Source organism: Anaerosacchariphilus hominis (assembly GCF_014290175.1).
In the GTDB taxonomy this organism is placed as follows: domain Bacteria; phylum Bacillota; class Clostridia; order Lachnospirales; family Lachnospiraceae; genus Laedolimicola; species Laedolimicola hominis.
Map to the genome: position 1 here is coordinate 171,312 of NZ_JACOOR010000005.1, position 57,513 is coordinate 228,824.

Below are 57,513 nucleotides of genomic sequence, written 5' to 3' on the forward strand. Positions count from 1 at the left end.
CTGTCTCTAATAATGCGGAAACGTCTTCAAAAAAACACCTTCCGAGTGGAGTTATCTTACTTGATAAATCCACCTGCAAGGTGCCTTTCCCATTTAATTTCCGGTATAGAGAACGTATTACAGCTTTTCTACTCTTCTTTCCGTCTCAGAATATCGCAGGCGTCCGCTTCACCACTTAACTTCACGCGCAGCTTCTGCTGGGGATGGGGCGCGCTCTCCATGGCTTCGCCTTCTTCATTCAGGATAGCTTCTACCCTGACAGCCAGATTTTCTCCGTCCGGCTTCATGATCTCAATCATTTCTCCCACAGAAAACTTATTCCTCTGCTCCAGATGGATATAATTTTCCGCGTCCACGTCGCCAACAATTCCCAGATAGGTATAGCCCTTCTGATACGTATTGTTATCATAAATCTGGGAACTCTCGTCCGGCTTTCCATAGAAAAATCCGGTGGTAAATTCCCGATACGTGCAAGCTGCAATCTGCTCCTTATACCAGGGCATATGTTCCTCGTAAAGCTCCCGGGACTTCAGGCAATCGTCGATGGCCTTCCGGTAGGTTCTGGCCACTGTCGCCACATAGAGCGCCGTCTTCATGCGGCCCTCAATCTTAAAGCTGTCAATGCCGGATTCCAGAAGCTCCGGAATATGCTCAATCATGCAGAGATCCTTGGAATTAAAGATATAGGTGCCCCGCTCATTTTCATACACCGGCAGATACTCGCCGGGACGGCTCTCCTCCATAACCGCGTACTTCCAGCGGCAGGGATGGGTACAGGCACCCTGGTTCGCGTCGCGGCCGGTAAAATAATTGCTCAGAAGGCAGCGTCCCGAATAAGAGATACACATGGCTCCGTGTACAAAAGTCTCAATTTCCAGATCCTCCGGGATATGCGCCCGCAGCTCCCGAAGTTCTTCCATGGAAAGCTCTCGGGCGGAAACCACCCGTTTTGCCCCCTGCTGATACCAGAACTGATAGGTCAGATAGTTGGTGTTATTGGCCTGGGTGCTGATATGACGCTCTATCTCCGGACAAATCTCCTTCGCCAGCATAAAGACGCCCGGGTCCGCGATAATCAGCGCGTCCGGTTTGATTTCCTTCAGTTCCTCAAAATAAGCCCGCACGCCTTCCAGATCCCGGTTATGGGCCAGAATATTCGCTGTTACATAAACCTTTACCCCATGGGCATGGGCGAAGGCAATTCCCTCTTTCATGTCTTCCATGGAGAAATTTTTAGCCTTGGCGCGAAGACCAAAGGCCTCGCCGCCGATGTATACCGCATCTGCGCCAAAGACCACCGCGGTCTTTAAGACCTCCAGACTGCTGGCCGGAATTAAAAGCTCCGGTTTTCTCTCTGTACTCATACTTGCTCCTTCTTTATAACCATTCCATATCAAAACAGTTATACTGAATCATTACCTTTCTTCACGCTTACAGTCACACCGTCACCCAGCGGCAGCACCGAGGTAGTCAGCTCCGGGTGATGGGTCAGCGTATACAGATACTCCCGCATACGGCTGTGAATGGTCCGGTCGCGGCGTTCCACTGCGAATCGGGACTCGATGATATCGCCGTCCTGCAGTACATTATCGGATAAAAGGATACCTCCAGGCGCCAGAAGCCGGAACACCTCCGGCAGGAAGTGAATATACTGGCCCTTGGCTGCATCCATGAAAATAAAATCATAGGTTCCTGTCAGCCCCTTCAAAATATCCGCAGCATCCCCCTCCAGCAGGGTAATCCGATCCTGACGTCCCGCCCTGCGGAAATTCTCCTTTGCAATGGGAATCCGTTTCTCGTATTTTTCAATGGTGGTGATCCGTGTATCCGCCGGACTGTACTCTGCCATCAGAAGCGCAGAAAAGCCTACGGCCGTTCCTACCTCCAGGATCCTTTCAGGCTTCTTTGCCGCCAGCAGCGTCTTCAGAAAGCTCTGCGTCTCCCGTCGTATGATCGGCACATAGGTTTCCAGTGCTTCTTTCTCTATTTGATTCAAAAGCTCTGTATTGCCCATATCAAGGGAATTGATATAGGCTGTGGTTCTCTCTCCTGCTATCACTTACGATTCTTCCTCTTGTCCCCAGTCGAAATCCACCTCTTCGCCCGACATGACTGCCATCAGCTGTCTGGGCTTCATGGCTGTCGAAAGGGTATAGGTTCCTGCTTTCATAGTCTTGGAATACTTGGAGCATATGGCCTGAATATAGAAAAGCTTCCAGTTCTCCACCAGTCCCTTGTGCTCCATCAGCTTCGCAATGGTCTTCGCTGAGGAACCGTCCTCCACCGTAACTGTGATGGTTCTTCCCGGCATGGGATCCAGGGCTTCCTCCTGGAACACTGAATGTCCGTAGGAGAAGGCCGTGCTTCCCAGCTTGAAGATGCCAAGCACAATCACTGCCATGATTACGATTTTCAATGTTATGGATAAGACCGTCAGGGCCGCTTTTCTTGTATTCATCCTCAGTCCTCTTTATCGCTATACTTCCATAATAATCGGCAGAATCATGGGATTCCGCTTCGTCTTCTTCCAGATAAAGTCGCTTAAAGCGTCCTTGATCACATTCTTCAGCTTGCCCCAGTCGGTTACGCCTTTCTCCAGGCAGTTATTCACCGCGTCGTTCACTACAGCTCTTGCCTCTTCCATCAGATCCTCGGACTCCCGCACATAGACGAAGCCACGGGACACGATATCCGGTCCGGCCAGCAGCTGATTACTGTACTTCTCCAGGGTCATAACCACGATCATAATGCCGTCCTCAGCCAGATGCTGACGATCCCGCAGAACAATATTTCCCACATCGCCCACGCCCAGGCCATCCACCAGGATTCCGCCTGTATGCACATGATCCACGACTTTCGCGTTATCCGCGTTCAGCTCCAGCACATCACCGGAGGACAGAATGAAGATGTTCTCCTTTGGAATACCAAGACTCCGGGCCACATCGGCCTGGGCCTTCAGATGACGGTATTCACCGTGAACCGGAATGGCGTACTTGGGACGAACCAGGGAGTAAATCAGCTTAATCTCCTCCTGACACGCATGTCCCGATACATGGGCATCCTGGAAAATCACGTCTGCTCCCTTCATGGACAGCTCGTTGATCACACGGGAAACCGCTTTCTCATTGCCCGGAATGGCCTTGGAACTGAACACCACGGTGTCGCCCGGCTTGATCTGTACCTTTTTATGAATATTCGCCGCAATCCGGGATAGAGCCGCCATGGACTCTCCCTGGCTTCCGGTGGTAATCAGGACCACCTGATCGTCTGGATAGTTCTTCATCTGCTCGATATCAATGAGCGTCTTGTCAGGAATATTCAGGTATCCCAGTTCTGACGCTGTGGAAATCACATTGACCATACTCCGGCCCTCGATGACTACCTTCCGGCCGTATTTGTAAGCGGAATTAATAATCTGCTGTACACGGTCCACGTTAGACGCGAAGGTGGCGATGATGATACGGGAATTCTTATGATCGGACATGATATCGTCGAATACCTTGCCCACGGTCTTCTCAGACATGGTAAAGCCCGGACGCTCTGCATTGGTGCTGTCGCACATGAGGGCCAGAACACCCTTCTTTCCAATCTCGCCAAAACGCTGCAGATCGATAGCGTCGCCAAATACCGGTGTGTAATCCACCTTAAAGTCTCCGGTGTGTACCACGATGCCTGCCGGGGAATAGATGGCCAGGGCAGAGGCATCCACGATACTGTGGTTGGTCTTGATGAACTCGATCCGGAATGCCCCCAGATTGATGGACTGACCATGCTGAATCACCTTGCGTTTCACATGGTTCAACATATTGTGCTCTTTCAGCTTATGCTCGATGAGACCGATGGTCAGCTTGGTGGCGTAGATCGGCACATTGATGTCCTTCAGCACATAGGGCAGGGCGCCGATGTGATCCTCATGTCCATGGGTGATCACAAAGCCCTTCACCTTCTGAATGTTCTCCTTCAGATAACTCACATCCGGGATAACCAGATCGATACCCAGCATATCATCCTCCGGAAATGACAGACCGCAGTCCACAACAACAATACTGTCTTCGAATTCAAAGGCAGTAATATTCATTCCGATCTGCTCCAGTCCGCCGAGGGGAATGATCCGCAGTTTTGAATTGTTAATATTTCTCAAGCTCTTTCCTCCTGTAAATAAATCTGTTATTTGTGTTCCTTTTCCAAACAGTCTTTACAGTATCCGTAGAGTTTCACCTCATGGTCGACCACCTGAAATCCCAGCGCCTGCTTTACCCCCGTCTCCAGCGCTTCCAGCATATCATCCTGAAAAGCAGATACCTTCCCACATCTGAGACAAATCAGATGATGATATCTGTGATGTTCTTCCTCGTCCAGACTTCCTATCTCATAACGAATAAAACCGTCATCCAGGTTGATGCGATCAATCAGTTCCAGCTCTAATAATAACTGAACTGTTCTATAAACAGTAGCCAATCCGATATCCGGATTTTCTACTTTTACTCTCTCGTAAATATCCTCTGCTGTCAAATGCTGCTCCGGATTCTCCGCCAGCACCTCCAGCACGACCAGACGCTGTCTGGTCATCTTCAATCCTTTTTCTTTCAGTAATTTCTGAAACTTTTCCCTGTCTACTGCCAAACCAGCCTCCTGCTCCCTGCCCTTTCCCTGATTCTAAAGGGTCAGATCCACATCGTCCAGAAGCTGCTCAAAGATGCCCATGACGCTCTCAAGCTCCCGATCATCCTCCACGATCTCGTAGAGGGCTTCGCTATCCCCATCGGAAGACAGATCCTTCAGAATCAGTGCTTCTCCGTCATCTTCCTGGGAATCAGTCACCAGAATATAGTCCACACCGTTCAGGCGTGTCTCCTCCAGCACATAAAAGTCTACCGTTTTCCCCGTCTCTTTATGGGTAAATGAAATCTTTTCCATCTGATTACTCCTGATTACTCATCATCTTCCGCGTTTCTGGTATCTGAAGCGGCAAGACTGTCCAGATAGCCCTGCAAAATCAAAGTGGCCGCCAAAGCGTCCACATACTGTCCCCGGTTCTCCCGGCGCACCCCGCCTTCCATCATGGCGCGGTTAGCTGCCACAGTCGTAAGACGCTCATCCCACATCACAACAGGGAGCCCCGTACGTTTCTCCAACATCTCTTTAAATGCCAGAGACTTCTCCGCACGCTCTCCCAGGGTATTGTTCATATTCTTCGGAAGTCCCAGCACCAGCTTTTCCGCGCCATACTCCCTGACCAGTTCTTCGATCCTGGCCAGCGTCTGCCGCAGCTTGCTCTCAGACTTTCTCCGCACAATTTCCACAGGCTGGGCAGTAATCCCCAGGGGATCGCTGACTGCCACGCCCACGGTCTTGGAACCAAAGTCAAGTCCCAGTATTCTCATCCTATTCTCCTGTCTTCCGGTTCCTTTTGTACCGTTCATTTTCTGAACCGAACTAGAGCTTCGCCTCGATATAGACCTTCAGAAGCTCCTCCACCAGTTCATCCCGCTCCACCTTCATAATCAGGCTGCGGGCATTGTTATGACTCGTAATATAGGTAGGATCTCCGGACATAATATAACCCACGATCTGATTCACCGGATTATACCCTTTTTCCGTCATAGCCTGATACACCTGCTGGAGTATATCCCCCACCCGGTTCTCTGACTCTGACAATACTTTGAAATTCTGTGTGCTATCCAATCTGCTCATTCTCTATCACGCTCCTGACACCACTACAAACTATTGTACTCTATCTTTCACAAAAATACAAGCCCTAGATCCTTTTTGCCAGGCAAAGGCGTTCCTCCAGAGTATCCCCAATCACCGCCGGAATAATCTGATTGGTCAGGTCTTCTTCTTCCTGAACCGCCGCCCGGATATATTCCTTTGTATGGCCTACCTGGTATTCCACACCCGCTACGGTGATCTTTTCCTCAATGAGGATCTCCACCTGCTGCCCCTTTAACTCCTCCATATACTGTCTGGAATGGGCGCTGTCCAGAGCCAGAAGCACGTGGCTGCGCTCGGTTTTCACCTGCTCCGGGATCTGATGCTCCATGACTGCCGCCCGGGTTCCCTTTCTTCTGGAATATTTGAAAATATGGGTTTCAAACAGATGAATCCGCTTCAGAAACTCCACGGTCTCGGCGAACTCCTCCTCCGACTCTCCCGGGAAGCCAACAATCACGTCCGTGGTAAGAGCCGGATGGTCAAACTTTTCCCGGAGAAGCTCGCAGCTCTTCGCGTATTCCTCTGCGGTATAGCGTCGGTTCATTCTTTTCAGCGTCGCGTCGCAGCCGCTCTGGAGAGAAAGATGAAAATGAGGACAAAACTTTTTCATCTTTGCCAGGGTATTAGCAAACTCCTCCGTGATAATCCGGGGTTCCAGGGAACCTAGCCGAATCCGATCGATACCCTCAATTTCATTGACCCGTTGAATCAGGGTCAGAAGGCTCTCCCCCTCCAGATCTACGCCGTAGGAGCTCAGGTGAATACCGGTAAGCACCACCTCCCGGTAGCCCGACGCCGCCAGTTCCCGGATTTCCTTACATACATCCTCGCTGTCCCGGCTCCGCACCCGCCCTCTGGCGTAGGGAATCACGCAGTAGCTGCAGAACTGATTGCAACCGTCCTGAACCTTCACATAAGCGCGGGTATGCTCCGCCGTCTTAGTGACCGTCATATTCTCATACTCTTTGGTATGGTTGATATCGATGACTGCGTCCTCGTCCACGCCTGCTTCGTAGGCCTGCAAAATAGCCAGCAGATCTTTTTTCCGGTTATTTCCGATGAGCAGATCCACAGCCGCGTCCTCCCGAAGTTCGGCCTCCGCCGTCTGCACATAACAGCCCACCGCCACCACCAGGGCCTCCGGATTCTGCTTTTTCGCCCGATGCAGCATTTGCCGGGACTTTCGATCCGCAATGTTCGTCACGGAACAGGTATTTACAATATAGATGTCGGCCTGTTCCTCGAAGGGCACGATCTCATAGCCCGCCTGCTCCAGCAGCTGCTGCATACCCTCGGTCTCATAGGCATTGACTTTACATCCCAGATTATGTAATGCAACCTTTTTCATTTCTGATTTCATTTTGGAACCTCTTTCCGAAAAATATATGGATTTGTCATTGACTTTTACCCACCCCCGTATTAAGATCTAGCTAAAGTAAGCTATTATCAGGAGGGTATTATCATGAAAACAGTCAAAATTTGTCTGAATTCTATCGAGAAAGTGAAATCTTTTGTAAATGATATTACAAAGTTCGATGTAGATTTTGATCTGGTATCCGGACGCTATGTCATCGACGCAAAGTCCATTATGGGAATCTTCAGCCTGGATCTTTCCAAGCCCATCGATTTAAGCATCCATGCGGATGAAGAGCTGGATTCCATCCTGAACGTACTGCAGCCGTATCTCATCGAAGAGTAGTTTCACTCTGCATAAACATCTTTAAAATGAAAAGCTGCCCAGTGATGCCGGGCAGCTTTTCATTTTATCTTCTCATAATTCTTCCGCCTTTATGCAACTACTTTCAGTATACAGATTTGCGGCATATTTTTCAATTCTTTTTTCTGAATTAGAATCTGCCTCATCAAAATTACAGATAAAATTCATGATCGTGATAGGCCCGCACCAGGGTCAGATTCTCCCGGAACCAGCTCAGGGCACCGGCGTCCGCCAGGGACGGATTCACAAAATACAGGGCTCCACCGGACACGTCTTCCCCTGCCAGTGCCCGCTCCACAGCGATCCGGGTAGTGTCAGACACGATAACTCTCTCTATCTTGCCGCTTCCCACCGGGGAAAACTGGGCTCTTCCATCACGGGTCTGATAGACCACTGCCTGAATGGTGTCGGGAAAGGCTTCAGCCCGGACCCGGTTCAGCACCACATTGGCCACCAGAAGTCTCCCTGTCTCGTCCTCGCCGGAGGCTTCCGCCTCCACGATACGGAGGAGGGCATCATAGTCCTCCGGGGAGAGTCCGGCCGTTTCTTCCGCCTGGATTTCTGCTTCTATTTTCGTTTCTATCTCTATCTCCACTTCGTTTTCGGCTCCGATAGCCTGCGCTGCCAGCTTCAGGGCTCTTCCGCCCGCCGCCGGACAGACCGCCCCCACAGAGCTCTGTTTCGTATCTTCAAAAAGAACTTCGCTTTCGTAAGAGATTTTTGCTTCCACATCCTTTGTATCGGCCGACACCATCAGAAGCATGCCTGCCAATCCCAGCACGATTGCACTATCTCTCAGCCTGTTCATAGCCTTTATTATAAAAATGTTTTATCGGCGCGTCAACCCGTCTGTCACAATTTTGTAACATTTTTTGTATTTTCTTTCCTTTTTTATCCTTTTTCTGAATAATTCCTGTGAAAGAAACCAAAAATAATTTTGTCAGGACAGACATTTTAGATCCTTTTCCATTCTACACTAAAACAAAACTCTCTCTGTAAGGAGTATTTTTATGAAAATCCGTGAACGTTTGAATCTGGCTGCCGGAATTCTGTTTACCCTGATTCTCGGCACCCTGCTTCATTTTACCTACCATTGGAGCGGTGAAAACCCCTTCGTCGCCCTCTTCTCCCCGGTCAATGAATCAGTCTGGGAGCATCTGAAGCTTTTGTTTTTTCCGGTGCTGCTTTACACATTTTTTGAAATCATCGTCCTTTACAAAGGCTCCGGGCATTTTCTCACCTCCCGTCTTCTGGCCGTCTGCATGGGGATGTTTTTTATCGTCTCTTCTTTTTTTACTTATACCGGACTGTTTGGACAGGACTTTTTCGTTCTCGACATCCTGATTTTTGTATTCAGCGTCCTGCTGACCTTCCTCCTGTCCCGGTATCTGGAGGTACGCTGGCCCGGACTGACTCTGCCACTGCTCGCAGGCTACGCTCTGCTGATTCTGCTGGTGATCTGCTTCTTTTCCTTCAGCTTCTCGCCGCCGGAGCTGCCGCTGTTCACGCCGCCCGCGTAATCCATCTGAAGCAATTGCCTCTCGCCCGGCCTGCCGTGTCAAAATCTATTCCGACCATTCCTCATTATGTGCAATCAAAAACTCCTGCCGGGCCTTTTCTGCCTGACAGGAGCTTTCCATTTCGTTTACTAATTTATTATTTCTGATTGATGTAGTTGATCAATCCCTCTGCCTTAATGATTTTCTGCATAAATTCCGGGAAGGCCTGGCCCTGGTACTGCTTACCGCTGGTCCGGTTATAAATGATACCGCTGTCGAAGTCCACTTCCACCTCGTCGCCATCCTGAATATCCTTCGCTGCTTCCGGACACTCAATGATGGGCAATCCGATATTGATGGCATTGCGATAGAAGATCCGCGCGAAAGTCTCCGCAATCACGCAGGAGATACCGGACACCTTGATAACCAACGGCGCGTGCTCACGGGAGGAGCCACAGCCGAAGTTCTTGCCTGCCACCATGATATTGCCGGGCTGTACCTTCTTCACAAAATCCCTGTCGATATCCTCCATACAATGCTCCGCCAGCTCTTTGGGATCCGCGATGGCCAGATATCTGGCTGGAATGATTACGTCTGTATCTACATTGTCTCCGTATTTGAATACTCTTCCTTTTGCCTGCATCTTCTCTTCCTCCTATAATCCAAGCTCTGCCGGCGCGCTGATGCGGCCGGTCACGGCACTGGCTGCGGCTACCGCCGGGCTTGCCAGGTAAACCTCGGACTCCACATGGCCCATACGTCCTACAAAGTTCCGGTTGGTGGTGGATACACAGCGCTCACCTGCCGCCAGGATTCCCATGTATCCGCCCAGGCAGGGTCCGCAGGTGGGTGTGCTGACTACCGCTCCCGCCTCGATGAAGATCTTTAAGAGTCCTTCATCCATGGCGTCCATATAAATCTTCTGGGTTCCCGGAATCACGATGCAGCGAAGGCCCTTCTTCACCTTGCGGCCTTTCAGGATCTCAGCCGCTGCCCGCAGATCGTCCATACGGCCATTGGTGCAGGAACCGATGACTACCTGATCGATCTCCACTGGCTCGGTGATCTCATCGATGGTCCTTGTATTCTCCGGCAGATGCGGGAAGGATACGGTGGACTTTAAGGTACTCAGATCGATGGTGTACTCCTCGTCATACTCTGCGTCCGGGTCTGCCTCGTAAATCTTATATTCTCTCTCAGAATGCTCCTTCATATAGGCAATGGCCTTCTCGTCCACCGGGAAGATGCCGTTTTTTCCGCCTGCCTCGATGGCCATGTTGGCAATGGTGAACCGGTCGTCCATGGACAGGTTCCGGATCCCATCGCCCACAAATTCCATGGACTTATAAAGGGCTCCATCCACGCCGATCATGCCGATGATATGAAGGATTACGTCCTTACCGCTGACCCATTTGGAGGGCTTGCCTACGATATTGAACTTCATGGCAGACGGTACCTTGAACCATGCTTTTCCGGTGGCCATGCCTGCTGCCATATCGGTGCTTCCCACGCCGGTGGAAAATGCGCCCAGAGCTCCGTAGGTACAGGTATGGGAATCCGCACCGATGATACAGTCTCCGGCTACAGTCAGCCCCTTTTCCGGAAGCAACGCATGCTCGATACCCATCTCTCCCACATCAAAGTAGTTGGTTACATCCTGACGACAGGCGAATTCACGGACGCATTTGCAGTTCTCCGCAGACTTAATATCCTTATTCGGGATAAAATGGTCCATAACCAGGGCGATCTTATCCTTGTTGAATACATCCTGCTTATTCAGCTTCTGCATCTCGCGGATGGCCACCGGTGTGGTAATATCATTTCCCAGAACCAGATCCAGATCGGCCTCGATGAGCTGTCCCGCCTTCACCTCGGGAAGGCCTGCGTGGGCCGCCAGGATCTTCTGTGTCATTGTCATTCCCATGATTTTATTCTCCTTTTATCTATAGTTTCTTGTCTTTATTTTCAACTTCTTGTATTCTAGCATATTTATTGATATAATTAAAATACATATTAATAATACTTGTTATAACTTTAAATTATATTTCTAAATTTTTACCAACACCACCGTGATTTCTGACAGAATTCCTTGCATTGTCAGGCTTTTCACTTTTTTACAGAAAGGATTTTAACGATGAACCAGAATTTGTCCCTCTACCGTATCTTCTACACCGTGGCCCTGACCGGCAATATTTCCCACGCTGCCGACGAGCTCTTTATCAGCCAGCCTGCGGTCAGCAAGTCCATCCGGAAGCTGGAGCATTCCATGAACACGGCGCTGTTTACCCGTTCTTCCCGGGGAGTTCAGCTGACTGAGGACGGAGAACTGCTTTTTTCCCATGTAAAATCAGCCTTCCAGACTCTGGAGAATGCAGAAAACCAGCTGCGTCTCCGTCGGGAACTGGGCATGGGGCAGCTTCGCATCGGAGTCAGTTCCACCCTATGCAAGTATGTGCTGCTGCCACGGCTTAAGGACTTTATCAAGGCCCATCCGCACCTGCGGGTCACCATTTCCTGTCAGGCAACCAATCAAACGCTCCAGATGCTGGAAAACGGGGAACTGGATCTGGGGCTCACCGGGCGGCCGGAGGATGCGGGAACGCTTCTTTTCTCACCGGTTATGGAAATTCAGGATACTTTTGTGACCACCCGGGATTATCTTGATAACCTGGCACGTCAGCTGGGGCAGTCTTTTCCGGAAAAGCTGACGGCGGAGGATTCAGTTTCTTTCATTAAAAATGGCGTTCTGATGCTGCTGGACCGGGAAAATCTGACCCGTCAGTATCTGGACGCTCATATGAAAGAGTATACGCTTTTTCCCGAAAATGTGCTGGAAACTACGTCGATGGATTTGCTCATCGATTTTGCCAGAGTAGGTCTCGGCATCGCCGGGGTGATCCGCCAGTTTGTGCAGACGGATCTGCAAAACGGTTCCCTCATCGAGCTGCCATTGCCCTTCCCCATCGCTCCCCGGGAGATCGGGTTTCTCTGTCGGGAAGATGCGGAATACCGGAAGCTCTAAGCAGTGTACGGACAGGAGAAACGGCCCTCCCCCTCCGGAAAATTTGCGTGTTTCGAAGGGGAGGGCCGTTTCTCCTGTCCCGGGATCTAGTTTACTGTTTAACTTCTCTGCATCAGATTATTCTACAGTTACACTCTTAGCCAGGTTTCTCGGCTTATCTACGTCCAGGCCTCTGGCTACGGATACATAGTAACCCATAAGCTGGAGGGGTACTACTGCCAGGGATGCGGCGAAGTGCTCATCAGTCTTCGGAATGTAGATGACAAAGTCGGCGGTGTCCTCAATGCTGTAGTGACCGTAGGTGGTCAGGCCCATCAGGTAGGCACCGCGGCTCTTGCATTCCACCAGGTTGCTGACAGTCTTCTCATAGAGGCTGCTCTGGGTCAGGATACCTACCACCAGGGTGCCGTCCTCGATAAGGCTGATGGTGCCGTGCTTCAGCTCTCCTGCAGCGTAGGCCTCGGAGTGGATGTAGCTAATCTCCTTTAACTTCAGGCTGCCCTCCATGGAAATCGCATAATCAATCCCCCGGCCAATAAAGAAAACATCGTGGGCTGCCGCCTGCTTGGCTGCGAACCACTGGATACGCTCTTTGTCCTGAAGAATACGTTCGATCTTCTCCGGAAGCGCCAGCAGTTCCTCGGTCAACTCCCGGTAATGGTTCTCATCAATGGTTCCCCGTACCTTCGCGAACTGGACGCCCAGCACGTCGCAGGCGATGAGCTGGGTGCTGTAGGCCTTGGTGGTGGCTACGGCGATCTCCGGGCCTGCCAGGGTGTAAAATACATGATCGGCTTCTCTTGCAATAGAAGATCCCACCACATTGACCACAGCCAAAGTCTGGATTCCCATGCTCTTGGCCTTCCTAAGAGCTGCCAGACTATCCGCGGTCTCTCCGGACTGGCTGATGACCACCACCAGGCCCTTTTCATCCAGAATCATTTTCCGGTAACGGAACTCTGAGGCCAGCTCCACCCGCACGGGAATCTGAGCCAGATCCTCGATGGCATACTGGGCGGACATGGCCGCGTGGTAGGCGGATCCGCAGGCTACCAGATAAAGCTGGCTGATATTCCGGATGGTCTCGTCGGAAAGTCCCATCTCCGACAGGTCGATGACGCCGTCGTGAATGACAGAATTCAGGGTATCCTTTACTGCTCTGGGCTGCTCATGGATCTCTTTGATCATAAAATGCTCAAAGCCTGCTTTCTCTGCTGCTTCCGCGTCCCAGGTAATCTCCACGGGCTCCTTCTGGATCTCGTCGCCGTCCAGGTTATAGAAGGTGATGGCTCCCTTCTGGAGACGGCCAATCTCCATATTGCCGATATAATATACATTTCTGGTGTATTTCAGAATCGCAGGTACATCGGAGGCCACATAGCACTCGCCGTCTGCCATTCCCAGAATCATGGGGCTGTCTTTCCGGGCCACATAGATCTCCTCAGGGTAGTCATGGAACATAACTGCCAGGGCATAGGAACCGCGGATCCGCACCATGGCATGATTGATGGCGTCCACGGGCGTTCCCAGATACTTCTTATAATAGTAGTCCACCAGTTTGATGGCCACCTCTGTGTCGGTCTCAGAATAGAACTGATAGCCCTTCCGCAGCAGCTTATCCTTCAGTTCCTGATAGTTTTCGATGATGCCGTTGTGAACGCCTACCACATTTCCGTCGTCGCTGCAGTGGGGATGGGCGTTGGTCTCGGATGGCTCTCCGTGGGTGGCCCAACGGGTATGGCCGATGCCGCAGTCTCCCGCCAGGGCCTGGCCGCCATTGGTCTTCTCCGCCAGAACCTTCAGTCTTCCTTTGGCTTTTACTACTTCTATCTTTCCATCGCCGTCCCGTACCGCCAGTCCGGCCGAATCATATCCTCTGTACTCCAGCTTCGCCAAGCCTGCCAGAAGTATGGGTGCTGCCTGCTGGTTTCCCACAAATCCTACGATTCCACACATATCTATTTTCCTCCTGTGTTTGCATTTCGTTTTCTATATACTATCAGAAAATGTTTCTGTTGAAAAGTACAAACACAAAATTCGATTAAAAAGTGTAAATTTGTATTTTTTATTAATATTATAACTAAAAAGTACAACTTTAGCATTTATCTTTAATAAAAAGTGCAAGTCCGAAGACAGCGAAGGACATGGTATCCCAGTTTTTCTTATGGTTTTCTCATGGTTTTATTATAATCATTCATTTTACTTATGCAAATAAAACTGCTACAATAAAACCAGTAAAAAAGGGAGGAACTACTTATGAACGAAAGCAAAGCCCAGGGCTTCCGCCTGGGAATGCGGGACGGCATCCCCATCGGCCTCGGCTACCTGGCTGTGGCATTTTCCCTCGGCATCACCGCGCGGAACGCGGGACTCAATGCCTTTCAGGGATTTCTGATCAGTATTTTAAATAACGCGTCAGCAGGTGAATACGCCGGCATCACTGTCATCGCCGCCAATGCCGCTTATGCGGAAATCGCCATTGTCACTCTGATTACCAACGCCCGTTATCTTCTGATGAGCTGCGCCATGAGTCAGCGGCTGGAACCCGGGCTTTCTCTGGGACACCGGCTTTTGATGGGCTTCGATATTACCGACGAACTCTTCGGCATCGCCATTGCCCGCCCCGGATATCTGAATCCTTATTACACCTACGGTGCCATGCTCATGGCCATGCCCGGCTGGTCCATCGGCACGTCCCTTGGCATCATCGCAGGCAACATTTTACCGGAACGTGTGGTCAGCGCCTTAAGCGTGGCCCTCTTCGGCATGTTCCTGGCTGTGATCATTCCGCCCGCCCGGAAAAATAAGGTGGTGGCTGTTCTGGTGGCTCTATCCTTTGCCGCCAGCTTCGCCTTCTCGGTTCTGCCTCTGGTCAGTACCCTGTCGGACGGCACCCGTACTATCATTCTGACCGTTGTGATTTCTGCCGGAGCCGCGCTTTTGTTCCCGGTTCCCCGGGAGAAGCCTGCCGCCAAATCCGATTTCACAGAATCCGACGCTGAGAAAGGAGCTTCCCACTCATGACCCACAATATTTATATCTACATTCTGATCATGGCCGCCGTATCCTACGCCATCCGCGTGCTGCCCCTGACCCTGATTCGAAAACCGCTGGAAAATCAGTTTCTCCAGTCCTTTCTCTACTATGTACCCTACGTGACCCTGGCCGTCATGACCTTCCCGGCCATCATCCACGCCACCCAGTCTCCGATAGCAGGAGCTCTGGCTCTCATCATCGGCATTGCCGCCGCCTGGATGGGCGCAGGCCTGCTGCCTGTGGCAGTCATCTGCTGCGCGGTGGTTTTTGTGGCGGAATTCTTTTTGTAAGTTATCTTTTTTCATCTGCCACTGCGCCGGGTGCGCATCTTTGCAACCTCTGCTTGCTTTTGTGGAATAGGAAAAAAAGTGTACAGGACGGTTCCAATCGTCCTGTACACTCTGTAACATTACCTTCTCTTTTTCCCTTAAATCTTATCCGTCTGCTTACTCGATGGTGATTCCGGCCTTTTCCAGAATCTTCGGCACATTCTTCTCTGCGCCGATAGCCATGATATGTACACCGTCGCAGATGCCTTCGTCCTTGATCTTCGCGATCATCTCGGCAGCCATCTCGATACCGAGCTGTGTGGGCAGTCCCTTGACTCCCTTCTCCTTGCCCTCTGCTGCCGCAGCGGAGAGACGGTCGATCATATCCTGGGGTACTGCAATACCCGGTACGTTCTCATTCATGTACTTGGCCATACCTGCCGCCTTCAGCGGGATGATACCAGCCATGATGTGAGTATGGATATTTGCCTTATCCACCTCGTCCATGAAGCGCTTCAGCCCTTCGATATCGAAGATACCCTGGGTCTGAATATACCGGGCACCTGCGTCTACTTTCTGGCGCAGCTTATTGATCTGCAGAGGAAGCGGATCATACACCGGAGTTACTGCAGCTCCCTTGTAGAAAGTGGGCACATTATCCAGATCGTTACCGCCGCAGTCCTTGCCGGTGGCTTCCATATAGGTCAGCATGTGCAGGATACCTACAGAATCCAGATCGTATACAGGCTTGGACTCCTTGCAGTCGCCTACGGTCGGATGGTCTCCGGTCAGTGCCAGCATGGTGTCAATACCGAATGCTGCTGCGGAAAGCATGTCTCCCATGATACCCATGCGGCTTCTGTCACGTCCTGTAACCTGTACGATGGGCTCCAGGCCTGCTTCCTTCAGCTTGATACAAAGCCCAAGAGAAGAAGCCTTCAGACAGGCTGACTGCATATCGGTTACATTCACACCGTGTACTTTGCCTTTCAGAAGCTCTGCCACGGTCAGCTGCTCTGTAAAATCATATCCCTTCGGGGGAGCCATCTCAACGGTTACACCAAATTTACCGCCTTCCAGCGCTTTCTCTAACATTCCCATTATTTATTCCCCCTGATATTAATTGTTCTCGGATAAGATACCTTCGCGTATCCCTTGTCCGGTCTTCTCTTTGCCAGGAGATCCAGTCTTCCCAGAGACTCCAGACGCTTGTAAATCATAATCCATGCACAGTCGTTATCCGGATTCACCTCGCACTTGCCGTTCTTCTGGCCGCCGCAGGGGCCGTTTACCAGGGACTTGGCACAGCGGGAAATGGGGCAGATGCCGCCGGTGGTTCCCAGCACGCAGTCACCGCACAGATGACAGGCTTCCTCAAAGAGACCGAAACGAACGGCCTCGCCCAGGAACATGGTATTGTTGGACGGATAAACCGGTGCGGACGGGCTGTTGGCTGCCGCCACCTGTACGCCGTCACCGCAGGACATACAGACTACAGCGTCCGGGCCTGCTGCGTTCAGCTTCTTCATGGCTGTCTTCACGCCCAGATTCATACAGCAGTAATCTGCCATGTTCGTCGCTACTACGGTTTTTCCTTTTGACTCCAGATACGCTTTCAGTTCTGCTACTTCTTTCTCACCGCCGGTCGCACATGCGGTAGCGCAGCTTCCACAACCCAGAATCGCAATTTTCTGCGCGTCTCCGAGCATCGCCATCAATTCGTCGATGGGCTTTTTCTGTGTGATAATCATGATATCCTCTCCTTAAATTTCGGGTGTCTGTCCCCGGGAGGCTTTCCTTTTTGAAAGTCACTTCTGCCCGAAGAACCTATTACTATTTTAATACTTTTTGTATAAAAATCAAGTTTTATTTTAAATTTTCTAACACAAATCATCATATTTTTAACATACTAATTTCATATTGTAACATTTTATAACATTTCACACTTTCATGTACATGTTGTTTCCTATAGAGCAAAGAAGCATTCCGGGGTCTATCCCCCCAGAATGCTTCCCAGTCAAGATTCGCTATAAAGTTTTAATTTTTCCGGGCGCGCACGAACTTTATCATGCTCATGGCGGCTTTCGCGCCCTCGCCCACGGCCTTGGAGATCTGCAGGAGCCCTCCTGTGCAGTCGCCTGCGGCGTACAGCCCCGGGACGTTGGTGGCCATATCTTCATCCACACGGATATTCCGGCCTTCGGTCATAGCTCCGATTTTCCGGGCCAGTTCGGCGCCTCCGGCGCTTCCCAGGGCCACAAAAAGGCCGTCCAGATCCAGTTTTCCCCCATCCTTGAAAGTGACGCCCTCCACCTGGCCTGTTCCGTCTACGGAGGCCAGCTTCTGCTCCAGAACCTGTACCTGCTCCGGCACACTGGTATTCAGGGGCTTTCCGTCGGTCAGAAGTACGGCTTCTCCCACCACGGGCAGCAGTTGAGACAGCTCATGAGCGGCGTAGTCCTCATTTCCCAGGACACCCACCTTCCGACCGCGGTAGAAGAACGCATCGCAAATAGCACAGTAGCTGACGCCTCTGCCCTCCAGTTCAGACAGGCCCGGAATCTTCGCGCTCTTTCTGGCGCTTCCTGTGGCCAGCAGCACTGCTTTGGCCTGATAAGTATCCTTCCGGCCCTCCAGGGTAAAGCCGCTGTTCCAGGAGACCTGAAAGATCTCATCCTCTGTGAGCTCCGCTCCCAGGCTTTTCACCTGCTTCTTGCTGTTTTCCACCAGCTCGCAGCCGGACACCGGCTCAGCCATACCGAAATAGTTTTCGATCCGATCTGCTTTCGTCAGCGCGCCGTCATCCTTACCGATGACCAGCGTTTTCAGGTTCGCCCGGCTGGTATAAAGAGCCGCCGAAAGTCCCGCCGGCCCGTTTCCCACAATAATCACATCGTATGCCTTCATCTTATACTCCCAGAAGCTGTTTTACCGCTTCCTTGGACTGAAGGCCCACTACGGTGGCTGCAGCCTGTCCGTTCTTGAACAGCATCAGGGTCGGGATGCTCATAACCCGGAACTTCTGGGCCAGTCCCATGTTCTCGTCCACATTCAGCTTGCCGAACTTCACGACCTGCACCTCTTCTGAAAGCTCATCAATGATCGGCCCCTGCATCTGACAGGGTCCGCACCATACTGCCCAGAAGTCCACCAGTACGGGAACCTCTGACTTCAGTACCTCTGTCTCAAAATTTGCTTCTGTAATCTCTATGACTGCCATATGCTCTACCTCCTGTTATCTGTGCCGGTCCGGAACTCTGGACCGGTTTGTGTTCTCTTACCGCTTTACTCTAACACATTCCCGGTTAAAAATCTACCATTTTCCAAATCCTCAGGGCTCCCCGTTCTAAATCACACGACTGTCTGTACCGTCCGTTTTATCTCCTTATATTATGATATTATGTCCTTAAACGTCAAAAAACAATCGCGCATTTTATTCTGCTTGACTTTCCTTTCATATTATGCTATCTTGCAATTAGACGTTTAGACATTCATCTAATCATCTAATCGTTCGGTTCAAACATAGAATAAGCGTAGTAGAAAGGGGATGGGTTCCATTTTAAACGATGCGTTCAAGGCTCTGTCGGATCCCACGAGACGACGGATTCTGGAGCTTCTGACAGAACGGGATATGACGGCCGGAGAGATCGCGGACTGCTTCGATATCTCCAAGCCTTCCATCAGCCATCATTTGAGCGTCCTGAAGGCCTCCGGGCTGGTGCTGGATGAACGGCGGGGACAGAATATCGTCTACAGTCTGAACATGACCGTATTTCAGGAACTTGTAAAATGGTTTTTTGATTTTTCTTCCAAAGGGGGAACAACAGAATGAAACTGACGAAAAAGGATTTGTTTTTTATCGGCCTGTCCGCAGTGTCTCTGGCGGCCCACGCCTGTCTGATGACAAAGATGCCGGACACCGTACCTACCAACTGGAGCTTTGACGGAACCGTCAACAGCTATTCCAGTAAATATACCACACTGCTCATAGCGGCCTTTCCACTTCTGATGATTTTTCTGATGAAGGTGATACCCCACATTGATCCGCGAAAAAAAAGCTATGCCCTCCACAAAAAGGCGTATGACATTTTCATTTATGTGCTGACCATCTTTCTGATCGCCTGCAACTGGGCCATGAACGCCGCCATTTTCGGACTGCCGGTCCGCATTGAACAGGTGATTCCCTGGGGTGTCGGGATTCTCTTTGTTGTAATTGGCAACTATATGCCTCAGCTGCGTCCCAACTATTTTATGGGCATCCGGACTCCCTGGGCCCTGGAGAATGAACATGTCTGGAAGAAGACCCATTCCATGGGCGGAATCGTATTCTGTCTCATGGGGCTTCTGTTGATCGCCGCAGGGTTCTTTTCATCCGAAATTATGATTGGCGTATTGACCTTCGGAATTCTGGGCGGATGTGTGTGGCTGTACGTGTACTCCTGGATGGTATACCGGAAGCTCATGCGGGACGGCCACTGATCAATATTCTGATAACAGAAGAAAACTCCCGGATCCATCTGGCTTACCGGGAGTTTTCTTCTGTTCCTTTTTCCGCTACTCTCTATTTATCGATTCCGGAAGGAACTTTCTATGAAGCGCTATCAGGGGAAATACCGTAAAGCCGATTCCCACCAAAAACAAAATAATTAAGACAACCGCCCCCGCGGCTCCCTCCAGCAGTCCGCTGCTGTCCAGGGCATCTGTCAGGCCTGACTGCACCTGGGAGTAGAGGTTGAAGGCCATATGAAAAGCAATTCCCGCCCACAGGGTCCTGTACTTCATGACTACATAGCCACAAATGAGACCGATCAGGAAAGCGTAAGCTCCCTGTACCGGATTCAGGTGGGCAATACCGAAATAGAGGGCCTGCAGCACATTGATAACCCAAAAGGCAGCTCCTGTCCGCTTCAGGTACTCGATGGACAGGCCGCGAAAAACCAGTTCCTCCGTAATAGGCCCGATGATTCCCACAGCCAGTACTGTCAAGATGCCCTGTGTTCCGATTCCGGCATCTTCCATCATATTGCTGTATTCTTCGATGAGCTCCGGAGAAAACAGATTCCAGACTGCCAGCAGCATCCCGATGGCGAACTGCATGCCGACGGCCAGTACCACCAGAAGTCCCACATCCTTTGCTCCCAGAAGGGATTGTTCCTTTGGAATTTCCAGACGCTTCTTCCTGTTCACGACTCCCGCGTAATACCAGATTCCCATGACGCCAAGCGCCATCATATCTGCGATAAATACTACGCTTAAGGTTTCACCGGAATAGAGCTGCGTCCCTTTTTCCAAGCCATACAGCACAATATAACGCAGCAACATTATGATGCTGGCTCCGAACTGGATCAAAAGCATCACAATCAGCGGCAGGGGACTTTTCAGATATCCACCAGCTTTTTTCATAGGCACCTCCGTAAAATGAGTCGCGTTTCGTTTCCTCTTTGATTTTATCATATCATAGGAGGAGGAAAATGGCTACTAAAAAGAAAGGGCGGATCGGTTCCTGCTTTCCCGGCGTTCGTTTTACTGTATGTTTGTCCATTTTAAAAAACTACAAAATCACCTCTAATAGGAGCCCCGCTCCCGCTGAGATCAGATAGAGGAGCGCCACGATCCCCACATTCTCTTTTGCCGGGTGATTTTCCCGAAAGAGGACTGCCAGGCCGACACCGGCTCCGGCGCACAGGCCTCCCATGGCGGAAGCCAGGCTCAAGCCGCCTGCCAGGTAAAGTTCCGTGATCAGAATGGAGGAGGCACAGTTGGGAATCAGTCCCAGAAGGGCCGTCAGGAAGGGCTGGAACCAGGTATCCTTACCCAAAAAGGTGGTCAGTGCATCCATTCCCACCAGACCCAGTACCAGGTTCAGAGCCGCCGTAAATACAAAGACATATATCGTCAGTTGAATCGTATGGCGGACCGCCGGCTTCACAATTCCGCTGTCGTCGCTACAGCCGCAGCCCCGGCACATATCCTCGATATGCTTGTGCTCCTTCTTACCCCGAAGCAGGAAGTCCAGAAGATAACCGGCGGCGATACCGATCAGCAGCTTACCGGCCAGCAGCTTCAAAATCACACTTCCACTGCCCGGATGGCTGAACAGAATCAGAATCGCCTCATCTGAAGTCGAAAGAAATACTGCCATCAGCGTACCCAGCGTAATGACCCCGCCGGAATAAAGATTCGCAGCGGCCACAGAAAAGCCGCACTGGGGTATGCAGCCAAAAACAGCGCCCACCAGCGGCCCCGCCTTTCCCATATGTCCCAGGGCCCGGTTCATAAAATTATTGGAATAATGCTCCAGCGTCTCCAGAATCAGAAAGGCAATCAACAGAAACGGCACTGTCTTGGCCGTATCCAGAAACGCATCCCAAAAAGCATCCAGAATCATCCTTACACCTCTTTCTACTACACACTTCTATAAGAAACCTCTGTTACCGACATTACAGCAGCTTTTCACATAAAAAGCGACATTGGTTTTTAGGATAACACGAACCGAAAAAATATGCAAGGAGCCCGTTCCAAAGTTTTGTTAATTTTTTGATAAACTTTCTTGCTTTTTCCCGATTCTATGTTATAATGTAGCTGTCTGAAAGCTTTTCGGACAAAAATAAATAATAGCGAAGTAGGATTTTATGCGTCAAGTGTTCGCAGGCTGGGGAGTCGCCGCGAAACGAAAAGGAGAGTTTTCACTCGGTCTTACGATATATTATCCGCACCCGTTGCTACAGATGAGTACATCTCATGTGTGGAGGAATCGGGCTTCATAAGCAGTCTCGATATTATTTATTTTGTAACTGTTTCTCACACACATACAGGAGGTGTATTTTTTATGCAATTATTTTCCAAGGATGCGTTCGCGTTTCGTGAACAGTTTAACAATCTTCGTAAAGTACAGAACATCTGTCTCTGCGGTCTCTTCGTGGCCGCCTATGTGGCTCTTTCCTTTATGAATCTGAAGCTTACTCCCTATCTGGAGTTCCGTTTCGCCTTTCTGGCACTGGCTGCCGCTGCCGCCTATGGCGGTCCCATTATGGGCATGTCCGTGGGTATCGCAGGCGATGTGGTCAGCTTTTTCGCAGCACCCCAGACCGGTCCTTTTTTCCCGGGTTTTACTATCAGCTACGCGATTCTGGGTTTCGCCTTCGGCCTGATTCTCTACCGCTCCAAGGTGACTCCTGCCCGCATCTTCACGGCTACCTTCTTTGAATTTGTCGAGGCCTGTACCCTGAATACCCTATGGCTCCATTTCATGTACGGCATGGAATGGAAATACCTCTTTACCATTCGTCTGGTAAAATGTATCGTTTCCCTGGGCATTAATACGGTACTGCTCTTCGTCTTCATGAAGGCCTTCTGTAAGATCATCGCCAGTGTTCTGACGCCCGCCAGCGTATCCAGATCTTAATATCAAAACAGATACTCCGCTTTCGGGCTCTGGCAAACAAACATTTCTTAACAATAACAAAAATGGATCGAGGACGCTCCCGCCCCGATCCACTTTTTATCTGATTCAAGTTTTTTATCCCAGACTTCTGCTTTTCTCCCGTCTCTGACCGATCCGGCTTCCACAAAGAAGAATCCCTCCCAGGGCCAAAGCTGCCAGAGCGCCCCAGGCTGCCAGAGGGCTTCCGTCTCCGGTCTTTGGAATCTGCAGCTTCACCGGACTTCCCGAATGATGATGACTTTTCCGCTGTTCCTGCTGCTGTCCCGGCGCATGGTACTGATTCCGAAAAGTAATATCCGTGGTCTTTCCCACGCTGCCTTCCCGCTCCGCCCAGATCTGCGCCTGAAGTCCCCCGTTTTCCCCATTGGTCACCCGGACAGTCACCCGGTATACCACTGTGTCGTAGGTGAACCGCTCAGCCCCGTCGGTAATCTGCCTAATCCGGTAGCTATAGTCCCCGGGCTTCGTATAACGTATCGGCCCGAAGGTCATACTTCCCGCTCCCGTCCGGGTCAGAGTCGTATGCTCCGGCACGGGCGCTTCCGGTGTCAGGGCTTCCAGAGTCACACGGTAGTCCTTTCCTCCGGGAATATTATCACCGGACACCTCTATTTTCACCGGAAGCTGCACCTCGCAGGCATATTCCGCCGCATGGACATTTCCGGAAAACCCCGGAAACAGCATACAGCAGCACAGCAGGAGAACTGTCCCCAGTCCTTTTTCCAGCTTCTGAAACATTTTATGACTCATCTTTTTCACACCTCCTTCTTCTGTCTCCTGTTCTGTATCAGTATTGCGATTTTAACCGCCCAAATACCAGTACCCGACCGTTGGTTTCCGTCTCATCTGCACAGGTAGACAGTGCCAGAATCCGATCCGCCGCTGTCACGCCCGTCTCCCGGTACTGCACCGCATGCTCCCGGATATAGGATAACAGTGCCTCCCGGTCCGTCTCCCGCCCGCAGTCATAGACACGTCTGTCGTAAGCATCCGTCTCCAGGCAGGCAAACAGCTCCAGCTCCCAGGTCTCATGTGCCATGCGAAGCTCTCCCTCCGGATGCTCCTGAAAATACACCGCTTCCGTAAATCGGGTTACATCCCCGAACATGGCCCCGTTTTCCATATGGTGCCCGTAAATCAGGCTGTAGCCGTCCGAGAAGTCCGGACTGTTCAGGCAGGAAAGGAAGATGGAACCGGACAGGGAAAATTCCCCGTATACATCCCGGTTAATATAATCCAGATCTGTCTCCCCCTGCAGCACCGGATAATCCATATGGGTTCCTTCTATGGTAAGCCAGGCCTTCACATCCGGGTTCAGGGCCTGGAGCTCTGCAAAACCAGCCGTCCCGCTCTCCGTTCCGGGCTTATATCGCAAAAGTTCCTCTGACACAAAGGCATTTTGTTCAATCCTGAAATTCTCCCAGAGGGAATAGCCGCCGTACAGCAGCATCGACAGAATCAGGACTTCTGCTGCCAGGTACAGAAGCCTGTTACCTATGGACGCCGCCAGCCCAGCCGCTTTCCACATCCTTTCCATGTCATCTTACCGCGTATGGCTGCCTCTGCGGCGGAAGAAGAAACCAAGCACACCTGCCAGTCCCATCAGAAGCGCATAGGGTGCGGCCGTCAGAACGATACCGGTGGGTGCGGCCGTTGTCCGGTCGTTGATGACTTTAACTGCCGTATGATCTTCGTCTACCGTACCGGTTTTTTCTCCGCCCTGATACGTGGTTGTGTAGCCATCTTTTCCATAATCCGCCTCTTCCACTGTATAGATATCTCCTTTTGTCAATCCGAAGATCTGGATGGAACCGGTATCCTTGATCTCATAGCCCACAGAAGCCGCGCCGCTTTCCAGATGCTCCTCCCGGGCCTCTGAATTTCCATCCGTTTTTATCAAAACCTTATACCACTCGCCAGACGCCCCCTGTACCTTCACGTTAAAAGTAAACAGTTTATTCTTGTCTCCCTGATTTCCCGTTACCTCTTTGGTAAACGTGATATCATGGGTCATGTTATTCTTCTGGCCGTAATCATTTTCAAAGATCAGATCGGCTTTTTCTGTCTTCGCTACTTTTTCACCATCCTCCTCTACCATTGTAGTCTTTGTGGAAACCACATTTCCCACATACGGATTTCCGTCCTTCACATAAACATATACATACACGTCGTAGATGGTATCATCATAATCAATACCTTCATAGGGCGTTTCGGGTGTCCCCTCTTTCACCTGATAATGGTAGATACCGGGGGCTTTATCCTTGAACACCGCTTCGTTCACCTGGAGTGTGGCTGTACCGGTGTATACCCCTGGCATCGTTTCTCCCTCCGGAATCTCGCCGGGCGTAAAGGAAACTGTCGTAATGGCACTCAGCCCTCCTTCGATACCGGCCAGTACCGGGTTTCCATCGTACTCTCCCTGCTGGCCTTTCGTTACGTTAAATGTAAAGCTCGTGGCCGGTGCATAGGTGTTTCCATCCGTCAGTACCTTCTTCGTCAAAGTAATATTTTTTACTGAAGTATTTCCGTCTCCTGCCACTCCCTTCTTCTGTGTGATACCCGCCGCCATGGCTGTGGTTCCCACCATGGAAATCAACGCCGCTCCGGTCAGAAGACCTGCTGCATATCTGCCCACTCTGTTTCTGAATCCATTCTGTAATTTCATCAATGATTCCCTCTCTTTCCTGATCTCGTCTACAGCTCTGTTCTCCGGTTCACTGCAAGTACGGTTCCTTTGATTTCTGAACGCTTTACTGGTCCGAAATACCGGCTGTCTTTGGCTCTTTCCCGATAATCACTCAGGACAAATACTTCATCTTCTTCCAGGGTAAGCGGGTATTCCACCGTTCCTTCCCAGGCAGGCGTCGGATAATAAATATCCGTTTCCATCATCCGGCTTCCGTTCAGATACAGGGCATCATCCCGGATCTCCACCCTATCGCCGCCCCGGGCTACCACCCGGCTCACGTAAGTTTTCTTTTCCTTTCGGAATACAATCAGACTCCGATCCTCCGGCTGCTTATCCAGCCGATAATACAACACCAGATCTCCGGCCGCCGCCTTTGGCATCATAGAGTCATCCTTCATGGAGGTAACTCCAAAAAGAACGCCGAACAGCAGCCAGAAGGTCACTGCCATCACCGAAAGCCGCAGGAGAAACAGTCGAATCTCCAGCTTAGTTCTTTCCTTTTCCATGAGTTCTCCGTCTGCGGTACCCGTTGATTCCGATCATACTTCCGCCGCCTGCGCCAAGCACTGCGGCCGCAGCCAGCCAGCTGTTCAGATCGGGCAGGTTCACGCCTGTGGGGACCTGCACTTCCCGGTCATTCCGGAATGCTACGGAAACCGCCGTCTTTCCGATGATTCCCTTTGCCAGCTGTCCTTCCGCTTCTTTCTTCTCTTCTACTGTCACATAAGCGGTGTAGCCTTCATTCTCAGCTTCCTTCACCTGATAGCTCCAGCCTGTGGGGACCTGAATTTCTATGGTTTCTCCGTGCTTCAGAGTAAAGGTGTAGCTGTCCTTTCCTGCCGTGAGCTGCTGCTTCTCCTGCCCTTTGATGGCCGGAAGTGCCGTGGTAAAGTTTTTATTCCTCCGGGTCAGCGTCAGGGTAAAGGTAAAGTCCCGGTTTTCCTCTGCCATATTGCCTGTCACGGTCTTGGATACCAGAATGCTGCTGATCTGCAGTTGAACCACCGGCTTCTCATAGCCTTCGGTCCACTCCTTCCCTCGATAGGTATAAGTCACGGAAGCGCTGTCGTTGGAGTAAAAACCTTCTTCTTTCCTATGGCTTCCCGTATCCGGGCCGCCCTCGTCTGCCTTTCCGTCTTTGTCTTTATAAGACGCGCCCCGTTCAAAATACTTTTCATAGGCCCGATCGGAGGGCGTGATATGCACGGTCACCCGATAGGTCCAGCCATTCTGAAGCTCATACTTCTCCGGAAACCGCAGAAGCAGCTGATGACTTTCTGCCGCATAGCTCACTGTGGTTCCCTCCGGCACTTTCTGTTCTTTTCCGTTCTGATCCAGCGCCAGAAGTTTATAATCCTCAGGCTCCAGAGTCACAGCCTCCCCGCCGCTCTTATCCAGCAGCGTCACATTCTCACTGAGCGTATCCCGGATACTCACATCCGTACACACCAGTCTGGTTATGCTGCCTGCCATCTCTGTAAAGGCCTGTTTCAAAGCCGTCAGGTTTCCACAGAGATAGGGCTTTTTCTCATCGCTGAAGACACAATTCTTATTGTTCTCCCACACCTTCTCACTGAGATTTTTCAGTGTATCCGCATTGATGCCATCCTTATTTCCCAGACCGATGGTATAGAAATAGTCTACGCCACGGAATCCTGTGGCTTCCGCAAGGGCCGCTTTCGAGCAGCTCCCTTCTCCTTGCACATGATTTCCATTCCAATCGCTCGAATCCCCATCCGCGTTTCCTGCGCCTACGGTCATTCCATTTTGATTATAATAAAAGGTCGGATACCCGTCGGACAGGAAAATCACCACTTTTTCCGCATCAGATCTGGCATAAGCCAGCTGTTGTTTTCCGATTCGGAGGCCTGCCTGATAGTTGGTTCCACCACTGGGCGTATAATCCAGGATCCCCTCACCGCTGTATCCGTTTGCATTTTTACTAATCTGGAATTTATCCGCCGTATTCCATTCCAGCTTTACAGTTGCATCCTGAAAAGCTCCAGTCTCCTTCGAACCGCTATAGGTCACAATACTATAACGAACATCCAGTCCCCTATTGGCTTTCAGGGTATCGATCAGCTGCTGAATCGCCACCTTGGCATTATACCAGCGGCTGTCCTTATATTGAACCGGATGTTCCCAGGTATTCTCGGTTCCATCCATATCCTCCGTCATGGAACCGGACTGGTCCAGAATCAACAGCACATCCAGCTTTTTCGGCTTGGTCTCTGATCCTGCCTGTCCCGTAACCTCCAGGGTCAAATCGTAGCTTCCGTCCTCCAGCCGGTTCAGATACTTCCGATGGGCCAGAGAAGGGGTAGCTCCGCCTCCGGAACCGGAACCGCTTCCCGGATCCAGCGGGTCTGCCGGGGTGTTATAGTCCAGGTATAGTCGATTAACGCTACTCTTATTGGTCTCCGTCCAGCCGGAACTTCCGCCTTTTCTGCCATAGTACAACACATTTTCTGCTGTCTGGAAGTTTGATATCGTGGGCGCTTGCAGTTTTTCCCCCGCCGCATAAATCACATACCAGTTACGATCATTCTGACCCTTCAGTTTCACCATCTTCAGGCCGGTGACCTCTTCCAGGCTGTCTCCGACCTTGATACGGGTTTCCCCGGAAGCCGCATAGGTCTTTCCGTCTGTCCCGGTCACGGTGGGGAGATTGGTCGGAATCGGAACCTCGTCCAGATCAACGGAACCCCAACCGGATGACTTATCAGCTGTATACCAGATCAGATTCCCCAGCTGTTTCGTCACATCGCCCAGTTCCTCATAACCGCCATCCGCCTGCCGGGTTCCCGCATAGAGGGAAATCGGAATCTCCTTCGGCACAGAACTTCCAGCCCCCAGCTGCCAGGTAACCGTATAGCTGGAGAAACTTTCGGTGGCAAATTCCGCCCGCAGGGTTTGGGCACCGCTCTCTTGCTCCAGGGATACGCTTCCCTCACCACTCTCTGCCAGCTCCGCCACGGTCTCCGCGCGGGTTTCTCCATTCTCCTCCAGAATATGGCTGATAACCAGCTCCTCCACGGCTGCTTCCTCCGGGATCATATCCGGCATAATCACCGATACCTGCACGGTTCCCTCTGGCTCCACTTCCTGCCCGTCTTTCTCAAAATGCAGATCCAGGGCCGCGATTCCGTCAAACTTCACACCGGACTTCTCCACTGTCTCCCGGGCCCGGGCAAAGGCATTGCTATCCTCCGAAAGCTTCTCGGCCTTCAGCTGTGCCCCCTCGGGCAGAACGCCTGCCGCCGCCTCCGCATGAATCTCCCAGCCCTCCTCACAGGTAGCCGTATACTCCACATGCTCCTTCTGTTCTTCTGCCTTTGGCGTCTCCTCCCCCTTTTCTTCAGAGGGCTCTCCGGAAACCTCTTTTAACTCTGATGTGTTTTCAGCTTTCTTTGTCTCTTCCATAGGTTCTTTCACAGCTGCTTCCTGCGTTCCCGATTTTTCTTCCATTTTCGGAAGTTCTTCGCTTTCTTCTGTTTCTACCTGCTTCTCTTCCGGCAGCTCCTCTGCTGTTTTCTGAATCTCCGCAGCCTTTGCCTCCTCAGCATACACAAAGCCTCCGCCATCGCCAAACGCGGAGAATATCAGCGCCAGAGCCAGAAACAGCGCCCAGAATGCTCTTTTCTTCCTCTTCATTTCTGATTCTCCTTTTCCTGCATGTGAATATTTTCTGGAACTATTTTCATTTTTCCCAATCTCCCGGTCTTTATACCTCCCCCCTTTCCGGTCTCCTATCAGTGTATGCGGGAGCCTGTCCCCGTATGCCCGGGATTTTCTATAAAACCTCTACAAACTTGCAGCCTCTTGAATATCCATATTTTTACATCTTGAAAAATAAAAAAAGAGAGCCCGCAAAAGACTCTCTTTTTTACGCTTTGTTTATTTCTCCATACTTTTTCTGGCCGCTTCCGTGTGCTCCAGATAAATCTGCCGCACCTTCTCATACTCGCCCAGACCCTTCATCACGCAGGATACCTGATAGCCCTCCGCCTCGAACTGGCTTCTCCAGGAGTCCTCGTCCTCGCCGGACATATCGTGGATAGCGTGATCGCCAGCCACCACCATAAAGGGGGCTAAAATCAGCTTTTTCGGTGCCAGTGCTTTTAACTGCTTCTTCAGGGATTCCATGGATGGATAAGCCTCCACGGTTCCCAGAAAGGTCCGATTATAGCCCAGATCCTTGAAGGTATAATCCAGGGCTGCGTAAACGGTATTGGCATAATGGGTGGTCCCGTGTCCCATGAAAACCAGCGCCTCATCCTCTGCAAGGGCCGGGAATTCCGACATGACTGCATGTAGCACTTCCACATTGTCCTCGGTGGTGGTAAGCAGCGGATCACCAAAGGCAATTTTTTCAAAGGCGTCCTTTCGTGCCAAAACATCTTCTTTCATCAGGTCATTTTCAATTCCATTGATGATATGGGTGGGCTGCACAATCAGCTCCTGCACGCCGTCCACGATCATCTGATCCACAGCCTCCGCCACTGTGGAAACCACTATCTGATCCCGGCGTTTCAACTTGGCAATAATCATCTTGCTGGTCCAGGCCCGGTACAGGGTATACTCCGGGTATGCCGCCGCAATATCTGCCTCAATGCGATCAATGGTCTTTTCCCGGGTCTTATGAAAGCTGGTACCGAAGCTGACCACCAGAATCGCTTTTTTCTTCTTTTCCATTGCTTTTTATATCCTTTTTTTCAGAATTCTGATACTTACTTTCCGGCCAGAATCTTCAACGTGGTGATGGAGATATCACCCACCACCGCCAAATCCTCTGCCTGGTAAGCATAAGGAAAATTGTCCTCGAAAAGGATCTGGGACGCAGGCGGGAACTCGTCGTCGCCGGTCCAGAGAATAAAGCGTACGTGCAGGCCATTGATGTACTCGAACTCGTAGGAAGCGTCGCCCAGAGTCAGCTTCTTTGCTCCCAGCTGTTCCATGGCTTCGCAAAACTTGTCCAGCTTAAAACCGAAAGCAAACTTCAGTCTCGTCAGACACCGGCCCTCGAACTGCCGGAAGTACACCTCGCCCCAGGGTACTTCCCGGTAGGTCAGATACTTGCCGCTGCTCTTTACCACCTGGCCGGAAATCAGAAAACGAAGCACACTGATCTTCGCCGCCACGGTATCCAGAAGCAGGAACGCGCCCTCTTCCTCCTCATGCTCCTTATGCACTGCGAACTCCGGATAATCTACCAGATAACGGTAGCCCATCAGGCGCACATGAAACTGCTGCTTCTCCTCATTGTATTCGATGCCGCAGCGCTCGGCTGTCTCCTTCGGGTCGATCTTCTGATATTCATTCAGATAATGCTCGAAGGGGATTCTCTCTTTATTGTCCTTTTCGTAAGGAAATTCCATGGTTTTCAGTCTCTCTTTCTCGTATTCATTCTGTCTTTATAACTGTCCCATCACGGTCGGGAACAGGGAACTGTCCGTATGGGGCAGGAAGCAGCAAGCCACAAACTCATCCATATAGCCCGGCTCGGTGGAAAGCTCCAGATAAGTCATATTCTGGGCCAGCTCATAGACCTTCTTCTCCGCCTTGGTGGACAGCAGCATGGCATAAGCGCCGCACAGGGAAGAGTTACCGATGTAGTGATAATACTCGATGGGAATATCCGGGAACATACCGATATTTACTGCGTTCTGCATATTAATACCGCTTCCGATACCTCCTGCCACATAGACCTCCTCAATCATGCTGATGTCGAAGTCCAGACTCTTCAGCATGGTACGGATGGCGGAGAAAATCGCGCCCTTGGCACGGATGAAGTTGTCAATATCTACCTCGGTAATCTCCACGTCCTTGCTGCCCGCAGCCTCCTCCTCGAAGGCTAATACATAGCTGCCCATACCGTAATGATCATGCTTAATCCGCTTACCCTCCCGGATAAACTTGCCCTTGGGGCTGATGATACCGCAGCGGAAAAGCTCCGCAATCACATCGATGATACCGGAACCGCAGAGGCCGATGGGCTTCTGTCCCGGATCTCCGATGATGTCAAAGGTGGGCTCCATGGTCTCTTTATCAATGGTACACGCCTCGATAGCACCGTCTGTCGCACGCATACCGCAACTGATATCGCCGCCCTCGAAAGCCGGTCCTGCGGAGCATGCGCAGCTCATCATGAAATCAGAATTACCGAATACCAGCTCTCCATTGGTTCCCAGATCAATGAACAGGGAGAAATGGGGCTGGTTCCAGATCATGCTGACCAGTGCGCCGGCGGTGATATCGCCGCCCACGTAGCTGCCGATATTCGGCGCGATAATCACATGGGCATCCGGATGTACATTCAGGCGGATGTCAGACGCGTAAATGGAATTCGTTTTATAGAAAGCCGGAATATAGGGCTCCATACGCAGGGGGTCTGCATTGATACCCACCAGCAGATGATTCATGGTGGAGTTGCCGCCCACAGACAGACGGTAAATCTGACGGGAGCTGATACCTGCCGCCCGGCTCATCTGCTGAATCATAGGATTCAGGGTCTCGTCGATGATGGCGTCCTGCAGCTTCTTATGTCCGCCCGGCTTCTGGGACTCGATAATACGGTTGATCACGTCGGCGCCGTAACGGATCTGTCCGTTACCGGAAGACGCTTTTGCCAGGATCTTACCGGTGAGCATATCTACCGCAACTGCGGACACCGTGGTAGTACCGATATCGATAGCCAGTCCTGCTGCCACCACATTGGCTGTCTTCTCAAATACATCGTATACGAACACGTGCTTCTGATTCTGGGCAATAACACACTGCACTTCAAAATCGCTGGCACGCAGTACATTCGGAAGCTCCATCAGAACAGAGAACGGAAGCTCGATCTTTTTAATACCGGTTGCCGCCTGCAGCGCTCTTGTGAGACGCTCATTGTCCGGCATGGTATCATCCAGGGTCGGTACGTCCATCTTCAGATCGATGATACGAATGTTATTACCCAGGGTCAGATCGGCCTCTGCCAGATGCTCCATACAGTCGTCAAATATCTTAATCTCCTGGGGGGAACTCAAATCCGCCACCTTCATACGGCTGCGGTACGCGGAAGCGATATCCGGCACCATCACCTGCACATCGCCTGCCACGGTACTGCAACAGGCCAGACGCCAGCCTTCCTCCCACTCTTCCTCATTGATATGGCGGGTCTTCTTGGAATCCAGCTCGCCGCCCAACAGCTTCACACGGCACTTTCCGCAGGAACCGTTACCGGAACAGGGTGCGTCGATGACCACATTGGACTTCCGCGCCGTTTCCAGCAGGTTCTCTCCTGCCATAGTTGAAACCGTCACTTTTTCGCCGTTTTCAAACTGGAATACTACATTTGCCATTTATCTTCCTCCTGACTTTTCCCTCTCTTGAACAAAAATCCCTTTGGTAAGAGTATAACATACTCCTCCTGCTTAGTCCAATGCAACTTGGCGGATTTTGTTTGTTCTTTCTTTTTGTCTGTTTTTCACTAATCCGATGGAATTTTGTTGACTTGTCAGAAATTTTTAAGAATTCTTCAGAATTTATAACTTTATTCTAAATAATTGATCATATTTTTGTAATATATTTTTGTTAGAATATCTACAAATAAAAAGAACGCAAAATGAGGTGAGCCTATGAAAAAATTATCCTGTTGTTTCCTTGCCGCATTCCTGGTCCTGACCCTTTTTCTGGAACCGTTCTCCGTAAAAGCAGAGGAACCGATTCCGGAAGCACCTGCCATTCAACTTCAATACACGGAGCTGGAAGAATCCGAACGCTGGATTTTGGACGAAGTTCTTTCTGATTATGTATCTGAACATGTTATTGAAACGGAAGAAGCCGCTGTTCCCTGCACCATCGGTGAGCAGGTGGACCGGGATACCGCTTCCTACCTCTTTTATCAGGATGAGACCCAGGAAGGTATCCTCTATACCGCAGCCGGATACGCCCTGAACCGGGATGGCGGCTATGTCTACTTTACTCTGACCTCCGATGCTCCCCTGGATCCCTCTACCGTGGATCTGGAGATTGCCCGAAACTTCGGAAGCATCGGCGATACAGATTCCCTGACCTAGCTTTTACAAATGGGATGCTCCTTATAAACCGTTCCCTACGTAAAAAAGAATGTGCCGTTGGCACATTCTCGCGCCGAGGCGCGGTTGCCTTGGCAACCATCTACCGCTGCGCCGAGTGCGCATCTTTGCAAGCTCTGCTTGCTTTCATGGAATAGGGAATTCTATCGGAATTTCCTATTCCATGACAAAAAGCCCAGGCTTTCTTTCTGAACAGCCTGGGCTTTCCTTTGGATTTTCTTTTCTGCAATTCTGTTTAAATCAGTCCGAAATGGGTCAGGGCATGGGAGATACCTCCCTCTCCCACTCCGTCGGTCACATAGTCCGCGATTTCCTTCACTTCCGGATCGGCATTTCCCATGGCCACGCCGATCCCTGCATACTCCAGCATTTCCATATCATTTTCCCCGTCTCCGAAAGCAATGATTTCTTCCCGACAGATGTTGTAATGACTGATCATCTGCCGGATCCCCTTCGCCTTACTATTGCCTGCGGCAATGACATCCACGCCGTATGGATTCCAGCGGGTCGAACTGCAATGGGGCATATCCTTCAGCAGCCGGTTCACATCCCCGTCATCCGCAAACACATTGATGAGATAAACCGGATCTCCCGTGACACTGCCCATCTCCGGCAAATCCGAGGAAATATCTGCCTGGGTTTTCCGCACCCGGTCGTTGATAAAATTAATATAAATCCTGTCCTGCTCCACGAAAGATATGGGCAGTTCCTTTTTCTCAAACCAGCGAATCGCCGTCTTCCGGTCCTCCTCATCTATGGCGTGAGCATCCAGCACTCTGCCCGCTTTATCCAGGCAGATCTGGCCGTTCAGGAGTACATGGCCGTCAAAATCCAACTCTGTGATCCCAAGCTTGCGCAGTTCACTGATATGGCGGCCGGTGCCGGTAAATATCCGTATGCCCTTCTGCCGAAGTCTTTTTAAAGCTTCCTTTGTATCCTCCGGAATCTGTCCCACACTATGATCCATCAGAGTTCCGTCAACATCAAAAAATGCCGCTTTTATCATCCGTAATCTTTTCCTTTTTCCTTTCTGCGCTTCTACTCCGCGTCCAGAATCACCACCCGGAAGGCCTCGTCCTGCTCATCCAGCCAGAGGAGGCAGCGGGTGCCCGCATGGATATCTTCCACGCTTAAGATATTCCGGGTCCGGAAGGGCTTCACATAGGCGTTGTCAGGAATCACGTAGGTTTCCCCGTCGGTGGCCTTTACAGTCCGGTAGCTGTTGTCCTCCATGGTAGGTTCTTCCGCAATCACCGCATAGAGGGGCGCATCGCCGTCCTCGGGAATATTCGCGATCACCACATAGGGCGTACACTGGGGCGGCAGGGACATGGTCATGGCCGGTCCGAGATAGGCAACAAAGCTGCCCTTTTCCACATCAGACAGATTCAGTGGAATTCCACTTCCAGCGTCTGCTAAAATAGTATTCTGCGGGTCGATGGTCAGAATCATCTCCCCCTGGGAGGAAATATCTGACTGGTTATCTACGGTAAGCTCGCTTTCGGAAATATCCTCTATGGTTCCATAAATTCTCGCTGGAATATCCTCTTCGTTCTCTTCCTCTTCTTCCGATGACTGGCTGAATTCTCCATCTATCGTCTCTGTTTCATCCGGTTTCACTGCTTCCTGATCAGTGCTCTCACTGCCCCGGTTATCCGTATTCTTACTTCCACAGGCTGTCATAGCCGTCAGCGCCAGTGTTAATCCCAGTAATAAAGTCAGTTTTCTTAATTTCATATGGTTCCTCCTAAAAATAGTTTTCCCTCTGGCCTGCCTCTCCCGGACAGGTCAGTACCATTCTATCAGAAGATTACAAAAAAAGAAAGCCTACCCCCGGATTTTTACTTTCCAATTTCCGGGAGCAGGCTCTTCTCTCATGCATCTGTTTTCGATGGTTCTCTAATAATGTTGTTCTACAGCAGTGCTTCCACTACCTTCTCAAGATTATCACGGATCTGGATATGCTGCGGACAGACTGCCTCGCACTCGCCGCACTTGATACACTGATCGGCGCGGTTTCTTCCATGGTCTTTTACCAGCCAGTTTTCCTGATGCAGGGCCAGGCCCTTATCTTTGTACAGAGTCAGGTAGTTCATGGCCGTGAAGGATCCGGAGATTCCGATGTCCTGGGGACAGACTTTCGCGCAGTAATTACAAGTGGTACAGGGGAGCAGCGGAATTTTCGCCAGCTCTTCCGGAGTGAAGCGGTGTCAAAGTAGGTGAATCCGGCTTCCAGAAAGAGGTCTACCATCTGCTTTGTCTGCTCGATGTCGATCTTGCATCCTATTAAAAATAAGAAAAATGGGATATTGACTGCAAGCAGCCAAATCCCACTTTCCTTATTCTTAGCACTGCTTAATGCTTCGCTACATAATCGGGTCAAGTCCCAGTACCGGATGATTCTTCTCCTGAAGGAATGCCATCAGGGATTCTTCATCGGTTGCTACAGTCTCGTCGGCGATCATGTCGGTGAAGTTGTCGATGCCGTATTTCTCTTTCGCAGACTTGTTCAGACGCTCTGCTACGTCGTCCTTCAGCTCCTTGGGCATCCATACGATACGCTCGAAGCCGCCCTCAGCGCTCATGAACTTCTTGGATGCGATGAAGTGACGTCCGTGGCCCATAAAGCCCGGTGTCTGTACGCCGCCGCCTGTCATACTTGCCAGCTCGCCGAAGGTCATGCCAAGGGGCGTCATGCCTGCGTACTCACGGTTGGCAATGATAACGCCGTTGGAGAAGGGCTCGATACCGCAGATACACTCAAAGCATCCGCAGGAAGTCATCGGGTCTTCCATGATAGAGTACAGGGTTACCTTCTCAAGTGCTCCCTGGGTTGCCTCAGCTACCATACGATTTACATCCGGGTAGATACCCTTGACTTCATCCTCGCAGCCTTCCTTGGAAATCGGCTGGCAGGGTCCTGTGGGGTTCAGCTCCTTGGTTGCCTTAGCGTCCAGCCATGATACGGCTCCGCAAAGTCCCAGACGCTCCGGAGTAACCACGCAGCAGTGTGACGGTGCGAAGGACTGGCACAGAGTACAGGTGTAGAACTGATCTACACTCTCATCGGTCAGGGTCTCCAGACGCTCGTCACGCTTCTCATAGGTGGGCATTGCTACAGTATCCAGAAGCTCCTGAACCTTATCAGTATCGGTTACGATGGTAACCTGACATTTATCTACAACGATATCGAACTCGTCCATGATCATGTTGTAGAGAACCTCTGCGAAATGGGTCAGACGAAGTCCTGCCTCGTATGCGGCCTTGCTTACACGGACACGAATCTGATTTCTCTGGCCGGTGTGCATCACACCTTCCATATAGTTGTACCATGCATGGATCTTACGCTCGATAACCGGCTCGAAGTCAGGCTGCATCTTTGCTCCTGCCACCTGTACATAGGTCGCCAACGCGAAGGTCTGTCCCTGCTCCAGCTCATCCAGATCCTTACCGATGATAGTGATCTTGTGATCCTCGATGTCGTCTGCGTTACAGGTCTGTACCAGCTCGCAGGTGGGCGCCTTATGGGAGCTGAACTCTACCTGCATATCGCCTCTACGGATAATCTCGCCTTCGAATGCGGAAGCGAATGCTACCGGAATCGGAAGCTCGGTTACTTTAATCTTGATGTTACGCAGCTCCAGGGACTTCTTTACAGTCATGCTGTGATCCAGAACAGACTCCAAAGCACCCGGAACCTGGTTCTCGCCCAGATCCACGTCTACGACTACCGGGAAGCCCAGTGCGATAGCGCCTGCGCCTGCGGATACAACCACCTCGTTCAGAGCGCCGAAGGTATTTACAAATGCCGGTACTCTTTCCTTGGTGTATTTCAGCAGTCCCGGCAGATCGCCCGGTGTAACATTACCGAAGATCAGAGCTGCACGGATCGCTACGGTTACTACATGAATCACTGCAGTTACATCATGTCCCAGCGGAACTACACGGAAGTCCAGACCGATCTTCACGCCGCCCTCGGCACACTGCTCGATGACATCGCCGATCAGGAAGGTCATAATACCCTTGCTCTGGTAATCTTTTACAACTGTCACTACATCTTCTGCATTGTCAGCCTTGCCGAGTACAACCGCTACGCCGGGAATATCTCCGGTTACAAGCGGAACGCCCAGAGAACGGATAACCGGGTCCGGTACGAAACCGATGCCACTGTCCTCTGCATACGGATCTGCATTGTCCACATACTTCAGAGCCTCAATGATTTCTGCTCCCACTGCGGTAGCCAGACCTGCGTTCAGTGCCTCGCCCAAGTCTTCCTTATTGCTAATCAGGCTTTTCAGTACGCCTACACAGGCCGGCAGATCGCCAAGCTTACTTACCTTTACGCCTGTAGCTGCGTAGATGGTCGGCAGGAAGTACGCCGTATCCGGCATCGCCACCTTCTTGTCTTCACCATACTTTGCAATTGCGTCATTGACTGCGCCTTCTGTCAGTCCTGCAACTGCGTTTGAGCCTCCATAGATTAAATCTGTTAATACGCTCATTTCTTATGTCCCTCCTTGGGTTATGTAGCTGTTTTCTTTTGAAAACGGCCCTTAATGATTAAATTTTAGCACTCCTGTATAAGGAAGTCAATAACCCCGGGGGAGGGTTTTGGTGAAAATGTCCTCGAAATGATATACAGCAAAACGGACCTTGCAAGAACATGCAAAGTCCGCCGTCTATTTCTTCTCTCAATACAATCTTCTATCGTTGCTATAATACCTTACTCAGGAAATCAATGGTTCTCGGCTCCTTCGGATGGGCCAGAACTTCTTCCGGTGTACCCTGCTCCACAATGTAACCGCCTTCCATGAATACCACCCGGTCTGCCACCTCGCGGGCAAAGCCTATCTCATGGGTTACGACCACCATGGTCATTCCCTCTTTTGCAAGCTCCTTCATAACCGCCAGAACCTCGCCGACCATCTCCGGATCCAGCGCTGAAGTAGGCTCGTCAAAAAGCATGATATCCGGCTTCATGGCAAGGGCGCGGGCGATGGCCACACGCTGCTTCTGGCCGCCGGAGAGCTGGCTCGGAAATGCCTCCGCCTTATCTGCCAGGCCTACGCGGGTCAGAAGCTCCATGGCCTTTTTCCGGGCCTCATCCTTGGTCATAACCTTCAGATGTACCGGAGCCAGCGTCATATTGTCCATCACATTCAGATGATTGAACAGATTAAAATGCTGGAACACCATACCGATGTTCTGACGCACCTTATTGATATCCGTATGCTTGTCGGTAACGTCGTGTCCATCCACCAGAATCTGGCCTGCGGTAGCTGTCTCCAACTGATTCAGGCAGCGCAGGAAGGTGGATTTACCACTTCCGGAGGGTCCCAGGAGTACCACCACTTCTCCCTCGCTGATGTCCATACTGATGTCCTTTAAGACTTCCAACTTACCGAAATTTTTTTTCAGGTTTGTTACATGAATCTTATTATCTGCCACGGTTTACCCTCCTCTCGATTCTCTTTGCCAGCTTACTCAGGGTAACGATGACAATCATGTACATAATACCGACGATGGCCCATGCCTGCAGAGGCTTCAGGGTATTGCCGGAAATGGTTTTACCGATCAAGGTCAGCTCCGGGAAGGCAATTACAGAAAGAATCGAAGTATCCTTCAGAGTAATGATGAACTGGTTGATAATGGATGGAATCATGGTCCGCACTGCCTGAGGAACTACCACCAGTGCCATGGAAGAACCATAGGAAAGACCCAGACTACGGGAAGCCTCCATCTGTCCTCTGTCCACGCTCTCGATACCTGCACGGATAATCTCTGCCATATAAGCGCCACAGTTCAGTGAAAGGGCAATGGTACCTGCCTGAAGGGCACTGAGCCGAAAACCGGTCATTCCCATCCCCTGCATTCCCGCCGGAATACCGAAAAATACAAAATATGCCAATACGATAAGCGGCACGCCACGGATCGCGTCCACATACACGGTACCGATGAGATTCAGTACCCGGTTGTGACCCACATTCATCAGACCGAATATCATACCTATCACTGTCGCTATTACCAGGGTGAGAAGGGTCATCAAAAGTGTCTGTCCCATTCCCCTCAGCAACATTCCACCATAAACCTGAAGAATTGATGCCATAAATCTGCTCTCCTTATTCTTTTATCCTCCCGCCGTCTGCGGGGCACTGCAGAATACTTCCTGCATTGTGGAAGACTCCGGTACCGGGGGCTTCCACAGTACAGGAAGCAGCCGCTTTAAGCGGCTGCCCTGCTGTATGTTCGCATCTCTTAGTTTCCAAGGTACTTATCGAGAATCTCATCATAAGTTCCGTTGTCTTTGATCTCTTTCAGACCGGCGTTAAACATATCCAGGAACTCCTGATTCTTCTCATTCATAATAGCCAGACCATAGGGAGCTACATCGCTTGCTGTGCTCTCTGCAATAACCAGATCCAGGTTACCGCTCTTGATGGAGTCTGCCATGATCGGCTTATCCTCTACGCAGGCATCTGCCTGTCCCAGAACAACTGCCTGATACATGGTCGGGGAATCCTCATAAGTATCTACCTTAAAGCCGTACTCATCCTTCAGGCTCTCTGCATACTGTGCGCCTGCTGTCGCATTCTTAACTGCAACAGTCTTGCCCTTCAGATCCTCCAGAGTCTCGATTCCGCTTCCGGTCTTGGTCGCAAATACCTGATAGGAATCATAGTAGGAGTCAGAGAAAATCCATCCGTTAGCCTTACGCTCATCGGTGATGCTTGCGCCTGCCAGCAGTGCGTCTGCCTGTCCGGCCTGAACAGCTGTTACAGCGGCATCCCAGCCAAGGCTCTGAATATCGATCTTGAATCCCTGATCTGCTGCAACTGCCTTGATAATATCCACATCGATACCTACGAAATCACCGTTCTCATCGGTGTACTCGAAGGGACGGAATACGGTATCCATAGCAATCACCCATGTCTTATCGGATGCTGTGGTATCCGCGGTGTCTGCTGTATCCTCAGTCTTAGTCTCTGTCTCGGCTGCTGTGTCAGCTCCCTTGTCAGAGGATCCGCATGCCGCAAGTCCCAGTGTCATACTTGCTACTAATGCCAGTGCCAGTAACTTCTTCATAATATTACACTCCTTTTCTCCGGTCTGTAAACCGGTCCTATTTAACATAAGGGCGATGTATTTTTCTATACACCGCCCTTGATGCCACTTCATAAGTATAATTTTTTCTTTTATTGTTGTCAAGCAAAAAAGTTTTTGTCTTCCCGAAATTCTGTCTTTTTAAATGAGCTTTGCCGCATCCAGGACCATCTCCACAGCCTTGTCAATCCCCAGTTTCTCTGTATTGATGGTTAAATCGTAGTTCCGGGCATCCCCATAGATCTGCTTCGTATAATACTCGCAGCTCTTCTTCCGGGAGCGCTCCGCGTCCCGCACATCCTTCTCCACCTGGGAAATCGGTACGCCCGGCATCATGGCGGACATACGGTTGACTCTCCAGTGGAAGCCGGCATGGGCAAATACGTGGAGACAGTGATCGAATTCCCTTAAGATGTACTCGCTGTTCCGGCCTACAATCACACAGTTCTCATGGTTCGCCATCTTCCGAATGGCGTCCCTCTGGGCCTGCCAGAGTTCTTCGTCCAGGGGTTTATTGTAGAAATCAAACAGACTCTGGGCAAAGCCAAAGCTTTTCGGCACTCTCTCATCCCATTTCCGCACCAGCTCCGGATCCAGCTTTGAATTGGCCAGGGCTGTTCTCAGAATGATATCCTTATCGTAAAACTCAATCCCCAGCTCCTTCGCCACTCTCCGGCCGATTTCACCGCCGCCTGCACCGAATTCACGGGCTATGGTAATAACCTTTTTCATGAAAAATTCCTCCATTTCCTGCCGCCGATTTCGCCGACAGATTCTATTTAGATTATAACGGACATTGACGGTCAGGGCAACCCCTTTCTCACAGAATGAATGTGCCATTGGCACATTCCTGCGCCGAGGCGCGGTTGCCTTGGCAACCATCTACCATTACGCCGAGTGCGCATTTTTGCAAGCTTTGCTTGCTTTTGTGGAATAGGGAATTCTATCGGAATTCCCTATTCCACAAAAGGAGCAGCCCCGGTTTCCCGGAGATGCTCCTTTTTAAGCTCTTATTCGACTTCGAATCCGAATTAAACCTCAAGATAAGAATCTGCGTACAGATTGTTGTTCTTGATGATATCGCAGGACTTGATGGTCTCCATCAGTCTCAGGTCGTTCGGGTTTACGATAGCGGAGGTCAGACCGTTCATCATAGCCATAGCTACCATAGCGGAGTCCATGATCGGACGGATGTGCTTCGGCATACCGTTGGAGTTATTGGACAGACCGCCGGTGGACTTCATGCCCATGTCGGAGATCATCTTGATAAACTCCAGAACCTGCATCTGCTTGTCCTGCATTCCCTTGATAACCAGGAATAACGGGTCAAACCACATATCCTCAGCAACGTCCATACCATGCTCCATGCCTCTCTCCATCAGAGTCTGCATGTACATCATACGCTCGTCGTTGTCCTTAGCGATTCCCTCGCCGTTGCACAGAGCGATAACGATAGCGTCGTTAGCTGCTGCCAGGTCAACGTACTCCAGTCTTCCAGAAGCGTCAGCGGAGTTAACGATGGGCTTTCCTTTTGTACGGTTGTATACAGAGATACCAGCCTCGATAGCTGCTACGTTGGAAGTATCCAGTGCCAGCGGAACGTTGTCGAAGTTGCCCTGAAGCAGCTCAACGGCCCACTTCATCAGCTCCGGTCCGTCATTCTCAGCCGGTCCGATATTAACGTCCAGGTATGTAGCGCCTGCGTCCAGCTGCTGCTTTGCTCTCTTCAGGATCGGCTCCGGATCTCTCTCGGAAAATGCCTTATTTACAGCCGGTGCTGTGGTGGAAAGTCTCTCACCGATGGTAACAAATTTTGCCATAGTTTTGTTCTCCTTTTATTATAAAATAATTAGATCTCGCCGTTAGCCTGCAGATCCTTCAGGAACTTCACAAGCTGTACTGCCTCGTTGGGGGCTACGATAACTTCCCAGCCCGGCAGCTTCGCCTCGATATCGCCCTTCAGAACTGCTACCTTTCCGGGGATGATCAGCTTTCTGCACTTAACCTTCGGCTCTACGTTCTCCTGGATGAACTTGGATACAGAGGTAGAAGAAAGCTTACCAGCTGCCCAAGCAGTCAGTACGGAAAGTCCGCCTGCGTCGTTGATGATCAGGTTGCAGGGAACGCCGGAACGCTCCAGCTCGCCGGATACTACGAAGTAGGTCAGAGCGAAGTCTACAGTGGTCAGACATACGGAATTCTCATCGCCGCCGTTCAGCGGGTAGATGCCCGGCTCAACCTTCATGGGCTTCTGCGGGTCGGTAAATACATTCTGGCGCAGACCATACAGCGGCAGAGCCTGTGCATAGTCCATGCCTTCCATAACGATGATGGAACCGTATTTTACAGTAAACAGTGAAACAAGAGCTGCCTGCATGGTCGGATCTCCGGCAGCCAGTGCTCCTACGTTAACGATGGAGGGATAACCGAAGGTTCTGTTCTGATCCTTCAGAGCCGCGCGACGAATCTGTACGGTGGTAGCAAACGCGTCCTTAACAGAAGCAGTACCTACATTCAGTACCAGGTTCTTATTGCCCAGCTTCTCAAGAGCTGCTGTGGTATCATAGAGCTCGTTGATGTCTGCGCCGCGAACGCCCAGAACAACGCCTGCCTCAGTAGCGACAGCGCTCATAGCCTCGTAGTTGGAAGCGTCTGCGCCATCCAGAACCGGCTTTGCGTCCTTGCATACTGCCAGAGCTGCCTTAGCTGCCTCAACATCGGTACAGTCAAGTACCAGCGTCTTGCCGCAGTCAGCTGCCTTCTTAACCAGCTCCACATAAGCATCAACGCCCTTATCTGCACAGTAGGACAGATACAGCATCTCAACGTGCATACGCTCGCCGATACGGTCGTAATCAACCTTCTTAGCTACCTCAAGCTTCGCGTCGATATCCTCGTCCGCGCTGCAGATGGATACTGCGTATCTCGGCTTGCTTACAAAGGTCTTCTCATGACGGCAGAGAACGGTCTCGCCGCCCAGTGTGTACTCAGCCTCGCCGGTACCAACCTTGATGGTCTTCATGGGCGGAGCAGTTGCCTCTGACAGAGTAGCCAGCGCTTCTTCGGACATATGCGGACACTTGCTGAGTTCTACAGCGCCCTGAGCAACCTTCATAGCAAATGCCATACAGGTCGGGCTTCCGCACTCCTTACAGTTTGTCTTCGGTGTTAATTTAAAAATATCCAAGCCTTTTAATGCCATGGTAAATTTCTCCTCCTTCCTCGATTAAACCAGTGCTTTAATTAATTTTGAAATCGTTGCAACCGAGGTCGGATGTTTCAAAATTACTGCATTGGAGCCGGATGCCAGTACTGCTGCGGCTGTCTCAACTTCCATATCAATTCCACGCTCTTCCTGGGATCCCCACTCCGGCATATCTGCTTCGGAAGCCATAGCCTCTTTTACATTCCATGCCTCGTCAGCTACCGGTGTCATAATCGGCATCTGAAGCTGTACATCACCCTGAGCCAGAGCTGCTGCCTTTACACGATCCATGGTAGATACTACGTACTCAAAACCGTATCCGGCTGCTGCGGAACCTACGTTCATGACAACGTTAGCCTGATCTACGCCCAGCTGTCCGATCAGCACGTTCAGCTGTTTTGCAAGGTTGATATCTACGGCAGACTCTGCTCCGACCTTCTGGCCGTAAGCAAGACCAGCTGCTGCTGCAACTGCCTTGTAGTTCTCTTCTCTTGCGGACAGGATCAGTACGTTCTTTCCCTGAAGCGCTTCTGCAACCTTGGAGAAAAGCTCTGCATCCTTCTCTACATTCTTACATCCCTCAATTACAAGAGGAGCTGTGATCGCGTCGCCAACCTCTTTCGCGATAGCTACGCAATCCTCAACGGAACGGTTCTCGCCATTCGGATCCGCTCCCTCAAAGCGGAGAACAACGAAATCTGCTCCAGGCATTTCTTCGGCTTTCTTTGCAATCTCTGCAAAAGTTGTAGCACCTGCATAGTAGTCCTTGATTCCTGCAACTTCATTCTCCAGACCCATGTCTGTAATCAGAACTCCAATCTTCGGTGCATTCTCGATCGGCGCGTCGAATGTATAAAACGGCAGTACATTCTCTCCGCCAAGCTTCACTGCCTTATCTCCGGTTCCGATTTCTACGGTACGGATAGCAGCGTTGAATTTTCCTGATTTTCCAGTAAACGGCATTTCTTAGTTACCTCCTTGTCCTTTACGTGGTTTTAACGCATAGGGGCATAGCCCCTATGCGTAAACCAATTATCTTACATATTATACTACATCATCGGGTCCATGCCAAGTGCCGGATGTCCTTTTTCTGTAAGGAATGCCAGCAATGTTTCCGGATCCTCTGCGATAGTCTCGTCACCGATCATATCGGTAAAGTTGTCAATTCCGTAGAGCTCTTTTGCTGTCTCATTGAGACGCTCTGCTACGGACTCCTTCAGCTCCTTGGGCATCCATACGATACGCTCGATTCCGCCCTCAGCCTTCATAAACTTCTTGGAAGAGATGAAGTGCTTTCCATGTCCCATGAATCCAGGTGTCTGAACTCCACCACCGGTCATACTTGCCAGCTCGGAGAAGGTCATTCCCAGCGGAGTCATACCTGCGTACTCACGGTTGGTGATAACAACACCGTTGGAGAACGGCTCGATACCACAGATACACTCGAAGCATCCGCAGGAGGTCATCGGCTTCTCCATGATGGAGTACAGGGAAACCTCTTCCAGAGCACCCTGGGAGTAAAGCTTAACCGCCTCATTGACATCCTCATACTCACCGATTCTCTCATCGATGGGCTTCTCTTTGGTGATAACCTGGCAGGGTCCCTGGGGATCCAGCTCGTTGGTAGCCTTTGCGTCCAGCCATGAAACGGCACCGCACAGACCCAGACGCTCCGGAGTAACCACGCATACGTGGGACGGGGAGAATGCCTGACACATGATACAGCTGTAGTATACGTCTACAGACTCGTCAGTCAGAGTAGCCAGACGGTCGTCACGCTTGTCAAACAGCGGGATAGCAGTCTCATGACGCATCTTGGTACACAGCTCCGGATCGGTGATAACCTTAACCTGACACTTATCTACAACTGCGTCAAACTCATTCTTAATTCTTGCGTACAGAACCTCACCGATGTGCTTTGCACGGAAGCCTGCGTCAAAAGCGTTCTTGCTTACACGGATACGGATCATATCACGCTGACCGGTATGCATAACACCCTCGATGCAGTTCAGGTAGTTATGGAACTTACGCTCGAATACCGGCTCAAAGTCAGCCTGCATGCTCTTGCCGGCAACCTCTACAACGTAGCCGATGCTGTGCTTGCTGCCTACCTCGAACTCGTCGAAGTCCGGTCCGATTACTTCGATCTTGTGGTCCTCAACCTCAGACGCATCCTTTGCCTCAACCAGCTCGAAGCAGTCCACACGGGAACCGTCGAACTCTACCTGCATATCGCCGCGGCGGATAATCTCGCCCTCGAATGCGGATGCGAAGGAAACCGGGATATCGATCTTAGTAACCTTAATCTTAATATCTCTTGCCTCAATAGAAGTAGCGTTGAACTTGGATACGTCCTCCTGAACGATCAGGCTCTTCGGTACACGGAAGATGTTCTCGGTCTCGTTGGTAACTACCGGGAAACCAAGAGCGATTGCGCCTGCACCGCAAGCTACGATAACATCATCCAGCGGCTTGAACGCATTTACGAACGCCGGTACACGGTCCATGGTGTACTTCATCAGCGCGCCTGCGTCGCCCGGTGTTACGTTACCGAAGATCAGAGCCGCACGAAGCGCTACAGATACAACGTGGATTACTGCGGTTACGTCCTTGCCAAGCGGTACGATACGTACGGCGTTGCCCATGTTCAGGCCTGCCTCTACGCACTGATCGATAACGCCGCCTACCAAAGTAACCAGACAGCCCTGTGCCTGATAGCTCTTAACCAGCTCTACTGCTTCTTCTGTAGAAGGAGCGCTTCCCAGGATAACGGCTACGCCCGGGATATCGCCGGTTACAAGGGGTACACCCAGCTCACGGATGATAGCGTCTGCCAGATGTCCGTAGCAGGGCTCCTCGTACGGCTTTGCGCCGTTCATGTACTTCAGTACCTCGATGAACTCTGCGCACAGAGCTGTTGCAACACCGCTCATGAATGCGTCGTTCAGTCTCTTCTCTCTGGTCATCAGAGTTTTTACAACTCCCAGAGCTGCCTTCAGTTCTTTCAGGTTGGTAACCTTGCTTCCTGTTACGGCATAGTAGCAGGGAAGGCTGTATGCAGTGTCCGGGAAGGATACTGCCGCATCTTCTCCGTACTGTGCGATTGCGCCGTCGATAGCAGCCTCGGTCAGTCCGTAAACTGCGTCGTTGCCGCCGAATACTCTATCAAATAATGTCACGGTATTTTACCTCCAAATTTTAATTCGATTGATCGAGGATTTCCTTAATCTTCCGGATCTCCTCCTTTGCGGACTCGCTTACATCGTAGGGGGATTTGCCCTGCCGGTCCGCATCTATCACTTCCGGGTTGTAATGAATAAATCCAAGTAAATCCTCTGCCGGGATCTTCGAGCGGATGAACTCCTCATCCTCTGTTCCGCGGACTTTGTTGGCTACTACACGAACGGTCTGAATTCCCAGGTCATGGGCCAGCCGTTTTACATTCTTATAGGTCTGAATGCTTCTCGCTCCGGGTTCGATGACTACCACAAACTGCTCCATACCTTCGCAGGTACCTCGGCCCAGGTGCTCCAGGCCTGCTTCCATGTCCATGATAACCACGTCCTTGCTCCGAAGACTTAAGTAGCTTAAGATCCGCTTCAGCATCACATGCTCGGGGCAGACACAGCCGCCCCCTCCGGTCTCTACAGTGCCCAGTGTCAGGAGCTTGACTCCGTTGTAGGACTTGCTGTAGGTATCCGGGATATCATCCACCTTGGGATTCAGCGTGTACATGGCATTTCCGGGGCCTGCCCCTGTCCGTTCCTCGATAAGCTTTCTCATCTTGGAAATCGGAACAATCGAGTCCAGAACCTCCTCCGGAAAACCGAGCGCCAGACCTAAATTCGCGTCCGGATCCACATCGGCTGCCAGAACTGTACATCCCTCCTCCGCATATAATCTTGCAAGGGTGGCTGCAAAGGTCGTCTTTCCGACTCCGCCCTTTCCGGTAATTGCAATTTTCACGTTCTATTCCCTCCGGTTCTTTCTTTACTCTTTTTATCCGGATTAGATTCCCAGTGCGGTTCTCTTCTCCTCGATACGGTCGATCATCTTGTCAACCAGCTTCTCGATATCTGTCTCAACCGTATAAGCTGCCTCAACCCAGTCACGAACGCCCTCGGTCAGCCACTGACCCATCTCGGAAGATCCGGCTACATACGGGTCAACGCCCAGGAAGGTATCGATACCGGTTGCTACTACGTAGTTACCGATGGAAACTGCCTTCTCAGACATCCACTCCGGAGCACAGCCTACAACCGGAAGCTGAGAAATATTCAGTCCGGAATCCTTGGACAGCTCTGCTACCAGAATCATCATACGGCTGATATCTACACAGGAGCCCATGTGAAGTACTGGCGGGATGTCTGCCAGCTCACATACTCTCTTCAGACCTGCGCCGCAGAGATCCTTAGCTGCCTTATCCATCAGACCAGCCTTTGCTGCTGCCTGTGCGGAACATCCGGATGCTACCACTACGATATCGTTGGCAATCAGCTTCTTCATCAGCTCGATATGTGCGTAGTCCGGGCGAATCTTCGGGTTGTTACAGCCTACCATAGCGACTGCACCACGGATAACACCGGAGGTGATACACTCGATAAGCGGCTTGGTGGTACCTGTTACGTCTACCTGAGAGTTGGTTACGCCATCCAGTGTCTTAACCAGAGCCTCAAAGGAGTATCCAACAGTTGCTTTCTGCTTCATATCCGGAATGTATACCAGATCCGGCTTACGGTTCTTGAAGTTCTCACATGCAGTCATAACGATCTGCTTAGCCTTCTCTGCAGCGGTTCCTACATCAAAGCGGATGTAATCGGAATCCGGCATCTGCGCGATGGGAGAAGTGGTGATGAACTTGGTATGGAAGCACTTGCTCAGGGGTCCGAGTGCCGGGAAGATACACTGAACGTCTACAACGATAGCCTCACATGCACCTGTCAGAACCACGTTCTCCTGCTGCAGGAAGTTACCTGCCATGGGAACGCCGCGGCGCATAGCTACCTCGTTGGAGGTACAGCAGACGCCGGATACGGTGATTCCCTTCGCGCCCATGCTCTTTGCGTACGCGATCATCTCCGGATCGTCTGCGTACTCACAGACCATCTCAGAAAGTGACGGGTCATGTCCATGTACTACGATGTTTACATTGTCAGCGTTCATAACGCCCAGGTTTGCCTCGGTATCAAGGGGCTTCGGAGTTCCGAACAGTACGTCGGAGAACTCGGTTCCGCACATGGATCCGCCCCAGCCGTCAGCCAGACCTGCTCTTAAGGACTGACGAACCAGTGCCTCCGGAAGAGAAGAACATCCCATATGAGCCATATGTAAGGAGGTTGCTACCTCACGGTCAATGGCTCTCGGCTCGATCTCAGCGTCATGCCACAGCTTCTGGGTATGCTCCGGAGCTCTCTTAAGCCATCTCTGTACACCGAAGGGCTTACCATACTCCATCAGAGCTGTCTCTGCCATCTCGTGAGCCAGATCGTAGATATCCTTACCCTCGGTCTCTACGCCCCACTCCTTTGCGATACGGATCAGCTTCTCCGGATCCTTAACCTTGTAAGCTCCGTCCGGCTTAGCTTCATACAGTGTGTGGCAGATCTCACGGCCATGGTCAGAGTGTGTAGCTGCTCCACCTGCTGTGAATTTCAGATAGTTACGGCCTACGATACCATGTACGTCACATCCGCAGATACCTCTCGGTGCCTTCGGCGTAATACGGCACGGTCCCATAGCACAGATTCGGCAGCAGACACCCTGCTCACCAAACTTACAGTGCGGTGTCTGGTTCTTCACACGAAGCTGCCAGGCATCAGCACCTACCTTTGCTCCTGTCTCCAGAAGTCTGGCTGTTGCGGCTTCCATTTCCTCCACCGTTGTCAACTTTAAATCTCCCATTATAAACCTCCTACCTTTTTTTATTTTCATAAATTTATTATGAAAGATCCAACTGGTCAATAATACTGTACAGCGCCTTGCGGACCGGAGAATCCTCCGGAAGCTTTACTGTGGGCACGCCGTCACAGTCATACTCAAACACCTGCTCGTCCTGAGGAACGACGCCCAGCAGATGAAGGCCCTGTTTTTCGATCTCTTCTTTCGTTCCCGCATTCAGCACTCCACCCGGAGCGCGATTGATAATCAGTCCTACGGACTTGGGCTTCAGTCCACATTCCGGAATCAGCTTCGCGATACGTCCTACCGCCTGCACGCCTCTGCGTGAGCAGTCGCTGACCAGAATAATGGTATCTACCGACGGAAGAATTCCGCGGCTGATGTGCTCCATTCCCGCTTCATTGTCTACTACAAGGTACTTGTAGTTCTTCGCGTATCTGGCAATCTGGGAGGTCAGAAGTCCATTGACAAAGCAATAGCATCCCTTTCCCTGTGTGTGACCCATCACCAGTAAATCATAATCATCCTGCTCGGAAAGCGCTTCTCCGAATTTGAGCTCCGCGTAATCCTGCTTGGACATTCCTTTCGGAATCGGGTTGGAACCCGCTGTCTCTGCCTTTGCAATCTCCTCACGAATCTCGCCCAAGGTCGGAGCAGCCTCCACGCCCAGCACCTCGTTCAGATTGGAATTGGCATCTGCATCTACAGCCAGAACAGGTCCCTGCTTCTTCTGGCACAGGTATTCAATTAAAAGTCCTGTAAGTGTAGTTTTCCCCACACCGCCTTTTCCGGCTACGGCAATTGTATGTGGCATATCTTTGTTCTCTCCTGCCTTTTACCGCGGGCAGGTTTGTGCCCCGCCCGCAATTTTAATAGTCAAATTTAAGTAACTAGATTAAGGTCTTCAGACCTGCGCGGTCGATGATCTCGGATACATCTTTCCACTTGTTCAGAGCGTACAGATGGATACCGTTTACACCCAGAGAGCGATAGGTATCGATCTGCTTGATGGTGTACTCGATTCCTGCCTCGCGGAATCTCTTAATCTTATCATCATAGAACATATCGAACGGCTTGCCCTCAGCGTCCTTCGCTGCGAACGGGTTCGGGAACAGCCAGTTCTGGGAAATGATCTTGCACAGCTCGTGATCCATTACACAGCCGTTGCGGGACAGTGCCATATTGATGGTAGCTGCCTGATCCAGAATCGGCATAACTCCTACGTCTACCGGCATGGTAACACCAGCGGAGTAGATAGCGTCCAGCCAGTACTTGAACTGCTCCATATCCCAGCAAAGCTGAGTCATGATGTAGTCAGCGCCGTTGTCCTGCTTCTGCTTCAGAACCGAGATATCGGACTCCAGGCTTCTGCATGCGATGTGTCCCTCCGGGGAACCTGCTACAGCGATCTCGAACTTATCGCCGAACTCGTCACGGATAAACTTTACAAGGTCTGTAGCATACTGGAAATCACCACAGGTAGTAGTCTCGCCCAGCGGAATATCTCCACGGAGAGCCAGAACGTGATCTACGCCCTCGTTCAGGTACTGCTGCAGCTGATCCTTCATGCCTTCCTTGGTGTTCTTGATTACGGTAAAGTGGGTAACCGGTGTAGTGCCAGCGTTCTTAATCATCTGACATACCTCGCGGTTTGCTCCTACGTTTCCGCCGCCTGCGCCGTATGTACAGGAAATGTAATCCGGCTGATACTTGCACAGATGCTCGATCGTGCCCGGAAGATTCTCCATACCCTTCTCAGTCTTCGGCGGGAAAACCTCGAAAGACAGCGCCATGCGCTCGTTCATGATGTCTGTTAACTTTGTCATTTCAACCAACCTCCATTATTTTGCTATATCAACATTATTGATATCACTTTGATTGTCCGCCTGCCATACGGACCGCTGCCCCTCTTACGCGGACGGGCAGTTTAACTTTACGACGGAACCGGTCAGGTCTACAAAGGAAATCGTTCCTTCTACCACTACCTCCGCGCCCATAATATCTACCAGGCGCACCTGACTTCCTTCCACGTAAATCTTGCTGACATTCTTCAGCACAACCTCTTCTGTATCCTGCGTGTTCTTATATACAGTTGCCAAACACATAATGATGCCTCCTTATTACTGCACTAAGGAAAGTGCCAGGCTCAGATACAGATTGCCCTTGTCAAAATTCTCAATGGCCTTTTCAATCTGTACAGCCACGTCTTCCTTTCCAACCTCGCGGAACTTCTTAGCCACATCTGCCAGCTCAGCCGCATGATGCTTATTATGATCTAACATATAAGAAAGAAGCGCCTCCTGCTCACTGCCCGGCTTGTGATCGTGACCGCCGCAGCCGCAGCCACAGCCCTCATGGCTGTGATCGTGGGTATGCTCATGGCCGTGGTCATGGCAATGCTCATGATCGTGGTCATGCTCGTGTCCGTGACAATGTCCGTGTTCTCCGTCTACCATATGCATCGCATATTCCTCCTTTTATTTAAAACTTAGAATTGTGTTAATTTCATGACAATCTTGCTTCAATTATACCCCAGGAGGGGGATTTTATCAAGTCGGATTTCGTCGTTTTCTGGGCGCAGATTGTTCTTAATCACGTACATTTTCCGTTTTTTCCATCCTTTTCCGCTTCCATCTTCGTCCCGGAAAACTGCCGTATTGACTTTTCCTTCTTTTTTTTGTAATCTTAGTAAAAGTGTACACGATAAACGCAATAACTTCAAGTAAAAGGTGTAAAAATGAACAAAAATTTCGAAATAACCGGAACCACAAAACTTACCTGTCTTCTGGGAGATCCCGTTTCTCACAGTATCTCCCCTGCCATGCATAACGCTTCCTTCCAAAAGCTCGGTCTGGACTATGCTTATCTGGCTTTTGACGTGGATGAGGAACACTTTGAGCGGGCTGTGGACGGTCTCATTACTCTTGGTGCTTCAGGTTGGAACTGCACCATGCCTTTAAAGCGGCGTATGTATGAACGCGTGGATACTCTCTCCGACTCCGCCCTTTTGAGCGGCGCCGTCAATACAGTCGTAAACCGGGACGGACAGCTCTTCGGCGATAATACAGACGGCTATGGTTTCCTGCAGTCCATGCGGGACGCAGGATTTTCCTGTAAGGGAGCCCATGCAGTCATGCTGGGAAGCGGAGGCGCAGCGGCGGCTATCCTGGCCCAGGCGGCTCTGGACGGTACAGATACCATTGACATATTTTCCAGGAAAGGGGCTTCTTCCACCCGGCTCATAGCTGAAGAAACGGATCGAATCCGCGGAAAAAGCAACTGTCGGATCCGTCTCTTTGACCTGGCTGATACCCAAACACTCAAGTCCTGTTTAAACGATGCGCAGATTCTGATTCATACTTCTTCCGTGGGTATGGCTCCCCATACGGATGCCTCACTGATTCCTGACGCTTCCTTTTTCCACCCCGGACTGGTGGTGGGCGATGTGATTTACAATCCCCGGGAGACGCTGCTTCTGCGCCAGGCCCGAGAAGCAGGCTGCCATACCTTCAACGGCATGTACATGCTGCTCCATCAGGGGGCCAAGGCCTTTGAGCGCTGGACCGGACAGGAGATGCCCGTGGAATATATCCGGGATCTGTATTTCCGTTAGGCACAGAATTCCCACTTCCGTTTCCAATAGTTCCATGCTATAATAGGATAACGTAACAGGTAAGAAGCTGTAGTTTTGCCGACAGCAAGCCCGCAGCTTTCTTTTTACCCGGAAAGCACTGGTGCGTTAATACACAAAAGTGTAAATTATTTTCAATAAGTTTAACAAAATCAATCAAATTGGAGATGAACAACCATGATTTATCTTGACAACGGCGCCACCACCTTTCCAAAACCGGACTGTGTCTGGGACGCCGTAGACCATTTTAACCGTACGGCAGCAGTAAATGCGGGCCGGGGTGCTTATCAGGCCGCCCGGAAGGCCACCGCCATGATCCGGGAAGTACGGGAGCAGCTTATCAGCCTCTGTGACGCCCGGGAGCAGGCTCAGGTCATCCTGACCCCTTCCGTCACCATCGCCCTGAACCAGATTATCCAGGGGCAGCCCTGGACTTCTGATTCCGTGGCCTATGTATCGCCCTATGAGCATAACGCGGTACTTCGTCCTCTGAAGCTTCTGGAGAAACGCATAGGCATCCGGATACTGGAACTTCCGCTGTCCGAAGATCTTTCCATTGACCTGGAAAGCACCAGCGAAATGTTCCGTCAGACACCTCCGGATTTTGTCAGTGTCTCCGCCGTCAGCAATGTGACCGGCTACATTCTTCCGGCCCGGGAGATCTTTCTCATGGCCAAGGAATACGGTGCGTTTACCCTGTTGGACGCAGCCCAGGCCATGGGACTTTTGAAGCTGCGCTTCTCTTATCTTCGGGCCGACGCGATCACCTTTGCCGGACACAAGACTCTCTACGCGCCCTTTGGCATCGGCGGCTTTCTTCTGAAAAACGGCGTGGATCTCACAGAGCTCCTGGCCGGCGGCAACGGCATGAAGTCTTTAAGCGAAGAAATGCCCCTCTATATGCCCGAGAAAATGGAATGCGGCAGCATGGATACGCCTGCCATCGCAGGCCTTCAGGCTTCTCTTCAGTGGCTGAAAACCGCCCGTCCGAAAAAAATCGAGGATGAGCTGATGACATACCTGCTTCCCAAGCTCCGGGAAATTTCGGGACTGCATCTTTATTGCGCACCGGATCCCACCCTTCAGGCAGGCGTCGTTTCTCTGAATCTGGATGGCTTTCGCGCCAACGAAGTGGGCGCGATTCTCGACAAGGAATGGAATATCGCTGTCCGGGCCGGCCACCACTGTGCAGCCCGCATTCACAGGCATTTGAAGGATCAGGAGTTTGACGGCACCGTCCGGGTAAGTATCAGTGCTTTTACCACCCGGGAGGATCTGGACACTCTGGTAAAAGGTCTAAAGAGTATTGACCGAGAAATGTTGAAGGGGATTTCTTCCAGTGTGCTGCGTGGAAACTGCTGACAATCCAGAATCTCACCACATACGATTTGACTGCTATGGAAATCACTTCTGTCACCCAGGGCAGAGACAGAAATCCCCTATGAGGATACCTATATGCGCAAAAAGCATGTGCAGATCAAAGAAAGGAACTTATACTATGAGCTACGAAAAATTATTTGAAAAGGGCCGCATCGGAACCATGGTCCTGAAAAACCGCGGCGTCATGATGCCCATGGCGACTGATATGGCCGACAAGGACGGCATCGTAACCCCCCGACAGATCCGCTATTATCAGGAGCGTGCCAAAGGCGGCATTGCTATGATCATCAACGAGTACACCGGCGTGGACGATGTAGACAGTATTCCGTCCATCCACAACCTGCGTATCGCCCGGGATTATCATATTTCAGAGATGGAGAAGCTGACCGACGCGGTTCATCTCTACGGCTGCAAGATTGTGGCCCAGATTCACCATGGCGGCGCCACCTCCAATCCGAATTTCACCGGACGCCAGAACCTGGCTCCCAGTGCCGTTCCCATTGCGGAGGGCCGCCCTGTTCCGAAGGAAATGACCCTGGAGGATATCAAACGCGTTGAGCAGAAATTCATCGACGCGGCCGTCCGCTGTCAGAAGGCTGGCTATGACGCAGTGGAGCTTCACGGAGCCCACGGCTATCTGATCGCCCAGTTCTTCAGCAAATACTATAACCGCAGAACCGACGAGTACGGGGGAAGCGTGGAAAACCGCTGCCGCTTCATCGCAGAAATCATCGCCGGTATCCGTGCAAAGCTCGGACCCCGTTTTCCGATTCTGGTCCGCATGTGCGGCGATGAGATGACCCCGGTGGACGGATTCCTGACCCTGGAGGACGGCCTGGAGATTGCAAAGTATCTGGAAAGCTGCGGCATTGATGCCATCAATATCAGCAACGGCAGCGCCCGGAACGGCGATGCCAACTGCGAACCCTTCTCCTATCAGCCCGGCTGGAAAAAGCATGTGGCAAAGGCTTATAAAGAAGCCCTTCATATTCCGGTTATCGCCACCAACACCATTAAGGATCCGGACTTTGCTGAGTCACTTCTGGAGGAAGGAATCTGTGATTTCGTAGGTCTGGGCCGTTCCCAGCTGGCGGATCCGGATTTCATGAACAAGGCAAAGACCGGACACTCGGATGAAATCCGCAAGTGTATCGGCTGTCTCTACTGCCGGGAACGCGTACTGGGCCAGGGGCTTCCGATTCGCTGTGCCATCAACGCCCGCACTGCCCGGGAGGATGTATTTTCCCATATCCGAAAAGACGGTACCGGTAAAACCGCTGTGGTGGTCGGCGGAGGCCCTGCAGGTATGGAAGCGGCGCGCGTATTGGCTCTGCGTCAGTTCCATGTGGTGTTATTTGAAAAAGAGACTCAGCTCGGCGGTACACTGAATGTGGCCGACAAGCCCGCCTTCAAGGATAAGCTGACCAGACTGGCTCGGACTATGGAGACCCAGATCCGTCACCTGGGCGTGGAGATTCGTCTGGGCACCGCCGCTACACCGGAGCTGGTAAGCGCTCTGAATCCGACAGGTGTCATCGTTGCCTGCGGCGCAGAGCCGGTCATTCCGCCTCTTCCGGGCATCCGGCAGAGTCATGTCTGCACAGCAGAGGATGTTCTCACCGGCAAAGCAGCCCCCAGCGGACAGGTAGCTGTCATCGGTTCCGGTCTGACCGGTCTTGAAACTTCCGAGATGCTTTTAAGCCGCGGTCTCTCCGTCTCCATCATCGAGATGGCTGATCAGATGGGACCCGGCATCTTCGGTGCTATCCGAAATGACGAGCTCAGCCGTATCCTGCCCCACAACCCGGGTGTATACACCGGCCACAAACTGCTTTCCATCGAAGAAAAGACCGTAACACTGGAAAGGACGGAGGATCACAGCACCGTAGTTCTGCCTGCGGATTCCGTCGTTCTGGCTTTGGGCGTACGGCCCCGCTCCGCTCTGGCTGAAAGCTTCGAGAGCTGCTGTTCCCAGGTACATGTCGTCGGCGACGCGCGCAAGGGCGGCAGAATCGCCACAGCGGTACGGGAAGGTTTTGAGGCCGCTTATATTTTCGAGGCATAACACGATTTTTCTCTTACCGGATTTTTTAGAACGTAAAAAAGAGCACAGGATTCGTTTGACAACGGATCCCTGTGCTCTTTTTACTTCATCATAAAAAATGAGATCAGACAATCTAGGTTCTGATCTCATTTTATCATTCTTATGTAATTTGATTTTTAATCCTCAAAATTACGGTTATGGCTGTAATGGCCCGGATTCGGAACCGGAGCGATGGTGCTTACCCAGCGGTTCGTGTAGTTGAAGAAGCCTGCTACAAAAGCTGCCTCCAGAATCTGATGATCGTCAAGACCCGCTTCGCGGAGCTTATTCACCTGTTCCTGATCGATGTCGCGAGGATGTGCGGTTACATACCATGCATATTCGCAGAGTGCGTAGTCCTCTTTGGACAGTTCATCCTTGGCGGAACGATAGTTGTAGGAAATCTTGTCTACCAGACGTGCGTTCTTCCACATACCGCGAAGATTATCGCCGTGGGTAGTCAGGCAGTAGCAGCAGCAGTTGTAAGAGGATACAACCACGCCAATCATCTCTTTTTGCGCGTCTGTCAGATAGCAGGTATCGTTGTACAGAGAATTCTTGAAGTTCAGAAATCCGATGTACTCCTTGGCATTCAGAGGAAGAATCTTGAACAGGTTGTTGATGAAGCCCCAGTTCTTCTCCATGACTTCTACGTTCTTATTGAAGACAGCGTACTCCTCGTCTGTCATCTCCTCGCGATCCGGTTTCTGCAGTCTTGAAAGCTGCTCGTCAAATTCTAGCAT

At 51.2% G+C, this 57,513-nt stretch carries 57 protein-coding genes, 1 pseudogene and 1 riboswitch; of the genes and pseudogenes, 12 read left to right on the top strand and 46 right to left on the bottom strand.

Features of this window, described 5'->3' with window-relative positions; all coding sequences use genetic code 11:
• Positions 1–128: 128 nt before the first annotated feature.
• From H8S44_RS10110 to mtaB, 9 genes are all read right to left on the bottom strand, one after another.
• Positions 129–1,364: a peptidase U32 family protein gene (locus tag H8S44_RS10110; RefSeq protein ID WP_186873569.1), complete on the bottom strand. Its 1,236-nt coding sequence runs from the start codon at positions 1,362–1,364 to the stop codon at positions 129–131.
• 38 nt (positions 1,365–1,402) lie between these two features.
• On the bottom strand, positions 1,403–2,059 hold the full coding sequence (locus H8S44_RS10115) for an O-methyltransferase (protein ID WP_330593566.1): 657 nt from the start codon (positions 2,057–2,059) through the stop codon (positions 1,403–1,405).
• The gene (locus tag H8S44_RS10120) at positions 2,060–2,458 is read right to left on the bottom strand and encodes an endolytic transglycosylase MltG (RefSeq protein ID WP_186873570.1); all 399 of its coding nucleotides are present in this window, start codon (positions 2,456–2,458) and stop codon (positions 2,060–2,062) included.
• An 18-nt stretch (positions 2,459–2,476) separates the two neighbouring features.
• Positions 2,477–4,141: a ribonuclease J gene (locus H8S44_RS10125; protein ID WP_186873571.1), complete on the bottom strand. Its 1,665-nt coding sequence runs from the start codon at positions 4,139–4,141 to the stop codon at positions 2,477–2,479.
• Positions 4,142–4,167: 26 nt separating this feature from the next.
• A complete protein-coding gene (locus tag H8S44_RS10130) occupies positions 4,168–4,623 on the bottom strand; it encodes a Fur family transcriptional regulator (protein WP_186873572.1) in 456 nt (151 codons plus the stop codon).
• 33 nt (positions 4,624–4,656) lie between these two features.
• Entirely contained in the window at positions 4,657–4,917 is a 261-nt protein-coding gene (locus H8S44_RS10135; RefSeq protein ID WP_186873573.1) for a DUF1292 domain-containing protein, read from the bottom strand.
• Positions 4,918–4,931: 14 nt separating this feature from the next.
• A complete protein-coding gene (ruvX, locus tag H8S44_RS10140; protein ID WP_243167555.1) occupies positions 4,932–5,384 on the bottom strand; it encodes a Holliday junction resolvase RuvX in 453 nt (150 codons plus the stop codon).
• A 52-nt stretch (positions 5,385–5,436) separates the two neighbouring features.
• A complete protein-coding gene (locus tag H8S44_RS10145) occupies positions 5,437–5,694 on the bottom strand; it encodes an IreB family regulatory phosphoprotein (protein ID WP_186873575.1) in 258 nt (85 codons plus the stop codon).
• Between the two features lie 64 nt (positions 5,695–5,758).
• Positions 5,759–7,063: a tRNA (N(6)-L-threonylcarbamoyladenosine(37)-C(2))-methylthiotransferase MtaB gene (gene mtaB, locus H8S44_RS10150; protein WP_186873667.1), complete on the bottom strand. Its 1,305-nt coding sequence runs from the start codon at positions 7,061–7,063 to the stop codon at positions 5,759–5,761.
• A gap of 114 nt (positions 7,064–7,177) precedes the next feature.
• On the opposite strand from mtaB, the gene H8S44_RS10155 reads away from it, so the two are divergent.
• Positions 7,178–7,414 (top strand): HPr family phosphocarrier protein, encoded by a 237-nt coding sequence (locus H8S44_RS10155; RefSeq protein ID WP_186873576.1) that lies wholly within the window; start codon positions 7,178–7,180, stop codon positions 7,412–7,414.
• Between the two features lie 169 nt (positions 7,415–7,583).
• On the opposite strand, the gene H8S44_RS10160 is transcribed toward H8S44_RS10155, so the two are convergent.
• The gene (locus H8S44_RS10160; RefSeq protein WP_186873577.1) at positions 7,584–8,240 is read right to left on the bottom strand and encodes a cell wall hydrolase; all 657 of its coding nucleotides are present in this window, start codon (positions 8,238–8,240) and stop codon (positions 7,584–7,586) included.
• A gap of 202 nt (positions 8,241–8,442) precedes the next feature.
• Between H8S44_RS10160 and H8S44_RS10165 the strand changes: the two genes are divergently transcribed.
• On the top strand, positions 8,443–8,952 hold the full coding sequence (locus tag H8S44_RS10165) for a DUF6512 family protein (protein ID WP_186873578.1): 510 nt from the start codon (positions 8,443–8,445) through the stop codon (positions 8,950–8,952).
• 136 nt (positions 8,953–9,088) lie between these two features.
• On the opposite strand, the gene leuD is transcribed toward H8S44_RS10165, so the two are convergent.
• The gene (gene leuD / locus H8S44_RS10170) at positions 9,089–9,574 is read right to left on the bottom strand and encodes a 3-isopropylmalate dehydratase small subunit (protein ID WP_186873579.1); all 486 of its coding nucleotides are present in this window, start codon (positions 9,572–9,574) and stop codon (positions 9,089–9,091) included.
• A gap of 12 nt (positions 9,575–9,586) precedes the next feature.
• A complete protein-coding gene (leuC, locus tag H8S44_RS10175) occupies positions 9,587–10,855 on the bottom strand; it encodes a 3-isopropylmalate dehydratase large subunit (protein WP_186873580.1) in 1,269 nt (422 codons plus the stop codon).
• Positions 10,856–11,065: 210 nt separating this feature from the next.
• On the opposite strand from leuC, the gene H8S44_RS10180 reads away from it, so the two are divergent.
• A complete protein-coding gene (locus H8S44_RS10180; protein ID WP_186873581.1) occupies positions 11,066–11,953 on the top strand; it encodes a LysR family transcriptional regulator in 888 nt (295 codons plus the stop codon).
• Positions 11,954–12,070: 117 nt separating this feature from the next.
• On the opposite strand, the gene glmS is transcribed toward H8S44_RS10180, so the two are convergent.
• Positions 12,071–13,909, bottom strand: coding sequence for a glutamine--fructose-6-phosphate transaminase (isomerizing) (gene glmS, locus H8S44_RS10185; protein ID WP_186873582.1), 1,839 nt, complete (start codon positions 13,907–13,909; stop codon positions 12,071–12,073).
• Positions 13,910–14,209: 300 nt separating this feature from the next.
• Between glmS and H8S44_RS10190 the strand changes: the two genes are divergently transcribed.
• Together H8S44_RS10190 and H8S44_RS10195 are read left to right on the top strand one after the other, a co-directional pair.
• Positions 14,210–14,977, top strand: coding sequence for an AzlC family ABC transporter permease (locus tag H8S44_RS10190; protein ID WP_186873583.1), 768 nt, complete (start codon positions 14,210–14,212; stop codon positions 14,975–14,977).
• Positions 14,974–15,279, top strand: a complete 306-nt coding sequence (locus tag H8S44_RS10195; RefSeq protein ID WP_186873584.1) for an AzlD domain-containing protein — start codon at positions 14,974–14,976, stop codon at positions 15,277–15,279. The genes H8S44_RS10190 and H8S44_RS10195 overlap by 4 nt, the downstream gene beginning before the upstream one ends.
• A gap of 156 nt (positions 15,280–15,435) precedes the next feature.
• On the opposite strand, the gene H8S44_RS10200 is transcribed toward H8S44_RS10195, so the two are convergent.
• The 4 genes from H8S44_RS10200 to trxA form a co-directional block, all read right to left on the bottom strand.
• Positions 15,436–16,359: a methylenetetrahydrofolate reductase gene (locus H8S44_RS10200; protein WP_186873585.1), complete on the bottom strand. Its 924-nt coding sequence runs from the start codon at positions 16,357–16,359 to the stop codon at positions 15,436–15,438.
• Complete coding sequence (locus H8S44_RS10205) at positions 16,359–17,009, bottom strand: methylenetetrahydrofolate reductase C-terminal domain-containing protein (protein WP_186873586.1); 651 nt, start codon at positions 17,007–17,009, stop codon at positions 16,359–16,361. The genes H8S44_RS10200 and H8S44_RS10205 overlap by 1 nt, the downstream gene beginning before the upstream one ends.
• 286 nt (positions 17,010–17,295) lie before the next feature.
• Positions 17,296–18,165, bottom strand: coding sequence for an NAD(P)/FAD-dependent oxidoreductase (locus tag H8S44_RS10210; protein ID WP_186873587.1), 870 nt, complete (start codon positions 18,163–18,165; stop codon positions 17,296–17,298).
• Between the two features lies 1 nt (position 18,166).
• Complete coding sequence (gene trxA / locus H8S44_RS10215) at positions 18,167–18,478, bottom strand: thioredoxin (protein ID WP_186873588.1); 312 nt, start codon at positions 18,476–18,478, stop codon at positions 18,167–18,169.
• Between the two features lie 327 nt (positions 18,479–18,805).
• On the opposite strand from trxA, the gene H8S44_RS10220 reads away from it, so the two are divergent.
• Positions 18,806–19,090 (top strand): autorepressor SdpR family transcription factor, encoded by a 285-nt coding sequence (locus tag H8S44_RS10220; protein WP_186873589.1) that lies wholly within the window; start codon positions 18,806–18,808, stop codon positions 19,088–19,090.
• Positions 19,087–19,737: an SdpI family protein gene (locus H8S44_RS10225; RefSeq protein ID WP_186873590.1), complete on the top strand. Its 651-nt coding sequence runs from the start codon at positions 19,087–19,089 to the stop codon at positions 19,735–19,737. Before H8S44_RS10220 ends, H8S44_RS10225 begins: the two co-directional genes overlap by 4 nt.
• A gap of 75 nt (positions 19,738–19,812) precedes the next feature.
• Here H8S44_RS10225 and H8S44_RS10230 read toward each other — a convergent pair whose 3' ends face one another.
• Positions 19,813–20,661 carry a CPBP family intramembrane glutamic endopeptidase gene (locus H8S44_RS10230; RefSeq protein ID WP_186873591.1) on the bottom strand — a complete coding sequence of 283 codons (849 nt, stop codon included), beginning with the start codon at positions 20,659–20,661 and terminating at the stop codon, positions 19,813–19,815.
• Between the two features lie 148 nt (positions 20,662–20,809).
• Complete coding sequence (locus tag H8S44_RS10235; protein WP_186873592.1) at positions 20,810–21,646, bottom strand: putative manganese transporter; 837 nt, start codon at positions 21,644–21,646, stop codon at positions 20,810–20,812.
• A 228-nt stretch (positions 21,647–21,874) separates the two neighbouring features.
• Positions 21,875–21,982, top strand: a riboswitch (THF riboswitch).
• A 105-nt stretch (positions 21,983–22,087) separates the two neighbouring features.
• On the opposite strand from H8S44_RS10235, the gene H8S44_RS10240 reads away from it, so the two are divergent.
• Positions 22,088–22,663, top strand: a complete 576-nt coding sequence (locus H8S44_RS10240; protein WP_186873593.1) for a folate family ECF transporter S component — start codon at positions 22,088–22,090, stop codon at positions 22,661–22,663.
• 114 nt (positions 22,664–22,777) lie between these two features.
• Here H8S44_RS10240 and H8S44_RS10245 read toward each other — a convergent pair whose 3' ends face one another.
• The 8 genes from H8S44_RS10245 to acsV form a co-directional block, all read right to left on the bottom strand.
• A complete protein-coding gene (locus H8S44_RS10245) occupies positions 22,778–23,452 on the bottom strand; it encodes a Spy0128 family protein (RefSeq protein ID WP_186873594.1) in 675 nt (224 codons plus the stop codon).
• A 37-nt stretch (positions 23,453–23,489) separates the two neighbouring features.
• Complete coding sequence (gene srtB / locus H8S44_RS10250; RefSeq protein WP_243167557.1) at positions 23,490–24,239, bottom strand: class B sortase; 750 nt, start codon at positions 24,237–24,239, stop codon at positions 23,490–23,492.
• Between the two features lie 6 nt (positions 24,240–24,245).
• Entirely contained in the window at positions 24,246–25,367 is a 1,122-nt protein-coding gene (locus H8S44_RS10255; RefSeq protein ID WP_186873595.1) for a DUF7601 domain-containing protein, read from the bottom strand.
• 29 nt (positions 25,368–25,396) lie between these two features.
• Entirely contained in the window at positions 25,397–25,897 is a 501-nt protein-coding gene (gene lepB, locus H8S44_RS10260; RefSeq protein WP_186873596.1) for a signal peptidase I, read from the bottom strand.
• On the bottom strand, positions 25,878–29,045 hold the full coding sequence (locus H8S44_RS10265) for a vWA domain-containing protein (protein WP_186873597.1): 3,168 nt from the start codon (positions 29,043–29,045) through the stop codon (positions 25,878–25,880). The genes lepB and H8S44_RS10265 overlap by 20 nt, the downstream gene beginning before the upstream one ends.
• Before the next feature lie 243 nt (positions 29,046–29,288).
• On the bottom strand, positions 29,289–30,086 hold the full coding sequence (locus H8S44_RS10270) for a sirohydrochlorin cobaltochelatase (RefSeq protein ID WP_186873598.1): 798 nt from the start codon (positions 30,084–30,086) through the stop codon (positions 29,289–29,291).
• Between the two features lie 35 nt (positions 30,087–30,121).
• Positions 30,122–30,769, bottom strand: coding sequence for a DUF3786 domain-containing protein (locus H8S44_RS10275; RefSeq protein ID WP_186873599.1), 648 nt, complete (start codon positions 30,767–30,769; stop codon positions 30,122–30,124).
• Between the two features lie 36 nt (positions 30,770–30,805).
• On the bottom strand, positions 30,806–32,737 hold the full coding sequence (gene acsV, locus H8S44_RS10280) for a corrinoid activation/regeneration protein AcsV (RefSeq protein WP_186873600.1): 1,932 nt from the start codon (positions 32,735–32,737) through the stop codon (positions 30,806–30,808).
• Between the two features lie 276 nt (positions 32,738–33,013).
• On the opposite strand from acsV, the gene H8S44_RS10285 reads away from it, so the two are divergent.
• Positions 33,014–33,454 (top strand): hypothetical protein, encoded by a 441-nt coding sequence (locus H8S44_RS10285; protein WP_186873601.1) that lies wholly within the window; start codon positions 33,014–33,016, stop codon positions 33,452–33,454.
• A 253-nt stretch (positions 33,455–33,707) separates the two neighbouring features.
• On the opposite strand, the gene H8S44_RS10290 is transcribed toward H8S44_RS10285, so the two are convergent.
• The 18 genes and pseudogenes from H8S44_RS10290 to H8S44_RS10375 form a co-directional block, all read right to left on the bottom strand.
• Positions 33,708–34,478, bottom strand: coding sequence for a Cof-type HAD-IIB family hydrolase (locus H8S44_RS10290; protein ID WP_186873602.1), 771 nt, complete (start codon positions 34,476–34,478; stop codon positions 33,708–33,710).
• 32 nt (positions 34,479–34,510) lie between these two features.
• A complete protein-coding gene (locus tag H8S44_RS10295) occupies positions 34,511–35,209 on the bottom strand; it encodes a hypothetical protein (protein WP_186873603.1) in 699 nt (232 codons plus the stop codon).
• 176 nt (positions 35,210–35,385) lie between these two features.
• A complete protein-coding gene (locus H8S44_RS10300; RefSeq protein ID WP_186873669.1) occupies positions 35,386–35,661 on the bottom strand; it encodes a 4Fe-4S dicluster domain-containing protein in 276 nt (91 codons plus the stop codon).
• Between the two features lie 177 nt (positions 35,662–35,838).
• Complete coding sequence (gene acsB, locus H8S44_RS10305; RefSeq protein WP_186873604.1) at positions 35,839–37,974, bottom strand: acetyl-CoA decarbonylase/synthase complex subunit alpha/beta; 2,136 nt, start codon at positions 37,972–37,974, stop codon at positions 35,839–35,841.
• Between the two features lie 211 nt (positions 37,975–38,185).
• A complete protein-coding gene (locus H8S44_RS10310) occupies positions 38,186–38,920 on the bottom strand; it encodes an amino acid ABC transporter ATP-binding protein (protein WP_330593572.1) in 735 nt (244 codons plus the stop codon).
• Positions 38,910–39,578 (bottom strand): amino acid ABC transporter permease, encoded by a 669-nt coding sequence (locus H8S44_RS10315; protein WP_186873605.1) that lies wholly within the window; start codon positions 39,576–39,578, stop codon positions 38,910–38,912. The genes H8S44_RS10310 and H8S44_RS10315 overlap by 11 nt, the downstream gene beginning before the upstream one ends.
• Positions 39,579–39,727: 149 nt before the next feature.
• The gene (locus H8S44_RS10320) at positions 39,728–40,555 is read right to left on the bottom strand and encodes a transporter substrate-binding domain-containing protein (protein ID WP_186873606.1); all 828 of its coding nucleotides are present in this window, start codon (positions 40,553–40,555) and stop codon (positions 39,728–39,730) included.
• 159 nt (positions 40,556–40,714) lie between these two features.
• A complete protein-coding gene (locus tag H8S44_RS10325) occupies positions 40,715–41,305 on the bottom strand; it encodes a cytidylate kinase-like family protein (protein ID WP_186873607.1) in 591 nt (196 codons plus the stop codon).
• Positions 41,306–41,604: 299 nt separating this feature from the next.
• Positions 41,605–42,393 (bottom strand): carbon monoxide dehydrogenase/acetyl-CoA synthase methytransferase subunit, encoded by a 789-nt coding sequence (gene acsE, locus H8S44_RS10330; RefSeq protein ID WP_186873608.1) that lies wholly within the window; start codon positions 42,391–42,393, stop codon positions 41,605–41,607.
• A 29-nt stretch (positions 42,394–42,422) separates the two neighbouring features.
• Positions 42,423–43,775 (bottom strand): acetyl-CoA decarbonylase/synthase complex subunit gamma, encoded by a 1,353-nt coding sequence (acsC, locus tag H8S44_RS10335; protein ID WP_186873609.1) that lies wholly within the window; start codon positions 43,773–43,775, stop codon positions 42,423–42,425.
• A 24-nt stretch (positions 43,776–43,799) separates the two neighbouring features.
• Positions 43,800–44,741 carry an acetyl-CoA decarbonylase/synthase complex subunit delta gene (gene acsD / locus H8S44_RS10340; protein ID WP_158361985.1) on the bottom strand — a complete coding sequence of 314 codons (942 nt, stop codon included), beginning with the start codon at positions 44,739–44,741 and terminating at the stop codon, positions 43,800–43,802.
• A gap of 86 nt (positions 44,742–44,827) precedes the next feature.
• A complete protein-coding gene (gene acsB, locus H8S44_RS10345; RefSeq protein ID WP_186873610.1) occupies positions 44,828–46,957 on the bottom strand; it encodes an acetyl-CoA decarbonylase/synthase complex subunit alpha/beta in 2,130 nt (709 codons plus the stop codon).
• A gap of 154 nt (positions 46,958–47,111) precedes the next feature.
• Positions 47,112–47,744 (bottom strand): annotated as a pseudogene (locus H8S44_RS10350) (ATP-binding protein); the annotation flags it as partial.
• Between the two features lie 42 nt (positions 47,745–47,786).
• Positions 47,787–49,679, bottom strand: coding sequence for an anaerobic carbon-monoxide dehydrogenase catalytic subunit (gene cooS / locus H8S44_RS10355; protein WP_186873612.1), 1,893 nt, complete (start codon positions 49,677–49,679; stop codon positions 47,787–47,789).
• A gap of 37 nt (positions 49,680–49,716) precedes the next feature.
• Positions 49,717–50,490: an ATP-binding protein gene (locus H8S44_RS10360; protein ID WP_186873613.1), complete on the bottom strand. Its 774-nt coding sequence runs from the start codon at positions 50,488–50,490 to the stop codon at positions 49,717–49,719.
• A gap of 76 nt (positions 50,491–50,566) precedes the next feature.
• Entirely contained in the window at positions 50,567–51,502 is a 936-nt protein-coding gene (locus H8S44_RS10365) for a methylenetetrahydrofolate reductase (protein ID WP_186873614.1), read from the bottom strand.
• Between the two features lie 84 nt (positions 51,503–51,586).
• Entirely contained in the window at positions 51,587–51,781 is a 195-nt protein-coding gene (locus H8S44_RS10370) for a CooT family nickel-binding protein (protein ID WP_158361979.1), read from the bottom strand.
• Between the two features lie 15 nt (positions 51,782–51,796).
• The gene (locus H8S44_RS10375; RefSeq protein WP_243167558.1) at positions 51,797–52,132 is read right to left on the bottom strand and encodes a cobalt transporter; all 336 of its coding nucleotides are present in this window, start codon (positions 52,130–52,132) and stop codon (positions 51,797–51,799) included.
• A gap of 281 nt (positions 52,133–52,413) precedes the next feature.
• Here H8S44_RS10375 and aroE point away from each other — a divergent pair, with 281 nt between their 5' ends.
• From aroE to H8S44_RS10390, 3 genes are all read left to right on the top strand, one after another.
• Positions 52,414–53,289: a shikimate dehydrogenase gene (aroE, locus tag H8S44_RS10380; protein ID WP_186873616.1), complete on the top strand. Its 876-nt coding sequence runs from the start codon at positions 52,414–52,416 to the stop codon at positions 53,287–53,289.
• Between the two features lie 195 nt (positions 53,290–53,484).
• On the top strand, positions 53,485–54,669 hold the full coding sequence (locus H8S44_RS10385; RefSeq protein WP_186873617.1) for an aminotransferase class V-fold PLP-dependent enzyme: 1,185 nt from the start codon (positions 53,485–53,487) through the stop codon (positions 54,667–54,669).
• Positions 54,670–54,805: 136 nt separating this feature from the next.
• Positions 54,806–56,752 carry an NAD(P)/FAD-dependent oxidoreductase gene (locus H8S44_RS10390; RefSeq protein WP_186873618.1) on the top strand — a complete coding sequence of 649 codons (1,947 nt, stop codon included), beginning with the start codon at positions 54,806–54,808 and terminating at the stop codon, positions 56,750–56,752.
• Positions 56,753–56,907: 155 nt separating this feature from the next.
• Here H8S44_RS10390 and H8S44_RS10395 read toward each other — a convergent pair whose 3' ends face one another.
• Positions 56,908–57,513, bottom strand: a complete 606-nt coding sequence (locus H8S44_RS10395; RefSeq protein WP_178039660.1) for a peroxidase-related enzyme — start codon at positions 57,511–57,513, stop codon at positions 56,908–56,910.

Coding starts and splice junctions, on each gene's coding strand:
- H8S44_RS10110 (WP_186873569.1), bottom strand. CDS start 1,364: ATGAGTACAGAGAGAAAACCGGAGCTTTTAATTCCGGCCAGCAGTCTG.
- H8S44_RS10120 (WP_186873570.1), bottom strand. CDS start 2,458: ATGAATACAAGAAAAGCGGCCCTGACGGTCTTATCCATAACATTGAAA.
- H8S44_RS10135 (WP_186873573.1), bottom strand. CDS start 4,917: ATGGAAAAGATTTCATTTACCCATAAAGAGACGGGGAAAACGGTAGAC.
- ruvX (WP_243167555.1), bottom strand. CDS start 5,384: ATGAGAATACTGGGACTTGACTTTGGTTCCAAGACCGTGGGCGTGGCA.
- H8S44_RS10145 (WP_186873575.1), bottom strand. CDS start 5,694: ATGAGCAGATTGGATAGCACACAGAATTTCAAAGTATTGTCAGAGTCA.
- mtaB (WP_186873667.1), bottom strand. CDS start 7,063: ATGAAAAAGGTTGCATTACATAATCTGGGATGTAAAGTCAATGCCTAT.
- H8S44_RS10155 (WP_186873576.1), top strand. CDS start 7,178: ATGAAAACAGTCAAAATTTGTCTGAATTCTATCGAGAAAGTGAAATCT.
- H8S44_RS10160 (WP_186873577.1), bottom strand. CDS start 8,240: ATGAACAGGCTGAGAGATAGTGCAATCGTGCTGGGATTGGCAGGCATG.
- H8S44_RS10165 (WP_186873578.1), top strand. CDS start 8,443: ATGAAAATCCGTGAACGTTTGAATCTGGCTGCCGGAATTCTGTTTACC.
- leuD (WP_186873579.1), bottom strand. CDS start 9,574: ATGCAGGCAAAAGGAAGAGTATTCAAATACGGAGACAATGTAGATACA.
- leuC (WP_186873580.1), bottom strand. CDS start 10,855: ATGGGAATGACAATGACACAGAAGATCCTGGCGGCCCACGCAGGCCTT.
- H8S44_RS10180 (WP_186873581.1), top strand. CDS start 11,066: ATGAACCAGAATTTGTCCCTCTACCGTATCTTCTACACCGTGGCCCTG.
- glmS (WP_186873582.1), bottom strand. CDS start 13,909: ATGTGTGGAATCGTAGGATTTGTGGGAAACCAGCAGGCAGCACCCATA.
- H8S44_RS10190 (WP_186873583.1), top strand. CDS start 14,210: ATGAACGAAAGCAAAGCCCAGGGCTTCCGCCTGGGAATGCGGGACGGC.
- H8S44_RS10195 (WP_186873584.1), top strand. CDS start 14,974: ATGACCCACAATATTTATATCTACATTCTGATCATGGCCGCCGTATCC.
- H8S44_RS10200 (WP_186873585.1), bottom strand. CDS start 16,359: ATGGGAATGTTAGAGAAAGCGCTGGAAGGCGGTAAATTTGGTGTAACC.
- H8S44_RS10205 (WP_186873586.1), bottom strand. CDS start 17,009: ATGATTATCACACAGAAAAAGCCCATCGACGAATTGATGGCGATGCTC.
- H8S44_RS10210 (WP_186873587.1), bottom strand. CDS start 18,165: ATGAAGGCATACGATGTGATTATTGTGGGAAACGGGCCGGCGGGACTT.
- trxA (WP_186873588.1), bottom strand. CDS start 18,478: ATGGCAGTCATAGAGATTACAGAAGCAAATTTTGAGACAGAGGTACTG.
- H8S44_RS10220 (WP_186873589.1), top strand. CDS start 18,806: ATGGGTTCCATTTTAAACGATGCGTTCAAGGCTCTGTCGGATCCCACG.
- H8S44_RS10225 (WP_186873590.1), top strand. CDS start 19,087: ATGAAACTGACGAAAAAGGATTTGTTTTTTATCGGCCTGTCCGCAGTG.
- H8S44_RS10230 (WP_186873591.1), bottom strand. CDS start 20,661: ATGAAAAAAGCTGGTGGATATCTGAAAAGTCCCCTGCCGCTGATTGTG.
- H8S44_RS10235 (WP_186873592.1), bottom strand. CDS start 21,646: ATGATTCTGGATGCTTTTTGGGATGCGTTTCTGGATACGGCCAAGACA.
- H8S44_RS10240 (WP_186873593.1), top strand. CDS start 22,088: ATGCAATTATTTTCCAAGGATGCGTTCGCGTTTCGTGAACAGTTTAAC.
- H8S44_RS10245 (WP_186873594.1), bottom strand. CDS start 23,452: ATGAGTCATAAAATGTTTCAGAAGCTGGAAAAAGGACTGGGGACAGTT.
- srtB (WP_243167557.1), bottom strand. CDS start 24,239: ATGGAAAGGATGTGGAAAGCGGCTGGGCTGGCGGCGTCCATAGGTAAC.
- H8S44_RS10255 (WP_186873595.1), bottom strand. CDS start 25,367: ATGAAATTACAGAATGGATTCAGAAACAGAGTGGGCAGATATGCAGCA.
- lepB (WP_186873596.1), bottom strand. CDS start 25,897: ATGGAAAAGGAAAGAACTAAGCTGGAGATTCGACTGTTTCTCCTGCGG.
- H8S44_RS10265 (WP_186873597.1), bottom strand. CDS start 29,045: ATGAAGAGGAAGAAAAGAGCATTCTGGGCGCTGTTTCTGGCTCTGGCG.
- H8S44_RS10270 (WP_186873598.1), bottom strand. CDS start 30,086: ATGGAAAAGAAGAAAAAAGCGATTCTGGTGGTCAGCTTCGGTACCAGC.
- H8S44_RS10275 (WP_186873599.1), bottom strand. CDS start 30,769: ATGGAATTTCCTTACGAAAAGGACAATAAAGAGAGAATCCCCTTCGAG.
- acsV (WP_186873600.1), bottom strand. CDS start 32,737: ATGGCAAATGTAGTATTCCAGTTTGAAAACGGCGAAAAAGTGACGGTT.
- H8S44_RS10285 (WP_186873601.1), top strand. CDS start 33,014: ATGAAAAAATTATCCTGTTGTTTCCTTGCCGCATTCCTGGTCCTGACC.
- H8S44_RS10290 (WP_186873602.1), bottom strand. CDS start 34,478: ATGATAAAAGCGGCATTTTTTGATGTTGACGGAACTCTGATGGATCAT.
- H8S44_RS10295 (WP_186873603.1), bottom strand. CDS start 35,209: ATGAAATTAAGAAAACTGACTTTATTACTGGGATTAACACTGGCGCTG.
- acsB (WP_186873604.1), bottom strand. CDS start 37,974: ATGAGCGTATTAACAGATTTAATCTATGGAGGCTCAAACGCAGTTGCA.
- H8S44_RS10315 (WP_186873605.1), bottom strand. CDS start 39,578: ATGGCATCAATTCTTCAGGTTTATGGTGGAATGTTGCTGAGGGGAATG.
- H8S44_RS10320 (WP_186873606.1), bottom strand. CDS start 40,555: ATGAAGAAGTTACTGGCACTGGCATTAGTAGCAAGTATGACACTGGGA.
- H8S44_RS10325 (WP_186873607.1), bottom strand. CDS start 41,305: ATGAAAAAGGTTATTACCATAGCCCGTGAATTCGGTGCAGGCGGCGGT.
- acsE (WP_186873608.1), bottom strand. CDS start 42,393: ATGGCAAAATTTGTTACCATCGGTGAGAGACTTTCCACCACAGCACCG.
- acsC (WP_186873609.1), bottom strand. CDS start 43,775: ATGGCATTAAAAGGCTTGGATATTTTTAAATTAACACCGAAGACAAAC.
- acsD (WP_158361985.1), bottom strand. CDS start 44,741: ATGCCGTTTACTGGAAAATCAGGAAAATTCAACGCTGCTATCCGTACC.
- cooS (WP_186873612.1), bottom strand. CDS start 49,679: ATGGGAGATTTAAAGTTGACAACGGTGGAGGAAATGGAAGCCGCAACA.
- H8S44_RS10360 (WP_186873613.1), bottom strand. CDS start 50,490: ATGCCACATACAATTGCCGTAGCCGGAAAAGGCGGTGTGGGGAAAACT.
- H8S44_RS10365 (WP_186873614.1), bottom strand. CDS start 51,502: ATGACAAAGTTAACAGACATCATGAACGAGCGCATGGCGCTGTCTTTC.
- H8S44_RS10370 (WP_158361979.1), bottom strand. CDS start 51,781: ATGTGTTTGGCAACTGTATATAAGAACACGCAGGATACAGAAGAGGTT.
- H8S44_RS10375 (WP_243167558.1), bottom strand. CDS start 52,132: ATGGTAGACGGAGAACACGGACATTGTCACGGACACGAGCATGACCAC.
- aroE (WP_186873616.1), top strand. CDS start 52,414: ATGAACAAAAATTTCGAAATAACCGGAACCACAAAACTTACCTGTCTT.
- H8S44_RS10385 (WP_186873617.1), top strand. CDS start 53,485: ATGATTTATCTTGACAACGGCGCCACCACCTTTCCAAAACCGGACTGT.
- H8S44_RS10390 (WP_186873618.1), top strand. CDS start 54,806: ATGAGCTACGAAAAATTATTTGAAAAGGGCCGCATCGGAACCATGGTC.
- H8S44_RS10395 (WP_178039660.1), bottom strand. CDS start 57,513: ATGCTAGAATTTGACGAGCAGCTTTCAAGACTGCAGAAACCGGATCGC.